Source organism: Ruegeria sp. CDSA246 (assembly GCF_059611225.1).
This window is the reverse complement of sequence record NZ_JBXWPD010000022.1, coordinates 1-41,421: the sequence shown is the minus strand read 5'-3', so window position 1 is coordinate 41,421 and position 41,421 is coordinate 1. Positions and strand designations below refer to the sequence as shown.

At 55.8% G+C, this 41,421-nt stretch carries 40 protein-coding genes and 3 pseudogenes; 28 read left to right on the top strand and 15 right to left on the bottom strand.

All coding sequences use genetic code 11. The features are described from left to right. Positions 1 to 433: 433 nt before the first annotated feature. The gene (locus AC2FI9_RS21050; RefSeq protein ID WP_496770495.1) at positions 434 to 1,138 is read right to left on the bottom strand and encodes a helix-turn-helix transcriptional regulator; all 705 of its coding nucleotides are present in this window, start codon (positions 1,136 to 1,138) and stop codon (positions 434 to 436) included. 107 nt (positions 1,139 to 1,245) lie between these two features. On the opposite strand from AC2FI9_RS21050, the gene AC2FI9_RS21045 reads away from it, so the two are divergent. The 3 genes from AC2FI9_RS21045 to AC2FI9_RS21035 are packed head-to-tail and all read left to right on the top strand — an operon-like array spanning position 1,246 to position 2,604. Beyond that, positions 1,246 to 1,683, top strand: a complete 438-nt coding sequence (locus AC2FI9_RS21045) for a VOC family protein (RefSeq protein WP_496770492.1) — start codon at positions 1,246 to 1,248, stop codon at positions 1,681 to 1,683. Positions 1,684 to 1,723: 40 nt separating this feature from the next. Then, on the top strand, positions 1,724 to 2,080 hold the full coding sequence (locus tag AC2FI9_RS21040) for a VOC family protein (RefSeq protein WP_496727550.1): 357 nt from the start codon (positions 1,724 to 1,726) through the stop codon (positions 2,078 to 2,080). A gap of 29 nt (positions 2,081 to 2,109) precedes the next feature. Beyond that, entirely contained in the window at positions 2,110 to 2,604 is a 495-nt protein-coding gene (locus tag AC2FI9_RS21035; protein ID WP_496770489.1) for an NAD(P)-dependent oxidoreductase, read from the top strand. A gap of 179 nt (positions 2,605 to 2,783) precedes the next feature. On the opposite strand, the pseudogene AC2FI9_RS21030 reads toward AC2FI9_RS21035, so the two are convergent. The 5 genes and pseudogenes from AC2FI9_RS21030 to AC2FI9_RS21010 form a co-directional block, all read right to left on the bottom strand. After that, positions 2,784 to 3,107, bottom strand: a pseudogene (locus AC2FI9_RS21030) (DDE-type integrase/transposase/recombinase); the annotation flags it as partial. A gap of 203 nt (positions 3,108 to 3,310) precedes the next feature. Continuing rightward, a complete protein-coding gene (locus tag AC2FI9_RS21025) occupies positions 3,311 to 3,619 on the bottom strand; it encodes a hypothetical protein (RefSeq protein WP_496770487.1) in 309 nt (102 codons plus the stop codon). A gap of 320 nt (positions 3,620 to 3,939) precedes the next feature. Further along, the gene (locus tag AC2FI9_RS21020; protein WP_496770485.1) at positions 3,940 to 4,305 is read right to left on the bottom strand and encodes a MafI family immunity protein; all 366 of its coding nucleotides are present in this window, start codon (positions 4,303 to 4,305) and stop codon (positions 3,940 to 3,942) included. 18 nt (positions 4,306 to 4,323) lie between these two features. Then, the gene (locus AC2FI9_RS21015; protein ID WP_496770483.1) at positions 4,324 to 4,596 is read right to left on the bottom strand and encodes a hypothetical protein; all 273 of its coding nucleotides are present in this window, start codon (positions 4,594 to 4,596) and stop codon (positions 4,324 to 4,326) included. Position 4,597: 1 nt separating this feature from the next. Next, positions 4,598 to 5,533: a hypothetical protein gene (locus AC2FI9_RS21010; RefSeq protein WP_496770482.1), complete on the bottom strand. Its 936-nt coding sequence runs from the start codon at positions 5,531 to 5,533 to the stop codon at positions 4,598 to 4,600. A gap of 430 nt (positions 5,534 to 5,963) precedes the next feature. On the opposite strand from AC2FI9_RS21010, the pseudogene AC2FI9_RS21005 reads away from it, so the two are divergent. Further along, positions 5,964 to 6,167, top strand: a pseudogene (locus AC2FI9_RS21005) (transposase); the annotation flags it as partial. A gap of 461 nt (positions 6,168 to 6,628) precedes the next feature. On the opposite strand, the gene AC2FI9_RS21000 reads toward AC2FI9_RS21005, so the two are convergent. The 6 genes from AC2FI9_RS21000 to AC2FI9_RS20975 are packed head-to-tail and all read right to left on the bottom strand — an operon-like array spanning position 6,629 to position 14,101. Further along, positions 6,629 to 8,284, bottom strand: a complete 1,656-nt coding sequence (locus tag AC2FI9_RS21000; RefSeq protein ID WP_496770480.1) for a sulfatase-like hydrolase/transferase — start codon at positions 8,282 to 8,284, stop codon at positions 6,629 to 6,631. Further along, on the bottom strand, positions 8,281 to 9,516 hold the full coding sequence (locus AC2FI9_RS20995; protein ID WP_496770478.1) for a Tm-1-like ATP-binding domain-containing protein: 1,236 nt from the start codon (positions 9,514 to 9,516) through the stop codon (positions 8,281 to 8,283). The genes AC2FI9_RS21000 and AC2FI9_RS20995 overlap by 4 nt, the downstream gene beginning before the upstream one ends. A 28-nt stretch (positions 9,517 to 9,544) precedes the next feature. Next, positions 9,545 to 11,029 (bottom strand): aldehyde dehydrogenase, encoded by a 1,485-nt coding sequence (locus AC2FI9_RS20990; protein WP_496741489.1) that lies wholly within the window; start codon positions 11,027 to 11,029, stop codon positions 9,545 to 9,547. 7 nt (positions 11,030 to 11,036) lie between these two features. Further along, positions 11,037 to 12,569, bottom strand: a complete 1,533-nt coding sequence (locus AC2FI9_RS20985; protein ID WP_472724804.1) for a tripartite tricarboxylate transporter permease — start codon at positions 12,567 to 12,569, stop codon at positions 11,037 to 11,039. A 9-nt stretch (positions 12,570 to 12,578) separates the two neighbouring features. Then, entirely contained in the window at positions 12,579 to 13,115 is a 537-nt protein-coding gene (locus tag AC2FI9_RS20980; protein WP_108859824.1) for a tripartite tricarboxylate transporter TctB family protein, read from the bottom strand. 56 nt (positions 13,116 to 13,171) lie between these two features. Then, the gene (locus tag AC2FI9_RS20975) at positions 13,172 to 14,101 is read right to left on the bottom strand and encodes a tripartite tricarboxylate transporter substrate binding protein (protein ID WP_496770476.1); all 930 of its coding nucleotides are present in this window, start codon (positions 14,099 to 14,101) and stop codon (positions 13,172 to 13,174) included. Positions 14,102 to 14,209: 108 nt separating this feature from the next. Between AC2FI9_RS20975 and AC2FI9_RS20970 the strand changes: the two genes are divergently transcribed. Both AC2FI9_RS20970 and AC2FI9_RS20965 read left to right on the top strand, forming a co-directional pair. Further along, the gene (locus tag AC2FI9_RS20970) at positions 14,210 to 14,989 is read left to right on the top strand and encodes an IclR family transcriptional regulator (protein ID WP_496770474.1); all 780 of its coding nucleotides are present in this window, start codon (positions 14,210 to 14,212) and stop codon (positions 14,987 to 14,989) included. 35 nt (positions 14,990 to 15,024) lie between these two features. Continuing rightward, entirely contained in the window at positions 15,025 to 16,377 is a 1,353-nt protein-coding gene (locus AC2FI9_RS20965; RefSeq protein WP_496770472.1) for an aminotransferase class III-fold pyridoxal phosphate-dependent enzyme, read from the top strand. A gap of 33 nt (positions 16,378 to 16,410) precedes the next feature. On the opposite strand, the gene hpaR is transcribed toward AC2FI9_RS20965, so the two are convergent. Further along, on the bottom strand, positions 16,411 to 16,851 hold the full coding sequence (gene hpaR / locus AC2FI9_RS20960) for a homoprotocatechuate degradation operon regulator HpaR (protein WP_058281156.1): 441 nt from the start codon (positions 16,849 to 16,851) through the stop codon (positions 16,411 to 16,413). Between the two features lie 106 nt (positions 16,852 to 16,957). Between hpaR and AC2FI9_RS20955 the strand changes: the two genes are divergently transcribed. The 16 genes from AC2FI9_RS20955 to maiA all read left to right on the top strand — a co-directional run bounded on the left by AC2FI9_RS20955 (position 16,958) and on the right by maiA (position 32,437). Further along, positions 16,958 to 17,356, top strand: coding sequence for a 5-carboxymethyl-2-hydroxymuconate Delta-isomerase (locus tag AC2FI9_RS20955; protein WP_496770470.1), 399 nt, complete (start codon positions 16,958 to 16,960; stop codon positions 17,354 to 17,356). A 3-nt stretch (positions 17,357 to 17,359) separates the two neighbouring features. Next, positions 17,360 to 18,868, top strand: a complete 1,509-nt coding sequence (gene hpaE / locus AC2FI9_RS20950; protein ID WP_496770468.1) for a 5-carboxymethyl-2-hydroxymuconate semialdehyde dehydrogenase — start codon at positions 17,360 to 17,362, stop codon at positions 18,866 to 18,868. Between the two features lie 164 nt (positions 18,869 to 19,032). After that, positions 19,033 to 19,875: a 3,4-dihydroxyphenylacetate 2,3-dioxygenase gene (hpaD, locus tag AC2FI9_RS20945; protein ID WP_496770466.1), complete on the top strand. Its 843-nt coding sequence runs from the start codon at positions 19,033 to 19,035 to the stop codon at positions 19,873 to 19,875. 24 nt (positions 19,876 to 19,899) lie between these two features. Beyond that, positions 19,900 to 21,381 (top strand): NAD-dependent succinate-semialdehyde dehydrogenase, encoded by a 1,482-nt coding sequence (locus AC2FI9_RS20940; protein WP_496770464.1) that lies wholly within the window; start codon positions 19,900 to 19,902, stop codon positions 21,379 to 21,381. After that, the gene (locus AC2FI9_RS20935) at positions 21,381 to 22,235 is read left to right on the top strand and encodes a fumarylacetoacetate hydrolase family protein (protein WP_496770462.1); all 855 of its coding nucleotides are present in this window, start codon (positions 21,381 to 21,383) and stop codon (positions 22,233 to 22,235) included. Before AC2FI9_RS20940 ends, AC2FI9_RS20935 begins: the two co-directional genes overlap by 1 nt. After that, complete coding sequence (hpaH, locus tag AC2FI9_RS20930) at positions 22,232 to 23,032, top strand: 2-oxo-hept-4-ene-1,7-dioate hydratase (RefSeq protein ID WP_496770461.1); 801 nt, start codon at positions 22,232 to 22,234, stop codon at positions 23,030 to 23,032. The genes AC2FI9_RS20935 and hpaH overlap by 4 nt, the downstream gene beginning before the upstream one ends. Positions 23,033 to 23,043: 11 nt before the next feature. Then, a complete protein-coding gene (locus tag AC2FI9_RS20925; RefSeq protein WP_496770458.1) occupies positions 23,044 to 24,099 on the top strand; it encodes an aldolase/citrate lyase family protein in 1,056 nt (351 codons plus the stop codon). Between the two features lie 43 nt (positions 24,100 to 24,142). Then, on the top strand, positions 24,143 to 24,871 hold the full coding sequence (locus AC2FI9_RS20920; RefSeq protein ID WP_496770454.1) for a metallophosphoesterase family protein: 729 nt from the start codon (positions 24,143 to 24,145) through the stop codon (positions 24,869 to 24,871). Positions 24,872 to 25,395: 524 nt separating this feature from the next. Continuing rightward, positions 25,396 to 26,346 (top strand): MBL fold metallo-hydrolase, encoded by a 951-nt coding sequence (locus AC2FI9_RS20915; RefSeq protein ID WP_496770450.1) that lies wholly within the window; start codon positions 25,396 to 25,398, stop codon positions 26,344 to 26,346. 25 nt (positions 26,347 to 26,371) lie between these two features. Further along, entirely contained in the window at positions 26,372 to 28,006 is a 1,635-nt protein-coding gene (locus AC2FI9_RS20910; protein WP_496770448.1) for an FAD-dependent oxidoreductase, read from the top strand. Then, entirely contained in the window at positions 28,003 to 28,194 is a 192-nt protein-coding gene (locus AC2FI9_RS20905) for a DUF2783 domain-containing protein (protein ID WP_496770446.1), read from the top strand. Before AC2FI9_RS20910 ends, AC2FI9_RS20905 begins: the two co-directional genes overlap by 4 nt. Positions 28,195 to 28,210: 16 nt before the next feature. Next, positions 28,211 to 29,245 carry a TRAP transporter substrate-binding protein gene (locus tag AC2FI9_RS20900; RefSeq protein ID WP_496770443.1) on the top strand — a complete coding sequence of 345 codons (1,035 nt, stop codon included), beginning with the start codon at positions 28,211 to 28,213 and terminating at the stop codon, positions 29,243 to 29,245. Positions 29,246 to 29,248: 3 nt separating this feature from the next. Continuing rightward, complete coding sequence (locus tag AC2FI9_RS20895) at positions 29,249 to 29,797, top strand: TRAP transporter small permease (RefSeq protein WP_496770441.1); 549 nt, start codon at positions 29,249 to 29,251, stop codon at positions 29,795 to 29,797. Beyond that, a complete protein-coding gene (locus tag AC2FI9_RS20890; protein WP_496770439.1) occupies positions 29,794 to 31,110 on the top strand; it encodes a TRAP transporter large permease in 1,317 nt (438 codons plus the stop codon). Before AC2FI9_RS20895 ends, AC2FI9_RS20890 begins: the two co-directional genes overlap by 4 nt. Positions 31,111 to 31,173: 63 nt before the next feature. Further along, positions 31,174 to 31,719 carry a VOC family protein gene (locus AC2FI9_RS20885; RefSeq protein WP_058274548.1) on the top strand — a complete coding sequence of 182 codons (546 nt, stop codon included), beginning with the start codon at positions 31,174 to 31,176 and terminating at the stop codon, positions 31,717 to 31,719. Positions 31,720 to 31,804: 85 nt separating this feature from the next. Continuing rightward, positions 31,805 to 32,437, top strand: a complete 633-nt coding sequence (gene maiA / locus AC2FI9_RS20880; RefSeq protein WP_496770437.1) for a maleylacetoacetate isomerase — start codon at positions 31,805 to 31,807, stop codon at positions 32,435 to 32,437. A gap of 156 nt (positions 32,438 to 32,593) precedes the next feature. On the opposite strand, the gene AC2FI9_RS20875 is transcribed toward maiA, so the two are convergent. Then, positions 32,594 to 33,022 carry a MarR family winged helix-turn-helix transcriptional regulator gene (locus AC2FI9_RS20875; RefSeq protein ID WP_496770435.1) on the bottom strand — a complete coding sequence of 143 codons (429 nt, stop codon included), beginning with the start codon at positions 33,020 to 33,022 and terminating at the stop codon, positions 32,594 to 32,596. Positions 33,023 to 33,467: 445 nt separating this feature from the next. Here AC2FI9_RS20875 and AC2FI9_RS20870 point away from each other — a divergent pair, with 445 nt between their 5' ends. Genes AC2FI9_RS20870 through AC2FI9_RS20845 form a run of 6 tightly spaced genes read left to right on the top strand, consistent with a single transcriptional unit; the run spans position 33,468 to position 40,655 of the window. After that, a complete protein-coding gene (locus AC2FI9_RS20870) occupies positions 33,468 to 34,769 on the top strand; it encodes an amidohydrolase family protein (protein WP_496770433.1) in 1,302 nt (433 codons plus the stop codon). A 39-nt stretch (positions 34,770 to 34,808) separates the two neighbouring features. Continuing rightward, entirely contained in the window at positions 34,809 to 35,792 is a 984-nt protein-coding gene (locus AC2FI9_RS20865; protein ID WP_058281138.1) for a BMP family protein, read from the top strand. Continuing rightward, the gene (locus tag AC2FI9_RS20860) at positions 35,761 to 37,167 is read left to right on the top strand and encodes an amidase (RefSeq protein ID WP_496770431.1); all 1,407 of its coding nucleotides are present in this window, start codon (positions 35,761 to 35,763) and stop codon (positions 37,165 to 37,167) included. The genes AC2FI9_RS20865 and AC2FI9_RS20860 overlap by 32 nt, the downstream gene beginning before the upstream one ends. Then, positions 37,164 to 38,684 carry an ABC transporter ATP-binding protein gene (locus AC2FI9_RS20855; protein WP_496770430.1) on the top strand — a complete coding sequence of 507 codons (1,521 nt, stop codon included), beginning with the start codon at positions 37,164 to 37,166 and terminating at the stop codon, positions 38,682 to 38,684. Before AC2FI9_RS20860 ends, AC2FI9_RS20855 begins: the two co-directional genes overlap by 4 nt. Then, positions 38,674 to 39,717: an ABC transporter permease gene (locus tag AC2FI9_RS20850; RefSeq protein WP_496770428.1), complete on the top strand. Its 1,044-nt coding sequence runs from the start codon at positions 38,674 to 38,676 to the stop codon at positions 39,715 to 39,717. The genes AC2FI9_RS20855 and AC2FI9_RS20850 overlap by 11 nt, the downstream gene beginning before the upstream one ends. Beyond that, positions 39,714 to 40,655, top strand: coding sequence for an ABC transporter permease (locus tag AC2FI9_RS20845; RefSeq protein WP_496770426.1), 942 nt, complete (start codon positions 39,714 to 39,716; stop codon positions 40,653 to 40,655). Before AC2FI9_RS20850 ends, AC2FI9_RS20845 begins: the two co-directional genes overlap by 4 nt. Positions 40,656 to 40,839: 184 nt before the next feature. On the opposite strand, the pseudogene AC2FI9_RS20840 reads toward AC2FI9_RS20845, so the two are convergent. Continuing rightward, positions 40,840 to 41,272: pseudogene (locus AC2FI9_RS20840) on the bottom strand (IS6 family transposase); the annotation flags it as partial. Positions 41,273 to 41,421 lie beyond the last annotated feature (149 nt).

Genomic DNA, 41,421 nt, shown 5'->3' with positions numbered 1-41,421 from the left:
GGTGTGATAATAGCCCTGTCTCTTCGGGTTAAACTACCCAGCCGTCCGTCAATGAATACAAAGGCTCTGTTGATTGGCGTGGTATTTGCTGCAGTCGCAGTCGAGGTCACACGGTACTAACTAGAGGACACCGAATGTATTTTTGGGCTTGTCTTTAGGTAGAGGCGTTCGATGTTTCTCAGTCTTTTTGTAATGTAGCCACCAAGACTTGGTCTGGCCCAACATTCTCTTCAATGGCCGCTGTAATCTAGTTGGTCAGCGCATCCAGTGCCTCAGCGGTAACGGCTTTGGCTCGAAACTGCCCTCGGAGCGAGCACAGCATTGCCCCTAACGCTTTTTTGTTGATCCAACTGACGGCCAAATCCTGTCGTTGCTTAAGCAGCGCTCCGCTGCGCTGCTGCTTCCCCAATGCGGTCCTTCGGCAACCCTTGTCTTATGCCCCCTCTTCATAGCGCTTACGTTCTGCATCCGTCGCATTACGCCACTCTGCGCGAAGTAGGTCCATTCGCCGAGGAATACTGTTTTCGAGGACCTCCGCCTCAATGATCCGTTCTGTCCGAAAGTAACGAAAGCCTTCTCGCATCTCACACCATGCAGCGATGATGCGACTGGTGTCCCGATAACCCAGCAGCATGGGCCAGATCACACGACGAGTTTGTTGGCCTGAGTGGTCCGAATATTTCAGAGCTATTTTTTGGCGGCGCCGAATGGCCAGACGAATGGCCGCGGCGCCGAGTACTTCAACCGGCTGCGCGACGGGCGCAACGCTTACGGCCGGCTGAAGAAACGACGTCCGGTACTTGTCAGGTGCGACAGCTTCCAGCTTGGTGATTAGCTTCTCAGCCGCCAGCGCAAGCTCGGGTTCGCCTCGGGTCTGGACCCACAGCATGCCAAGCGTAACGGCCTCGATTTCGTCCGGGGTCAGCATCAGCGGTGGCATATGAAAGCCCGGCTCCAACACATAGCCGACCCCGGCCTCGCCATTGATTGGTACGCCCTGTCCGATCAGCGCTGCAACATCGCGATACACCGTGCGCTTGGTCACGCCCAGTTCCTCACCAATAGACTGGGCAGAGATCGGGCTTTTGGCACGTCTCAGGATCTCGATGACTTCAAATAGCCTGTCGCCGCGCCTCATGTGATCTCCTTTCGATGAAACAGAGCATACTGACAATATGCTGACAACACGCTGTCAGCATAGGCGCGGTAGATGCAGGAAAAACATTATAAAATGGAGATCAGAAGATGGGACATTTCATTGCTCTAACCCTCGCCGCTGTTATGCCAACAGCACTCGTTGCGGAGTCGGCGGAGCAGCGGGGAACTGCGCCGATCATGGCCATGGGCGTCTATGTGCCGACCGACAACATGGAGGAATCGGAGGCCTTCTACCGCGCCCTGTTCGACAGTGAACCGACAATCGGGCTACCCGAATTCGTGGCGTTCGATGTGGCTGGTGGCTGGTTCGCAATCGTGTCACGGGACAAGTACGCACCGGGGTCCGAGGCAGGTTCGGGCGCGGTTCCCTACCTGCAATCCGCCGATCTGGAGGTCTTGCACGCCCGCGCCACCTCTGCCGGTGTGACCGCGCCGGAGATCATCGAAGAGCCGGGCATCCACTTGCTTAAGATCACCGACCCCAACGGTCAGCTGATCGAGTTTTTCAGACTGACCGGTCAGTGACGCTCACAAGACTCAGCGCAATCTCAAAGGACATCCCATCATGCAAATGAACTACTTCGTCGTCGGTACCAACGACATGGCCGCCGCAACGCACTTCTATGACCAGCTTTTTGGTCAATTAGGCCTAAAGCGCGTCTCGCCCACCGACAGAATGACTTACTGGCTCGGACCTAATTTTGCCTTTGCAGCTGCCATCCCGTTCGACGAAAAACCCGCCACGAATGGCAACGGAACCATGGTCGGCTTCAGCGTCGGGTCGGCTGAAGAGGTCGTAAGGCTGCACGCATTGGCCATCGAGCTTGGTGGCACGAGCGAAGGCGAACCGAACCAACGTGGACCGCGCTTCTCGGCCTACGTCAGGGATCTTGACAGCAACAAGATTTGCCTCTCCGCCTAATGCAGGTCGCAAACGCACTTTCCGATTGAATGGAGAAGACTTTGAAACTCGTTCTTTTGGGCGCGAATGGGCGGACAGGTAAGCTTGTGCTCGTAGCTGTGCACGCACGGGACATGGAGGTCACAGCGGTCGTTCGTTCTGCAGTCAAAACGCCCGATCTACGACACCCAAGATTGCACGTGGTGGTCGGTGATCACTCTGATCCTGAGTTTCTCGCATCAGTGTTTCGCGACCACGGCGCCGTTGTTTCGGCCTTGGGCGGTGAGCTGCCAACAAAAGCCGCCACTTCTGTGTATTTCCGATCTTTTTACGCCATCGTCAAAGCGGCGTCGGCGACCAGACTCAAGCGGGTCTTGGTGACTTCAACGGCTTTGCTATTTCCAGACCAAACGCTGCTCGGAAAGCTCCTTCGTTTCGTTGTGCCGAACGTTGTACGCAGCGCCGATCGCATGGAGGATATCTTGAAGAACTCTGGCCTAAACTGGACCTCGGCCCGCGCGGGATTTCTCAAAAACCCGGTGTGACGGCATACCGTGCCCAAAGAGATGCTTTTCCCGAAAACAGAACAGCAGTTTCCCTGTTGGCACTTGCACAATTCCTGATTGATGCCATCTCGGACCCTGAGACCCAAGGGGCGGCATACGGCGTGGGTTCCGTCGCAAACTTTTCAGATGGCAGAGCATTAGTGGAATTGGTGAGCGGTTTACCCTGCCAGTTGGGCGAACTGCTGAAACGGACGGAGGCCGGGTGTGAATTGGCCTTTGCGGATCATGTTGACCAGTTCTATGCCTGCCAGGACAGATGCGGCTGAAGCGAAAGATTTGAATCCCAGCATGGGTCTGATCCTTCGTTTGATGAAACGGTGATCTTGCTCAATGATGTTATTGAGGTATTTCTGCCTGACCAATTCGATCGGGATCGGGCAGCCATAGCTTTTGAGCATCTTGTTGATCGCCTTGATGCCAGCTGTATTGGCTCCACTTTTGTCGATGACGATCTTGCGCGGTAGACCGTTCACCTCACCCGCACCATCTGCGGTTGCTGCCAGGAGATTGTCACCGACGCGCAGGCAAGTTTTGCCACCGAATTTGATAAGTGTACCTGCACCTGCGGTGCCAACTTCAAAGATGACGCTGCCAATGGTGCGTGGAACAAAGAAGTCCTTGATAAAGAAAAAGGAACGGATTCTACAGCCTAACGGCCCGGATCCAGGGACTGGGTCAAGGGCCGTTAGCTTGTTGCAGGTTTTAAGAACATTTTTATTGCGAACTCACGTGCTTCCTCATCTGTTTCTGCCTCATAAACCTCACCAACATCAGGGTGGTTCAATATTTCCCTCCAAGAGAAGCTGGGGGCTTCAAAGGAACTAATGATTTCGAGTCTCAAAGCTGAGTGACGCTCTGTCTCACGCTTAACAAGACCTTTCAGCTCGTTCTCTGTTAAGCCGATAGAAGCTACATCAAGTAGGTGTGTCAGATTAGGAAACTTTTGCGAGTAATTCATCATGGTAGCGATGGGAACATTGTTATTGTTTCCCACTCCCCTGTTGTTGGATTTCGTTCCACTGCGACTTGGACGTGCGTTAGTCCATCAACCCTTTCCGGTGGCCCATTTCGCCCGACATTGTTTGGGTTAGCTGATCCAATGCGTCGATACCCTCTGCCAACGTCCTCGCCAACGTCAAATGTAAACCTATGAGTATTAGCGGTCGGGTTTGCGGCTATTGCGTCTTGAAGTGGTTGCCCTCTCATAACGGTATCCGCACGCAACATTGCATCTTCCGAGTGGAACGCGGACGAAAGCGGTGATCAACACTGCAACGACCAAGCCGATGATATGACGCAACTGGCCGAACATACTCAATTTTTTTGGGGGGCAAGAAAATTCCATCTTTGTGGATCGATCTTCATGCTTTCACCAATCTCGCAGATTGTTTGAAATTCCTGCTCGTCTGGCAAAACGTCGAATTCAAACAGCTGCTCACACAGGTTTTCGAATGCTACGCCCCATTCGCCGTGTTCAGCAGTCGATTGATAGTCGTCCAGCCATTCATCGTCTAGCCGACCTATAAACTGCTGAATGAGGGATACAGTTGCTCTTTGAATTGCGTTTTCCATGTCAATACTTCGGATATGCTCTGATGGTACCATCGGCATAGCCGCCGCACTCAAAATCGAGAGCAGCATCGTAGTAATCAAGCCAATAATTTGGCGAAGAATACTCAAGCCTCAGGTTTACACCCTTTAATTGTCTCTACGCATGGCTTTCCATTCGGCAATCAGTTCGAGCACACGCTCGTCCATATCTGCTGTGGTTAGGCCGTGAGTAGTAGTTGCACCTGGCCGAATCCATCGGGATACAAAAGTCCCTGCATGCCTGTAAATGCCTGGAAATTCTTCCATCATAAACCCAGCAAGTTGGCCTCCTGATAAACTAGGGTCAATTTCCAGTACTTCTAACAAAAGCTCCGACGGTTTAGCGCCATCGTCAACTCTACTTGCCCAGTTCCGTTTCATACTACGGCCTCACGAACTCAAAATCGATAACGTTACTACCAGGCCTGGTCGTCTCAACAACTTCCGAATAGCCATGGCTGGCTGCGATGCGTCCAGTCCATGTATTCCTCGCTGCGTCAGTTCGAGTCATACCTGAATTCACATTATTGATGAACTGCGAATAGTTATCGCTGCCCGTACCTGGAATCCACACACCTTGCACTCTATCAACCTTTACCCCATCACGTTGTAGGCGAAGCATTGCACTATTGAACATGTCTGTCCCTGACCCGAGCGCCGCCGCATCACCACCCGCTGCGACATTGAATTCCAAGGAGCCATTTTTAAGCGTAATCTCGATTCCATGACCAGCATCAGGGTCTCGGTAGAGGTATTGAGCATCAACATCAGATCGATTGATACGATTTAGGTCATCAGAAATATCGACACGCGGTGGCAACGGTCCCTTATTTGTGGCAATTGTGGAGTGGAAAAACGCTGATACTTCCTCTGCAACACTCCAGCGGTGCAGCGCGCCTTTACTGCTCACGTTCGTTAGATGAGCACCTGCGATCGAAACATCCAACGCCACAGCGTGATAGTTTACTGAGTTCAGTGCGCCGGTAGGCGCTACATTAGGCCCGGCGAGCCGGGTCAAATGGCCGAGGTTGATCGATTGATTGGCCGTACCAAAAGCATGGCCGAACCAACCTACTGCTGCAGGATCAAAAATGGCGGGAGAGCTCGCGCTCACGTGATTTAGCTCTTGGGGAGGTGCTCTGGCCGCAAATGCAAGATCACCTGGTCGACTATCGTCGTAGCTGACAGCGACCGGATAGTAGATTTCAGACCAGCCGTCAGGCATAGCCCAAGCCGAACTTGCTCCAAAGACTGTAAACAGCAAAATCAGGAAAGCTTGAACTAGGCGAAAGAGCACATTCACTCCACCTCTAGCCATACAAGACCCTCGTATTCAGTCGCGCCTAAGCCCGCTGCCTCCATCAGATTATTGAGATAACAGTAATGACCTTGCTTCGGAACTTCCGACCAAGGGCTTGGCATAATGTCTTCCTCTGACAACCAAGTCTCTTCAGATTCTTCGCATACATAGACGATCTGCCCAGTAGATTTTATTCGAACTGGCACAACCCAACCTTGATCACAGTTTGGACACCAATGTTTCTTTAGGGCCATGGATAAGCTGTCCTGATTTCGCTGCCGTTTCTGGTCATAGTAACAATCCGAATATTGGTTTCGCCAGCCGTTCCTATCGTCCGACCCATTGGGACCACATATGCTAATGGATCATTTGGATCAGGTGCTCCGCGTTTTTTCCAAGCTTCATCGACCAAAGCTAGCGCATCATCACCCTGAGCATTAAACACACTATGCTTTCTCTTGCTGGGGTTACCGCCTCCGCCGTTGTGGCGAACATCGGTGATGCTAAGCAATTCAGGACCGGCCGCGACCTTGCAGCCTGGCTGGGGCTGACGCCGCTCAACAAATCCAGCGGCGGAAAGGAAAAGTTAGGCAAGATCACTAAGAAAGGCGACCGATACATCCGAAAACTCTTGATCACCGGCATGACGTCGCGGGCGCTGATGGGCAGGAAGCATCCAGAGCGCCTGGATAATCTGGGTGATGCTGACAAAACAACAGGAATACCGGCAGCCGACCGCCTGACAAGGCCGACCTGCCCAGAGATGCAAGACGTTTGATGTGATGATCGGACTTAAGTCAACCAAAAGCCAGGACACTCCGACCAATGTCGCGGCCCCAATCGAGGTCGATTAGCCGATAGGAACCTTGCTTGCGGAACTCATCACGGCCGGCGGCCAAATACACTGGCTGCGTGAACAGGCCGAACACACGACAGTACTGACGGACCGCCGCCATCAACACAGAAAACACTTGCAATGCAGGTGCCACCCACACACGACCTTGAGCACAGTCTTCAAATGCTGTGGTCGCAGCCCGCTTTCTGGACTTTAGCTGCGACCGCAAAATCGCAATCCATTTGGAGGTCGGGACAGCGGACAAAACCCAGTAAGTCTCACCGGCGCCTGATCGTTTTCTCTATTACATCGTAGGGCAATTCACGCTCATCATAAACACCGATAAAAATACCGACGTCGGCCGCACTCCCGTCTCGCTTCTTCAGCAACGTGTCATTTGAAACCGTTGTACGTTGCGATGGACGGCGCGCCCATTCTGACAAGCGCTTCATGAACATGTTGATAACCTCGGCATGGCCCAAGTCGGCACCGAGATCATTCAACTCTTTAGGGTCGTTTTTCAGGTCAAATAATAACGGGCGAAACCCACCATCGGCAAAGATGAATTTCCAATCCTTGTCCGCCAGCATGAACAGGCGTGCCTGTTTGGGGTCAAGGCCCAAAGCCGCGGCTTCGGGCGTGGCGGAGTAATCATATTCGCTAACCACATATTCGCGCCATGCCGCGGGGGTTCGGCCATACAGGAACGGCAGTAGCGAGCGGCCTTCGATAACGTGATCCGGGACATCGCCACCTGCCAGATCAACAAATGTTGCTGCCAGATCAATACCTTCGACTAGCGCGCTACAAACAGTGCCACGTGTTGCGTCTGATTCTGGTGACGGATCATAGATGATCAAAGGAACGCGCACCGACGGATCATGGAAGAGATCCTTTTCACCCATCCAATGATCACCGAGGTAGTCCCCATGGTCGGAAGTCACGACAATCATCGTATCATCCATATGACCATTTTCTTCTAGCCAATTGAACAGGCGGCCCATCTGATCATCAGCCTGTTTGATCAGCCCCATATAGGCGGGTATCACCTTTTCACGCACGCCCGGTTTGCTAAAGGTTTGGCCGATTTCGTTCTTCATGAATTTTTCATAGACAGCGTGTGGATTCTGCAGTTCGCTATCCGAACGGACCACCGGCAAAACATCTTTTGCCCCGTACATGTCATGATACGGCGCTGGAACAATGTAAGGCCAGTGCGGCTTGATATAGGACAGGTGGCACATCCATGGCCCAGCGGAATTTGCATCCTGCGTTTTTATAAATTCAATCGCCTGTCCCGTCAGCCATGGCGTTTCGCTATCTTCTTCCTTAATGTTTGCAGGCTTATCAGCATGCCGCATAAACCAACCCGAAGCGACACCACCGTCTTCATCAACCCCGGCATTGGCATTGTGCTGCCAGGGGTTTTCAGCCTCATACCCCTGCCCTTTCAGATACTCGTTATAGGGTGAACGTCTTTTGTCATAAAAGCCTTGCGGCCCCTCACCCCATAAGCCGTCATCACGTAGGAAAACATCAAAACCACATTCCGCGACACGCGCTCCGATCACTCCGTCGCGCGAAATGCCCAGACGGTCCATCCCTGCCTGATCCACGCTCATATGCGTCTTTCCGATCAACCAACTATCCATCCCACGTTCGCGCAGATGATCGCCCAGAGTGACCTCTCCGACCTTGAGCGGGAAATTATTCCAGGCGGCGCCGTGGCTGTGCACGTAACGCCCTGTGTAAAAGCTCATCCTTGAGGCACCGCAGATGGGCGATTGAACATAGCAATGGGAGAACCGCACTCCCTTGCCCGCAAGCGCATCCAAATGAGGCGTGTTCAAACTTGGATGCCCAGTGCAACTCAGGTAGTCGAACCGAAGCTGATCGAACATGATAAACAGGATGTTCTTGGCTTTTTTGGTCATGTCGTCTTAACCACCCCTTCATTCATCCATTTATCGAACTGTTTGAGTACAGCATCGCAGAATGCGTCGTCATTGATATGGGCGTCAATTTCCGTAGTTGGTGCAACTGCAGGCATCACGCTGCGGGCCTCGTCAACCATTTCGGCAAGCGCTTCCGGGTCATGCGCTTCCTGGCCTTCGCGATCCCATTCCTCAACACCGCCGGTGGGCAGGAAAAAATGGGTTGGGCCGGTGGCTTGTTTCAGACGACCGGCCATTTCTCGAATAGCGGCCCGTCGCTCTCTTGCATTGAACACCGCACTTTTGATCAGGCGATTATGTTCGTGGAACGGACGGTCGGCATATTGGTCGGGAATGTCCTGCCAACCCGCAAAATCCAAGAGATCCAGCGCGCCTGGGGCCACCATTTGCGGCACGCTTGCGCGCCCGGCATTTGTCAGCCGGTCCTGCCCCGAGGACACCAACGAACCTGCAAGCATGTTGGCAAATTCCTGCATGCAGAAATCCATTACGCAGCAGAACGCGCCCTCACCCGCAAGTTTCTCAAATGCCATACCGCCCATGCCCGTTGAATGGAACACGGCCACTTCGTATCCCCGTTCTTCCAACGCGGGTTTCAGAGTTTTCATGTAACGCAGACAGGATGAGCCCAACGAGGTCATTCCGATCATCGGGCGATCTCGCCGGGGGCGCTGGACGGCGCGGGCTGCGCCTAGAACAGCGCCTGCGGCCTGGCTTAGCGATGAGCGGCAAACCGAGTTCATACCATAAAGCCCGCCGGCCCACAGGATCATCTGAATATCCGGCGCCAAACGGTGTGGCGGAATCAGCGGTGAAAAACTGACGGTGGAGACAATGTATTTCGGCACACCCATTGGCAAAGCTTGCGCACAATCCAGCGCCAGATCGGTGCCCATCGTGCCACCAGTTGCGAGCATCCCATCAAATTTGCCCTCGGCGTAGACCTGCGCCACAAGCGTTGCTGCGCCCCGCGACATCACGCGAAAAGCCTTGTTTTCGTCACCGAGCGCGATCACCTCATCTATGGTCATACCACCGGCCGCGGCCACATCATGTTTGGAAATGTCTGTGGGCGTGGTCGGATCCCCAAGAACCGAGACATCCATGGTCAGCACGTTGCCACCCTGCGCAGTGATGCATTCTTCGATGTAGCGCATCTCGGGGTCTTTGGTGTCATAGGTGCCGATCAGCAAGATAGTCTTTTCGCCCATGGTAATCTTCTCCTCGCAGGCTTTTGTCTTACAACTGAATCCAGGCTGTTTTCAGATCGAAGTACTTTTCCATTGCGTGCAAAGACTTGTCGTGACCGTTGCCCGACTGCTTTACACCACCCAAGGGCACTGTGCCGTCCGCGCCGCCATAAGTATTGACGTGTACGACGCCAGAGCGGATGCCCGCCACCATGCGATGTGCACGGCTCAGGTTTGCAGTCCACACGCCCGAGGCCAATCCATAAACGCTGTCATTTGCCAGGCGCAGTGCCTCATCTTCGTCCCTGAACGGTGTCACGGCCAGAACCGGACCAAAGACCTCATTGCGGAACAGATTGTCGGTAGGTTTGACCCCGTTCATTACAGTGGGGGCCATATAATAGCCGCCCGTTTCCGTCAGAATGCGGTCACCGCCGGCACGGCGCTCAGCACCTTCCGCTTCGGCTTGGGCGACGAAATCCAGATTGCTTTCCAATTCCGGCAATGAGTGCACTGCCCCGATCTGTGTGTTCAAGTCCAGCGGATCGCCGACGCGGAAGGCCTGCGCGAGTTTGACAATCTCGGCGACGAAATCTTCGTGAATATCCTCCTGAACCAGCAAGCGCGATCCCGCGACGCAAATCTGACCTGAATTTCGGAAAATACCTGCGGCGGAGACCTTGGCCGCCTGCGCGAGATCGGGGGCGTCGTTGAACACGATGTTGGGGGACTTTCCGCCAAGCTCCAAGTAGCAGCGTTTCAAGTTCGAGCGCGCGGAATACTCCAGAAGCCGCCGCCCTGTAGCGCCCGAGCCGGTAAAAACCATGATGTCTACATCCATCGAAAGGGCCAGTGTTTCACCAACCACGCTGCCTTTGCCTGTGACGACGTTCAGGACACCGTCCGGCACACCTGCCTCAAGCGCCAATTCGGCTAATCGCAAAAGTGATAGCGAGGCCGATTCCGCAGGTTTCAACACCACCGAGTTGCCCGCCGCCAGCGCCGGCGCGATCTTCCACGCACCGATCATCATCGGCATGTTCCACGGCACAATCGCCCCGACAACGCCGACAGGCGCGTGATGCACGAGACCCAGCACATTTTCAGCTGTGGGCGCAATCTGACCATAGATCTTGTCTATGGCCTCGCCATAATAGCGGAACGTGCCCGCAGCCGACATCGGCTCGGCCTTCATGGCCATGTTGATCTCAGTGCCGTTGTCCCGCACGCCCAGAACGGCCAGTTCCAAAGCGTGTTCTTCAATCAGATCGGCCAGTTTCAACAACACCTTCTTGCGTACAGAAGGTGCAGCCCGCGACCAGCGTCCGTCTTCAAACGCCGTGCGGGCCGCCGCAATAGCCCGCTCCATATCCGCGGGGGTGCCCTCGGCAATTTGAGTTAGAACCTGACCGTCAATTGGAGAAATGACATCCAGTTGCCCTCCTGCCGCTGCGGCCTCGTGACGCCCATCAATTAGAAGGCTCCGTGGCGGTACGGGCTGACCACGTAGCGCATCGATGGCAAGTTGATCCATAGGTCGCTTATCCTTGCTGGTTCGGATTATCGGAATCCACGGGTTGCATCGTAGGTTCCGGCCGCAGTTTGTTTTTGAATTCGAAATACAGCGTTCGGCAGTGCAGGATCAGGATAAGAACGATCAGGCCAAACAGAACGGCCGCGATGGGCCGGTCGATGAAGTCGAGCGGCGTTTTGACCCGTGCCATTGCGCTGCGCAGCTTGGTTTCCATAATCCCGCCAAGAACCATGCCCAAAATGATTGGAACAATCGGCAGGTCCAGCCGTTTTAGGATCAGCCCAAAAACCCCGAACCCGGCAGCAATGGCACAATCTGTGATCGAGTTGCGCAGGCTATAGACCCCCACGAAGGCAAGTATCAGGATCATGACACCAAGGAACCGGGTCGGGATCTGGATAATCTTCAGCAGCAGGTTCGTCGAAAACAGCAGGAACACTAGAACGATCACGTTAAGCAGGATCAGCGCCATATACAGGGCCAATACAAAATCCATCTGGTTTTCGAATAGCTGCGGTCCGGGGATCACGTTATGGACATAGAACACCGAAAGCATCATTGCCGTCAGCGCCTCGCCAGGAATACCCAGAGCCAGCAGAGGAATCATCGCAGCGCCTGGAACGGCGTTGTTCGCTGCCTCGGACGCTACGAGTCCCTCGGGTGAACCATCACCAAACTTTTCTGGGTTCTTTGACGTCTTTTGAGCATAGGTGTAGGACAAAAATTGCGATGTAAACTCGCCCGTGCCCGGCACCATGCCCATGAACACACCGATACTTGAGGACACGGTAGCAACGCGTTTCACGCCCAGGAGTTCTTTGAGACCGGCAAAGATATTGCCACTTACATGGGTGTCGCCTGGCGCGTGGTTCTTTTCCAATAGCAGCAGAAATGCCTGACTAATCGCAAACAGACCCAGCACGACCACAATGAGATCAATGCCGGAAGCCAACCAACTTTGATCAAAGGTGAACCGGCGGGTGTATTTCACGGGCTCCAGCCCCACCGAATTCAGAAAAATACCGAAGGCCGCCAGCATACCAGCGGCAAAAATCTGCCCCCGGTGGGCCAGCACAACCAGAATGATGCCCAATAGCGCGGCCAGGAAAATCTCGCGACTGCCGAAATGTGGGGCGACAAGGGCCAGAACTGGTGACAACACCATCAGACAGATGATCGCAAACACGCCCCCGAAGAACGAGGCCGAATACGCCAGAGATAGCGCACGGTGGCCCTGCCCACGTTTGGTCATGGGATATCCGTCATAAGTGGTCAGCGCGTTCACCGCTGTGCCGGGGGTGTTGATCAGGATCGCGGGAATGGCTCCGCCATACATGGACGAGCCGTAGATACCCAATAACAGGGTTAGTCCTACGATGGGCTCGAACGCAAAGGTGGCAGGCAACAGGATTGCGATGGCCACCGCCGCACCCACGCCGGGCAAAGCGCCGATGATGACGCCGCCGATCGAACCGATCAGCAGGGCCACGATTACCTGCCATTGTAGCAGGATTGAAATACCGGAAAGAAGCGTTTCCATAGTGGCCCCTTACAGATAGGTCAGCGCAAAGGCGCGCACGGAATCCGGAAGGTATTCATAGACCGCTCCGGCGGGGATTTTGACCTGAAGAAAGCCACGGAAAACGATGGTGACCACAAAGCCGAACAACGCAGCTATTCCGATAGCATTTGCACCACGAAACCCTACACGAAGGGTCAGGAAGACTGCGAACAACATGGTTGAGGGCAGATATCCTAGCTGCGGAACCACCAGCACATAGATCAGGAAATAGGCAACATATTCGAACGACCGAACCCAGAACCCGACCTCGGTCCATCGGCCGCTGATCCGGTCTGACAAGGCCGAGCTAAGCCAATGCAGAAACCCGAACACCACCATGCACCAGATTGCAATTGTGGGCCAAAGACCCGGCTGCGCGAACCATTTGGTTCGTTTGACGACCTTGGTCTGATCACCCAGCTGGGACAAAAGAAACACCGCGAATGCCAGAAACAGTACGGCGAAAACGACATCGCCGGGTCGGCGATATCTTTTGAACATGTCCTGTAAAGTCTTTGCAATCATCGTTTCCTCCCAACCTGAAAGAGGCGTGAGGCAGTGCCCCACGCCCAATCTGGATCTTACTCGCCCAGGATTTCTTCAATCTTAGCGAAAGAGGATTTGTCTTGCTCAATCTGAGCGTTGGATGCGTCTGGGTCCTGCCAGTAGATCAGAGCACCGGTTTCCTCAGCAAGCTGCTTGGCCTTGTCCGACTGCACCGCCTTTTGTGCTGCTGCAGTGATTTTTTCGCGTGCCTCGGGTGGTGTATCCTTGTGAACGAACAGGCCGTTCCACAATGCCAGCGGCAGATCCGGGTTGAGCTCGACGATCGTCGGCGTATCGGGGATCAGCGAAATCCGCTCGCCGCCAATGCTCGCCAGAATATTCACGTCATCCAGGCAAGGTAGTACAAGTTGAAGCGTGGTGTTGATGACGTCTACGTCACCCGATGCCAGCGTGTTGCAATCCAACGCATCAAAGGCTGCTTCACTTGCAAAATCAAATCCGCTGCTGACAGCAGCAGCAAAGGTGACCTGCGTGGGCGGCAAGACCGAGCCGAAATGACCAAGCGCCAAATCGTTGTCCTTGCCGTGTTCCGCCAGTTCTTCCCAGTTCGAGAACGGCGCATCCTTGCTGGATGCGATTACGAACGGGTAAGTCAGAAAAATACCGATCGGATCGAACGGGTTCGGGTTCAGTTCAGGGATACCGATTTCCGGTCCAATGACGGGAACGCCAATGACGAAAGAACCAATAGTGTATCCGTCCGCTGGGGCGGCGGCGACTTCGACTGCACCTGGGAACGGACCGCCGCCGCCGCCGGGCTTGTTCACGACCGCGGCCGGGACGTCGTACATGGCTTGAAATTCGTCCGCGATCATTCGCGTTAGCACGTCCTCAAGATCGCCCGGAGGCCATGGAACCACGAAGGTTACCGGTTTCTCTGGATACTCTGCCAGTGCAGCGGTTGCGGACGCTACAAAGACGGCGGTTGCTAGAAATTTCTTCATTGACACCTCCCGTTAGTGGTTCAATAAATGAACCGCGTTAACAATAATAATGTTGCGTTGTTAAGTTATTTCTGTCAAGTATAACCTGACCGAGAGGAGGCAAAACACATGGGCACCGCACTTAATGCCTTGAAAATGCTAGAGTACTTTTCAAGCTCTCAGCCGGAAATCGGGCTGAGTCACATTGCGCGCCTGGCTGGTTTGAACAAGGCGACCGCCCTCCGCCACTTACGGGCACTGGAAGAGTTCGGCCTGATCGAGCAGAATCCGCAGACGAAATCATATGCCATCGGACCAGCTGCTCTACGGTTGGCCGCCCTGCGCGAAATTGCCAAGCCGGGCCTTGATGGTGCACGCCAGAAAATGCAGGCCGCGATGCATGAGGTTGGAGAGAGTCTGCACCTTACGCTGCTTGAAAAAGACACTCTACAAACCGCGTTGGTGGTTGAAACCACGCAGCACAGCGTTCGCGTAAGTCTCGACCCTAGCGAAATTATTCCGGTCAACGCGACTGCTTCGGGATTATGCATGCTGAGCTTCGGTCCCGCTTTCCTTCTGGAACGCTTGGAATCCGACACACTCACCCGATTTACCGAGGCAACAATGACAGACCCAAAGATTATTCGTGACCGGGTTGCACAAATCGGCCAGGCGGGCTGGGCCAATAGTAATGGCAGCTTTGAAGACGGTGTCTTCGGATATGCGGCGCCTATCTTCGGTATTGATCAGATCGCGATTGGAACCATTGCGATTGCCGTTCCCGAAATTCGTGCAACCAGCGCGCGGCAGCCGTTGATTTTGACCTCACTCCACACCCTTTCGAAAGAACTGACCGCAAACTTTGGCGGCCAGATGCCCGAAAATTTTCCAACCGAATTCCACCCATGATTGACGGGCGGACTAAATCTCCGGAGACACGCTACATGAAAGACTCCAACTTTCTGAAAGAAAACAACGCCCGACATTTCTGGCAACCAATGGCGCACCCGGCAGACAGCCAGAAAAACCCGCCGACCATTCTGACCGGAGGTGAAGGAGTCAGCATCATTGATGTAGATGGTCACAAGGCGCTGGATGCAGTGGGTGGCTTATGGAACGTCAATCTGGGCTATTCCTGTGATCCGGTGAAGCAGGCCATCACCGATCAACTGAACGCGCTACCCTATTATTCAACCTTTCGCGGCACCAGCAACGACAAGGCGATCGAATTGTCTTATGAGCTGGCGCAGTTCTTTGCGCCTGACGGATTGACCCGTGCATTCTTTACTTCAGGTGGATCGGATTCCGTTGAGATCGCGCTGAAACTTGCACGTCAGTTTCACAAAGTTCGAGGCGAGGCTGGCCGTACCAAGTTCATCAGCCTGAAACAGGGGTATCACGGCACCCACTTCGCGGCTGCCTCGGTCAATGGCAATCAGAAGTTCCGTGCGGCTTATGAGCCGATGATGCCGGGCTGTTTCCACGTGCCCGCGCCCTGGACCTATCGCAACCCGTTCGATGAGACGGACCCCGAGCGTCTTGCGCAGCTTTGCGTAAAAGCGCTGGAGGCCGAAATCGCATTCCAGGGTGCAAACACCGTCGCCGCATTTATTATGGAGCCAATCTTGGGCGCAGGCGGAGTGATCCCGCCGCACAAGAGCTTTATGCCCATGGTGCGTGAGGTCTGCTCAAAGCACGGAATTCTGCTGATTTCGGACGAAATCATTACTGCCTTTGGGCGTACAGGCAGCGAAAGTGGCGCGCGACATTGGGGGGTGCAGCCCGATATCATGACAACGGCCAAAGCCATCACAAACGGCTATTTCCCATTCGGCGCGGCAATGATCTCTGGCGCGGTTGCGGAGGTGTTCGAAAGCGACACTACCGGCAGAGCTTCTGTCGATCAGGGCTACACCTATTCCGGGCACCCGGTTGGCGCGGCCGCAGCCTTGGCCACGCTGGCCGAGATCAACCGCCTGCGGGTATGGGAAAACGCAGCTGCACGGGGTGATGAGTTATTTGCCGGGTTGAAAAAACTGGCCTACAAATACGACGTAGTCGGTGACGTGCGAGGGGGTGAAGGTCTGATGTGCGCGCTCGAGCTGGTTTCGGACCGTGCGACCAAGGCGCCAATTGCCAAACATTTTCCGCTGCAGGTTCAAAAAGCAACATATGAAGATGGCGTCATGGTCCGTGTATCTGGAAACAACATCATATTGTCTCCGCCGCTGGTCATCACGTCTGATGACGTAGCCAAGATCCTGTCCGCTCTGGATACAGGACTAGCGAGACTGTAGTGATCACGCTGGCCCCGGTCTTCAAGGTCGGGGTCACACCTTTACGGCCTGCAATTCCTCAAGTAGATCCAGTAGGTTGTCGATTTTTTCCTGCCCCATTTGCGCCTCGATCGTATTGTGAATCGCCAGCGAAGTCGCAAGGTTCTCTTCAAGAATTTGACGCCCCTCATCGGTGATCTTCACCATGGTGCGGCGCTTGTCTGTGCTGCCCTGACGGCGGGATATCTGCCCATCAGTCTCCATCGTGCGTAGAATTCGCGTCAGGCTGGGAAGCAAAAGGCAGGCCTCATTTGCAATAGTGCTTTGTTCCACTTCGCCCATTTCGTCCAGAACACGAAGGATACGCCACTTTTGCTCGGTCAGCTGTATCCCCTGCAGCATATCCCGAATTGGGGCCATAACGGTTTCGCGTGCGCGCAGCAGGGCAATCGGAAGAGCGCGAGAGGTTCTCGTGGTATGGCTTTGTCGGTTCATTCCAGCCTTCTAGAACGCCATTTCAGGAATTGCAAAGATTAACAAAGCAAGTTCTTGACGGTCGCGATGCAATTTACTAAACATGTTAAGTAGTAAAGGAGAGGTCATGCCACACTTCCACGTCGAATACTCCGGCAATCTGGACGATCGGGTCGACATCGGTGGCTTGTGCGAATGCATACGAGACACCGCTGCGGGGATTGAAGCTTTTCCAATGCCGGGAATTCGCGTCCGCGCCACGCGTGTCGACTATTTTGCCATTGCGGATGGAAATCCCAAGCATGGCTTTGTGGACATCTCAATCCGCCTTCGCGCTGGCCGTCCTGACGACGTTAAGAAGGACGCCACACAGCGTATCTTTAACGCGGTTGAAGCGTATCTGGAACCGGCCTTCTCGAAACACTCTATCGCGCTTTCACTAGAGATGCGTGACATCGACCCAGACCTTTCGCCCAAGACCGGCACAATCCGGAATCATTTGGCTGCGACAAAGCAGGAGACCTGACGCATGAGCGTACTGGATACGAATATCGAGAAACTGGCAGGCTTTCTGGCCCGGTTCAAAGAAACGGGCATCAAGAACCGTATCGCAGGCGAAGACCGGGATGGCGCAGCGGGCGTTTTCCAATCCACCTCTCCGGTGGATAAATCAGTGATCTGCGACGTTGCACACGGCACGTCCGACGATATCGACGCAGCGGTCAAAGCGGCCCATGCCGCCTTTACTGAATGGCGCGACATGCCCGCCACCGAACGCCGCCGGATCCTGTTGAACGTTGCCGATGCGATCGAAGCCCGGGCAGAAGAAATTGCGCTGTGTGAGTGTTGGGATACGGGTCAGACATTGCGGTTCATGTCCAAGGCGGCGCTGCGCGGTGCCGAGAATTTTCGCTACTTTGCGGATCAAGTCGTGCAGGCTCGCGACGGGCAACACCTGAAATCGCCGACGTTAATGAATATCACCACTCGTGTACCTATCGGCCCGGTTGGTGTGATCACTCCGTGGAACACGCCCTTCATGCTGTCGACTTGGAAAATCGCGCCCGCTCTGGCCGCTGGCTGCACCGTGGTCCACAAACCAGCCGAAGACTCACCTTTGTCCGCCCGCCTGTTGGTGGAAATCGCTGAAGAGGCAGGGCTGCCCAAGGGCGTGCTGAATACCGTGAACGGTTTTGGCCCTGATGCCGGTAAGGCGCTGACAGAGCACCCCTTGATCAAAGCCATCGCATTTGTCGGAGAAAGCCGGACAGGCAGCATCATCACAAAGCAGGGTGCCGATACGCTCAAGCGGATGCACCTGGAACTCGGCGGTAAGAACCCCGTTATCGTGTTTGATGACGCCGATCTGGACCGGGCTCTGGATGCGGTGATTTTCATGATCTACTCGATCAACGGTGAGCGCTGCACCTCGTCCTCGAGGCTGCTGGTGCAGGACACTATCAAGGAAGAATTCGAGGCCAAACTGGTCGAGCGTGTGAACAACATCAAGGTCGGGCACCCCTTGGACCCTGAGACCGAGATCGGCCCGCTGGTCACCGAGGAGCATTACAACAAAGTGACCTCATACTTTGACATCGCAAAAGAGGATGGTGCGACCGTCGCGGCCGGTGGGGTCAAGGTTGGTGATGGCGGGTTTTTCGTACGCCCGACATTGTTTACCAATGCCAACAACGACATGCGCATCGCGCGAGAGGAAATATTTGGCCCCGTGCTAACTTCCATTCCATTCTCAACCGAAGAAGAAGCGCTGCAGATCGCCAATGACACGCCCTATGGGTTAACCGGCTATGTCTGGACCAACGACCTTACACGTGCCCTGCGCTTTACCGATAAGTTGGAAGCTGGGATGATCTGGGTGAACTCGGAAAATGTTCGCCACCTGCCCACGCCTTTTGGCGGGGTAAAGGCGTCAGGTATCGGTCGCGACGGCGGTGATTGGAGCTTTGACTTCTATATGGAGCAGAAACACGTGGGCTTTGCCACTGGTCAGCACAAGATTATGCAGTTGGGAAAGTAACGCCTCTCGAGCGACGTCTGGACAAGGTACCGCTCGTAAAAAGTTAGGATACGCGCGCACATCTATGGTCCAAGAACTCTCTAAGAGTCGGACCAAACGACGTCTGGTCGTCCGCTCTCCCTTCCAAAGCGGTCAGACGCCACCTTAAGTGAGGAGGAACTGTCATGGGAAAGATTGTACAGGCTGCTAAGATCACACATGTGCCCAGCATCTGGATGTCCCACACGATGCCGAAATACAAAGGTATCCGGCAACCTGCGATAGATGGTTACGCACGTCTGCGTCAGGACGCGATTGACCGCGAGGTCGACACCTTCATCATCTTCGACACGCACTGGATCACCAATCAGGGCTTTCACCTGAACACAAAAGAGCGCCACAAGGGCCGTTTTATAAGCCATGAACTGCCGCACATGCTGGCGGATATGGAGTTCGACTATCGCGGTGATCACGATCTTGGTGAAACTATCCTCGACGTTCTGAGAGAACGTGGGGAACGGGCATTGGGTCATTCGCATCCCGACATGGGCATGGAATACGGTACCCTTTTGCCAATGCATTTCATCAATGACGGTGTGAATGCCCGGGTACTGCCGGTTGCGGTCAACCAGTTCTCATCCATCGCCGAGAACCGCGTTTGGGGCGAAGCCATCGCAGAAGGCATTCGGCGCTCGGACCGCAATGTTTCTATTCTGGCCTCCGGGTCTCTAAGTCATGACTTCACGCCGAATGAGCGCTCGGTCGAGGGTCTGAACGCAGTGAATGGCGAGTTCAACCGCCAGATGGATATGCGCGTTCTCGAATTGTGGGAGCAGGGCCGGTTCCAAGAATTCTTGGACCTTTTGCCTGACTACGCCAAGAAATGTACGGGCGAGTGTGCGATGAACGACACTGCCCTGCTGTTTGGTGCGTTGGGATGGGGCAGTTACAAGGGCGAGATCGACATCTACACGCCGTATTTCGGTAGTTCCGGAACGGGTCAGGCAAATATTAGTTTTTCGGTCTGAGGCCGAGACACGGGAATCCTGCAAATGACAGACTTACGTCTCAACGACCCCACGTTGCTTATCGAAGCGGCGCGGGTTGGGTCCAAATGGGTCGGTGCCAACGAGGTATCCACCACTCTGGAAGTGACCAACCCGGCAACTGGTGATCTAATCGGACGTGTCCCCAATCTTGGGGCGGCCGAAACGGCCGAAGCAATCGCCGAAGCGCACCGTGCACAGAAGGGCTGGGCTAAGCGTACAGCGAAGGACCGCAGCCAAATTCTGCGCCGCTGGTATGAACTGATGATCGAAAACCAGGATGATCTTGGCGCTATCCTGACCGCCGAGCAGGGCAAGCCGCTGGCTGAGGCCAAGGGTGAAATCGCTTATGGCGCCAGCTTCATCGAATGGTTCGCTGAAGAGGCTCGCCGCGCCTATGGCGACGTCACCCCGGGCCACGCGCCGGATAAGCGGATCATCACAATCAAACAGCCGATTGGGGTTGTTGCCGCGATCACGCCGTGGAATTTCCCCAATGCCATGATCACGCGAAAGGAGGGACCGGCACTGGCGGCAGGCTGTTCCATGGTGCTCAAACCTGCCAGCCAGACGCCGTTCTCGGCTATCGCGCTGGCGGTTTTGGCCGAGCGAGCCGGGTTGCCTGCGGGATTGTTCTCGGTCATCACTGGATCAGCGCGCGCCATCGGAGGTGAGATGACCTCGAGCAAAATCGTGCAAAAATTGACCTTTACCGGGTCCACCGAAATCGGCGCGATGCTTTATGCGCAATGCGCACCTACGATCAAGAAACTAGGTTTGGAATTGGGCGGCAACGCACCGTTCATCGTGTTTGACGACGCAGATCTGGACGCGGCAGTCGAAGGGGCAGTGATCGCCAAGTTCCGAAACAACGGCCAGACCTGCGTCTGCGCCAACCGCATCTATGTCCAGTCTGGGGTCTACGACACGTTCGCCGAAAAACTGGCCGCTAAGGTCGCAAAACTGCCGACTGGAAACGGCTTTGACGAGGGCACCGTCTTTGGCCCACTAATCGATCAAGCCGCAGTCGCGAAAGTGTCTGAGCATATCAAAGACGCAACCGCCAAGGGTGCAACAGTAACACTGGGCGGCAAGCCGCACGCCCTTGGCGGCACATTCTTCGAGCCGACCATCCTGATTGGCGTGACCGCAGACATGGCGGTGGCGACCGAGGAAACCTTCGGCCCAGTCGCGCCCTTGTTCAAATTCGACAGGGAAAGCGAAGTTATCGTAGCCGCCAATGATACCGAATTCGGCCTCGCTTCGTATTTCTATTCGCGCGACATGGCCCGTGTCTGGCGCGTGTCCGAAGCATTGGAATATGGCATGGTCGGGATCAACACCGGCCTGATCTCAACTGCCGAAGCGCCCTTTGGAGGCGTTAAGATGTCAGGTCTGGGGCGCGAGGGGTCGCGCCATGGGCTGGATGACTTCATGGAACTCAAATACTTGTGCATGGGTGGCATTGACGCCGCCGAGGAGGCCTGATGCGCTTTGCAACATTCACCGCATACGGAGCAACTTTTTTCGGCGCGATCACCAATGACGGTGCAATTGCCCTGAACGACGCCTTCCCCGATCAGGCCAGTCTTTACGAGGTGATCGCCGCGGGCGAGTTTGAAAAGTTGACCGAGGCCGCAGCAGGCCGCGAAGTGACCCACAAGGAATTCACTTACGAAATGGTGATGCCGGATGTCCGCCGCATCCTCTGCGTCGGAGTGAACTTTCCCGACCGCAACGCAGAATACAAAGACGGCAGCGAACAGCCGAAATACATGTCGTTGTTTCCGCGCTTTGCCAGCGGTTTCACCGGGCACGACCGCCCGCTGATCCGCCCGCCGGAAAACCGCACGCTGGATTACGAGGGCGAGGTCGTTATCGTGATTGGCAAATCCTGTCGGCGAATTTCGCAGGAAGATGCCTATGACCACATCGCAGCCCTGACCTTGTGTAACGAAGGCACAATCCGCGACTGGGTCCGCCATGCCAAGTTCAACGTCACACAGGGAAAGAACTGGGACAATTCCGGTGCCATCGGTCCGTGGCTAGTGCCATTCACCGACGCGGCCCAGTTGGACGATGCCCGAATTCAGACCCATGTGAATGGTGAGTTGCGCCAGGACGATACGCTGAATCGCATGATGTTCCCGATAAGGCGCGAGATCGAATATATTTCGACCTTCATGACGCTTCTGCCCGGTGACATCATCGTCACCGGCACCCCGACGGGTGCGGGTGCGCGGTTTGATCCACCAAAATACCTGGAACCGGGTGATGTAGTGGAAATCTCAGTCGAGGGCATTGGAACGCTGCGCAACACAGTCGAGGACGAACAGGTATGACCCCCGAAGATCATGCCCGTGCCGCAGCCGACTTATTGCAGGCTGAATGTTCGCACGAACAGATTGGCCTTCTGACACTGCGCCATCCCGAAATGGGGATGAGCGACGCCTATGAGATCCAGAACGCCATTTATCGAAAAAAATTGGCCGAAGGGCACAAGGTGATCGGTTGGAAAATCGGGTTGACCTCGAAAGCGATGCAATATGCGCTGAATATCGATATCCCCGACAGCGGAATTTTGTTCGATGATATGAAGTTCGATCACGGCGGAATCGTTCCTGCGGGCCGGTTCATCCAGCCCCGGATCGAGGCCGAGATTGCTTTTGTCATGAAATCTGCGGTAGGCGGAGAGAACGTCACCCGTGACGACATCATTGCCGCCACGGATTACGTCGCGCCTTCGATTGAAATCCTCGACACGCGTATTCAGCGTGCCGACCCCGCAACCGGACAGACGCGTACCGTCTATGACACAATCAGCGACAACGCCGCCAATGCGGGCATCGTGTTGGGCCCTGAGCGTCACGCGATAGATGCATTTGATTTGCGTTGGGTTGGGGCACTGACCTTCCGCAATGGTGAGATCGAGGAAACCGGTCTGGGCGCGGGTGTTCTGAACGACCCGGTCGAAAGCGTCGTCTGGCTGGCCCGTCGTATGGCGCAGTACGACCAGAGCATAGAACCGGGTCAGGTGATCTTGTCTGGTAGTTTTATACGACCCGTCGAATGCCCGCCGAGCACCGAAATCCATGCTGATTTCGGGCCATTTGGCTCGGTCGATATCAACTTTGCCTAAAGGAGGCCGGGATGCCTGCGCCACTAAACGCTTTCAAGGCCGCGCTGCAGGCTGGTCAGCCGCAGGTCGGCTGCTGGATTGGAATGGCCGACACCTATGCCGCTGAAATCGCGGCCACGTCCCATTTCGACTGGTTGCTTGTTGACGGAGAGCACGCCCCAAACGATCTTCGCTCTATCCTGGAACAGGTGCGGGTCATCGAAGGAAGCGGCAGCCAACCGGTCGCACGTTTGCCGATCGGTGAAACCTGGATGATCAAGCAATACCTCGATGCCGGCGTTCAGAATATTCTGGTGCCGATGGTCGAAAGCGGAGATCAGGCGCGGGATTTGGTGCGGGCTGTGCGATACCCACCCTACGGGGTTCGGGGCGTGGGATCGGCGTTGGCAAGGGCCTCGCGATTTGCGGCGATCCCGGACTATCTGAAAACGGCGGATGAACAAATCTGCCTGCTTGTTCAGGTGGAAAACCGCGCCGGGTTAGAGGCACTAGACGATATTCTTGCCTCTGACGTTGATGGGGTCTTTCTCGGTCCCTCCGATCTGGCTGCTGACATGGGCCATATTGGTGATGCTGATCATACAGAAGTGGTAGAGGCTGTGTTGGACGCGATAACTCGGGTCGTCGCGGCAGGCAAATTTGCCGGGATACTGACACTTGATCCGGCCATGCAGCGTAAATGTCTGGATCTGGGGGCGACCTTCCTGGCTACAAACATCGACGTTACTTTGTTCGCGCAGGCGGTGCGCCGGGCCGCCGATGAAGCCTTGGCGTTGCTACCTGACCAAAGCGTTTCGGGTGTTGCCCAAACGGAAGCGGCCAGCAAGTACCTGCAGCAATTGTGCAAGCACTGGTCCCACAAGGCCCAGGTGGCTTTCGACGACACCCACGGCAGCGTGGAATTTCCGGTCGGAAATCGGCTGACCTTGGTCGCAGGTGAAACCAGCCTTTCGCTGACGGCTAAGACCGGCCCTCGCGGAGATCTGAACCGCTGGCAGGAAGTCATCGAAGCGCATCTGGTACGGTTTGCTTTTCGCGAAGACCTCAGCATTGCCTGGGTGGACTGATCCCAAATCAACTACCGCCTGAAGACGACGACAAGGAACACTCATGTCAGATCCGGTTTATGCAATTGGCGATATCCATGGCCAACTGGGTATGCTTGAAGACGCACTGGACCGGATCGAACGGGATGGAGGACCAGACGCCAAGATCGTGTTTCTCGGTGACTATACGGACCGGGGTGCGCAAAGTTGCGGGGTTTTGGATCTGCTGGTCCGAGGGAACGCCGACGGTAAGAACTGGATCTTTCTACGTGGCAATCATGACCAGATGTGCGCAATGTTCCTGGAGGACTATCCGCGCAATGATGCGCGCCTGCTGGTCGGGTATCACTGGCTTCATCCTCGGATCGGCGGGATCGAAACGCTGCGGTCCTATGGGGTTGAAACCGCCAACGTGGACAGAATCTATCAAGTCCACGCCAAGGCCAAAGAGGCCGTCCCTCAGGCTCATATCGATTTTCTGACCGGGCTAAAGCCGTTCCATCAGGACGGCGCATTGCTGTTCGTGCACGCAGGTATTCGACCCGGGGTGAAACTGGATCAGCAAGACCACGACGATCTGATTTGGATTCGTGAGGAATTCCTGAACCATAAAGACCCATATCCATGGTTAGTCGTCCACGGCCACAGCCACGTGGCCGCACCTGAACACCATGGAAACCGTATCAATCTGGATACAGGAGCAGGCTATGGCCACGCCCTGACTACCGCCGTGTTCGAAGGCACCAAATGCTGGGTGCTGGATGTTGGTGGACGTAGACCTGTGACTGGCTGAGACAGCCTCTGGCTCCCATCGCGTAAAATTGTAGCGTCGCCGGTGTCGTTTCTTTTTCAGAAGCTTCCCAACCATGATCCCCGTCAGCAGATTCTGTCGCAGGACATTGGCCGCGACGATTGAGAATTCAGGAACAATCAAATTGTCCCGTCTACACGGCGCCATGTGGAAACTGAGAGAGACCGAATGTGAATCGACGCTTACGGCTATGTTGACCATTTCGATCCTATCCAACGTAGGAGCCACTAGCGCTAAGCCTTGAACCAACCCATTGGGTCTATCAGGCGCTTAATGGGAATGCAGTTCTTTACAACGGTCGGCATGATTGGCTTCAAAAATAGCTGGAATGGACAACATTTTTTTACGCCGGCAACTTCGCAAAAAATCTTCGAATGCACTCAGCAACAATAGTTCAAACACGCAACTTCAAACGAAACGGGATTGACTTTAGTTTCATATGTAACGATATTCGTTGCAAATGAAACGAAACGAGTCACGCGAGCGACATACTTCGGGAGAACACAATGGTTAAGGCATTCGCATCTCAGGGAGATTTGAGTGAAAAGACGATTAGCTTCACCGAAGTGGGTGAAGGGCTTTGGGCCTTTACTGCTGAAGGTGATCCCAATTCCGGTGTGATCATCGGCGATGATAGTGTCATGATTGTCGAGGCGCAGGCCACGCCACGTCTGGCTGGCAAGGTGATTGAGAAGGTCAGAGAAGTTACCGACAAACCGATCACGCATCTGGCTCTAACTCACTATCACGCGGTTCGTGTTCTAGGCGCTTCAGCATATGGCGCAGATCAGGTTCTCATGTCCGAAACAACCCGGGCGCAGGTTGTCGAACGTGGTCAGGAAGATTGGGACAGTGAGTTTCAGCGTTTTCCACGTCTGTTCGAAGGCCATGAAAGCATTCCCGGCCTGACCTGGCCCACCGCGACCTTCAAAGATCGCATGAGTGCATACCTCGGCAACCGGCGCGTTGATCTAATGCATCTTGGTCGCGCCCATACTGCCGGTGACATCGTCATTCACGTTCCCGACCAGAACGTCATGTTTACCGGTGACATCGTCGAGTATCATTCTGCCTGCTATTGCGGCGACGGCCATTTCAACGATTGGGGTGGCACTCTAGACAATATCGCCGCATTTGACGTCGATGCTATTGCGCCCGGCCGCGGTGATGCTCTGCTCGGAAAAGATATGGTTGAAGCAGCGATCGAGTCCACCCGGGATTTTGTCGAAAGCACCTATCGCCCGGCCGCTCGTGTCGCCGCTAGCGGCGGCAGCCTGAAAGATGCCTGGGACGCTGTACGTGACGCGTGCGACCCGAAATTCGCTGACTACGCGATCTACGAACACTGCCTGCCGTTCAATGTTGCACGCGCCTATGACGAAGCCCGCGGCATCGACACACCACGTATCTGGACGGCGCAGCGGGATCTGGAAATGTGGGAGCAACTGCAAGGCTGAACGCCTGAAGGGAAGGGGTTTTCCAATGTTTGATGACCGTTACACGCTCGCCTACAAGAGCTATCCATACGAGAAATCGCCGGATCAGGATATTGACGCACCGGTGCGTCACCCGGTTGTGGTCATGGGTGGAGGGCCAATCGGAGTCGCCACAGCCCTGGACCTCGGCCGCCAAGGTGTTCCCGTGGTTGTGCTTGATGATCATGAGGGGATCGGCATGGGCAGTCGGGCGATTTGTTTCGCAAAGCGCTGCCTGGAAGTGGCCGACCGCTATGGCTGCGGCGAACCGATGCTCGAAAAAGGCGTTGTCTGGAATCTCGGTAAGGTATTCCATCGCGATGACAAGGTTTTCGAATTTAACCTGTTGCCGGAAGACGGGCATAAATACCCCGCCTTCATCAATCTACAACAGCCTTATTTCGAGCAATACATGATCGACCGTCTGCGCGAGTTGCAGGACAAGGGTGCCCCGATCCAGTTGCGTGGCAAGAACCGTGTGGACAGCGTCGAAGTACACGACGATCACGTCACCCTGAAGGTGATGACACCGGATGGGCCATACACGCTTGAAGCGGATTGGCTTATTGGTTGCGACGGCGCCAATTCACCACTGCGCGGGATGCTTGGTCTCGATTTCAGCGGTCGAGTCTTTCAGGACAGCTTCCTGATTGCTGATATCAAATTAAAAGGCGATCTGAATTTCCCTACTGAGCGCTGGTTCTGGTTTGAACCGACCCACGGCTCTGGCGCCTCAGCTTTGTTGCACAAGCAACCTGATGATGTCTGGCGGATCGACTTCCAGATCGGCTGGGATGTTGACCGCAAAGAAGAACTTAAAGAAGAGAATATCCGTCGCCGATTGGATGCGATGCTGGGGGATGTGGACTATGAAATGGTCTGGTCCTCTATCTATACCTTCCAATGCAAGCGGATGGACAGCTTCCGCTCTGGTCGCGTGTTTTTTGCTGGTGATGCGGCGCACCAAGTCTCGCCCTTTGGTGCGCGTGGTGCCAATTCCGGCATGCAGGACGTGGACAACCTTGGCTGGAAACTAGGGTTGGTTATTCAAGGCAAAGCGCCTGAGAGCCTGCTTGACACCTATGATACCGAACGGGTTTACGGCGCGGACGAAAACATCCTGAATTCGACACGGTCCACCGATTTCATCACGCCGAAATCAGAAACCAGTCGGATATTTCGCGATGCTGTGCTCAGCCTAAGCGGAACGTATGAGTTCGCACGACCGATGGTCAACTCGGGTCGGCTCTCGGTTCCATGCGTGTACAGTGGATCGGGACTCAATTCCGCTGACGCACTGGCAGGCGGTCCTGAACGGACGCAGCCCGGCGCCCCCTGCCCTGATGCCCCGTTGGGCGATGAATACCTGTTGTCGAAGCTGGGTGATGAGTTCATCCTTTTGACAATCGATGCAGAAGCACCTGAAATTCTGGAAGAGGACGGCATCACGGCACGCCGCCTGGCTCTTTCAACCCGCGACGACCCGACTGGTCAGCTCAGGAAACGCTATCTCGGCGAAGCCAGTTCGGCGGTCTACCTGATCCGCCCAGATCAGCATGTCGCCGCCCGCCGAGCGGAATACAACGAAACCCTGATGCGCACTGCCTTGCGCCGTGCGGCCGGTAAGGAAGTAAGCCAATGAGCGATCTGACCCTGACACCGAATATCGACGGAACCGACGATTTCTACGCCGACCTGCTGGCAACGCATGAGGGCAAGACCAAGGCCGAGAGCGATATAATCAACGCGAGGTTAATTCTGATCCTGGCCAACCACATAGGCGACCGGGGCGTCCTGAGCCAGGCGCTCAATGCCGCCGACATCACATAATCCAAGGGAGGATACCATGAATATCAAACTGAAGGGCAACACCCTGCTGCTCGCCGGCATTGCAACCGCTGCAATGTCTATCGCAACGACTACCGTGGCAGAGACCAAGCTTGCGCTTTCGAGCTGGCTGCCGCCGCGCCATCCAATCGTCGTTGAGGCAATCAAACCCTGGGCCAAGCAAGTGGAGGAAGTCACCGATGGCCGCGTGACTGTACGTGTGCTTGCAAAGCCCATGGGCCCGCCCCCGGCACATTACGACATGGCTGCCGAAGGTATCGCTGATATCACCTACGGCTTGCATTCCTTTACCACAGATGACCGTTTCACCCGCTCTCGGATCGGTCAGTTCTCGTTCATTGGTGACGATGCCGTTGCTGGCTCCAAAGCATTCTGGAATGTCTATTCCGGCCCGCTGGAGGCGCAGAAAGAACATGAGGGCACCAAGCTTCTGGGGCTATTCGTGCACGGCCCCGGCATGTTGCACAACAATGTCCGTAAGATCGAAAAGACAGACGATTTCGCAGGCCTGAAGATCCGCGTGCCTGGCGGCTATATCTCGGATCTGATGTCCGGTCTCGGCTCCACAACGCTCTTCATGTCTTCGGGTGAGGTGTATGAAAAGCTCTCGCGCGGAGTAATCGACGGTGTGACGTTTCCCTACGACGCTCTGGCTGCGTTCAAGCTGACCGAAGATGTCAAGTACACGATGCAAGTCCCCGGCGGCATCTACAACACTACTTGGTTCATGGTCATGAACGAAGACAAATGGAACGAGATCTCTGAAGAGGATCAGGCAGCCATCGAGGCGATTTCCGGTGAAGCCTTTGCCGCACTGGTTGGCGAAGCTTGGGTCGGTGCAGACGAGAAAGGCAGCGCCGCGGCTGAAAAGGCCGGGATCGAAATCTACGAAGCGCCAGCCGAAGTCGTTGATGCGATCAAATCACAGGCAGCAAATGCCGAAACAGCTTGGTCCGAAGCCATCTCGGCGGACGGCTATGACGGCACTGCTGCTCTTGAAGAAATGCGCAAACAAGCTGGCGTGGACTTCTGATCCATGGAGCGGCTTCGCCATCGTTTCCCCGACCAGCCCCCTGATGAGGGGCTGGACATCGGGCTGCTGCTCGACAGATCTCTGGGTGTCGGGGCCGCACTGAACCTGTTCAGCCTCGTCCTCATCACCTGTGTGGATGTAGTTGGGCGGTACCTGTTCAACGCACCGCTTTCCGGTGCCTTTGAACTCACTGAAATACTGCTGGCAGCGCTTGTTTTCCTGGCCTTACCGCTGACGACAGAGCACCGCGAACATGTCGAGGTCGACCTGCTGAATCTGGCGCTCGGACGCAAGACGCAACGTCTTTTGTCTGCGTTTGCAGGCCTCTTCTCTGCGGCCCTGTTAGCCACCTTTTCTTGGCGGCTTTTCACCCATGCAGCCAAGGCTGCCCATGACGGCGCGGTGACCAACGCGCTGGAGATTCCACTGGCGCCATTCGGCTATCTGGCTGGGGCCTCCTGCATGGTTTCGGCGTTCATCGCATTCCTGCGCGGACTACAACCGCCCATCGAACACGACACCGATCAAGATCACCTAGAGGGCGCCCCATGATTGAATCTCTGATCGGCTTTGCGATCCTTCTGGGACTTATACTACTGCGCGTGCCTATCGCCTTCGCGATGGCGGCTGTAGGCGGCTTTGGGTTTGCCTATATGCGTGGTTGGGAACCTGCCTGGGCTATGACAGGGCAAGTGGCGTTTGACACTTCTTTGTCTTACTCCCTTTCGGTCATCCCTCTGTTCATCTTCATGGGCAACGTGTTGGCCGGCTCGGGCGTGGCACACGGGCTGTTTGCCGGTGCCGATCGGCTTTTTGGCAGACTGCGCGGCGGACTTGCCATGGCTTCGGTCTTTTCTTGCGGCGGATTCTCTGCAGTGTGTGGCTCGTCCCTGGCTACTGCTGCCACGATGTCAAAAGTTGCCATGCCTTCAATGCGTCGTTTTGGCTATGATGACCGGCTGGCGACAGGCTCTATCGCCGCGGGTGGGACACTGGGCATTTTGATCCCGCCCTCGGTGATCCTGATCATCTACGGCCTGCTGACCGAAACCAATATTGCCAAGCTTTTTATCGCGGGAATTGTGCCAGGTATTATTGGTGTGCTGTTTTATCTTGGCGCGGTCATGGTTGCGGTACGGTTGAACCCTTCTCTGGCTCCGGAGGAGGAAAACACCGAACCCATGAGTCGGGCTGACGTCATAGGCGTGATCTGTGTGCTGGGCCTTTTTCTCTTCATCATGGTTGGCATCTATGGTGGGTTCTTCACACCGACTGAGGCGGCCGGAATGGGTGCAGGCGCTTCGATCCTGATCGCCATTGCCCTCAGGACGATGACCTGGCGCAGCTTTTTCGCAGCTACGCTGGATTCGATCCGGGCTACTGCCATGATCTTTGCGGTGATCATAGGTGCCGAGCTGTTCACCAACTTCATAAACTACGCCGGACTGCCGGATGCCCTATCAGGCTTTGTTATTGACAACGAATTGCCGGTCTGGGCGGTCATCGTGTTCATAATGCTCACCTACATGGTACTTGGCTGTGTGCTTGAAAGCCTGTCGATGATCCTGCTGACAGTGCCGGTCTTCTACCCACTGATGTTTGAGCTTGAGTTTGCCAATGAACTCCTGCTCGATCCCGAAAACGCCCTGATCTGGTTCGCCATTGTCGTTGTTGTAGCCACCGAAATCAGCCTGATCACACCCCCCGTCGGTATGAATGTCTTTGTGCTGAAGGGCGTGTTGCAAGATGTCTCACTCGGAACGATCTTTCGCGGCGTGCTGCCATTCTGGATCGCGGACATCCTGCGGCTGACCCTGCTCATCCTTGTACCCTCCCTGTCACTCTGGCTGGTGGGGTTGATGTGAACGCCTGAGGCGACCGTACGTTGCCTTGACCTTGAAAACTGCACCCTCGGAAAGGAGAAATCGATGAAAATCGAGAAGATCCATCACGTCGCTTACCGCTGCAAAGACGCAAAAGAGACGGTCGAATGGTATGGGAAAATGCTGAACATGGACTTTATCCTGGCCATCGCCGAGGATCATGTCCCATCTACGCATGAGCCGGACCCCTACATGCATCTGTTTTTGGATGCCGGGAATGGGAATGTTCTGGCTTTCTTCGAGCTGCCCACGAAGCCGGAAATGGGCCGGGATCCCAATACCCCGATCTGGGTGCAGCACATCGCCTTCAAGGTGAAGGATCGTGAAACGCTGCTTCAGTTCAAGGACCATCTGGAAGCTAATGGCGTCGAAGTACTCGGCGTGACCGACCATTCGATTTTCCACTCTATCTACTTCTTTGATCCTTCCGGCCATCGTATCGAACTGGCCTGCCCGGACCCGGAAGAAGAAGCGCTGCTGGAGCGCATGGACGAAGTGAAATGGCTTATGTTGGACGAGTGGTCGAAGACCAAGAAAGCTCCGAAACATGCCGATTGGCTGCATGCCAAGGAACTCAACAAATCTGCCTGACGGGCATCCCGTGCCGGATCGGTTTCCGGCGCGGGAACCTATTTTTGGCAAAATCTGAGACGGTTGACCACAAAACAAGGAAGTCATGAAACTATACGGCTATTGGCGCTCGACGACCTCTTTTCGGGTCCGGATCGCACTGAATCTCAAGGGTGTTTCCTACGAAACGATCCCCGTCGACCTTGTTGCCGGAGAACAGCGCGCGCCGGACTACGTCGCGCTGAACCCCGGGAAGGGCGTCCCTACGCTGATCCTTGAGGACGGTCGTGTACTCACTCAATCGCTTGCGATCATCGAGTATCTCGACGCCACCATACCCGAACCTCCGTTCCTGCCGGAAGATCCGTTTGAGCGTGCGCGGGTACAGGCTGCGGCCCATACCATCGCAATGGACATTCATCCGGTTAACAACCTTAGGGTCACTGCGTATCTGAAGTCCCGGTACGGGCTTACGGCTGAGGATGGGATCGAATGGTTCCGGCATTGGATGACCGAAGGTTTCCATGCCTACCAAGCGCTTTTGCCAGCAAACACCACCTTCAGTTTTGGTGACGAGCCGGACCTTGCCGATATCTGCCTTGTCGCACAGCTTTACAATGCACATCGCTGGGGCGTCGATATGGCTCCATTCGACCGGCTACTTGAGATCGAAGAATGCGCATTCACCCTGCCCGCATTTGACGCCGCCCGACCTGAAAACCAGACCGATGCCTCCTGAGAGAAATACACTGGCAGACCTCATTCTATTCTAGGTCGACGGCGTTAGCCCGACCGGGAAGGCAATGCCCTTCCACGTCACCGATTACACGGATTTCTACGCCGGTCGGCAGCCAGCACTGGAGATGGCTTGAGTTGCGCAGATTGGCTTATGTACCTATGTCACCGACGCGGCCTTAAGCAGCGCAGTCACGCCTCGGTCCAGTGCTGCACGGTCCTCGGCCGATATGGAATTCAGCATCCCTTGCGCGCAAGCATCGACTTGTGGCAGCAACTGTTCGAAACATCGATGGCCTTCCGGCGTACAATGATAAACCCTAATTCGGCGATCTTCTTCGGAAATTGCTCTGGTTATCAATCCTTTATCGTCAAGCCTCTGCGCGGCCCGGCTGACTTGAACCTTATCCAGAGTGGTGCGTTGCGAGAGTTCTAGAGAGGTCAGGCTTTTGGCATTGGCAAGTAGAAAAAGCAGGCGCCATTCCTCCCGTGATAGCCCGAATTCGCGCTGGTATACTTCCGTGAGTTTTCGTGAGAACGCTTCGGATGCCACGGCGAGACGATAGGGAAAGAAGGAATCTAGTTGCATACGAAACTATATATCTGCTTTGTTTCACATGCAACGAAATTTCCTGCATTGATCTTCGCCACCTTGACGCTGGTAGTTTTGCAAACTGTTAGCCGAAGTTGACGAAATCACGTTTCCCAGTGATTTGATTCTGTTACCAAGTATTTTTCTGCTTGCAAGAAAACTGCGGATCCGCTGGATCAAGGGTCCGGATCGGCAATCTGCTGAAACGGACAGATTCCCAGCGTGAACCGACCTTTGCAAAAATTAGCAGTTCTGCAACGCAAAATCCCAAAAGCGAAAGTTGATCGATGTGTCAGCTTCAGCTGCCAAGAAAGGTCAACACAAGCCTTGGATATAGGCACGCACCGAGACTAGCGGAAACACTGGACCCGGAAGTGCAACAAAAACTATTAGCATTCTTGCAGAATACTTTTTACCATGCGGTCAAATTTGGGGGAATTGGATGCTCGATTTAATCATCAGACAGGCCAGCCTGCCGGATGGCAGCGGGCCGGTGGATATCGCGATAAAGGCAGACCGCGTTGCGGAAGTTGCGCCTGATATCAAGGCTGAGGCGCATGAAGAGATTCAGGCGGCTGGGCGTTTGGTTTCCCCTCCTTTTACGGACCCGCACTTCCATATGGATGCGACCCTGAGCCTAGGGTTGCCGCGCATGAATGTCTCGGGCACGCTTTTGGAGGGCATCGCGCTTTGGGGTGAGTTGAAGCCCCTGCTGACACCTGAAGCGGTGATTGAGCGGGCCAAGCGGTATTGCGATCTGGCCGTGTCGCAGGGACTGCTCGCCATCCGTTCGCACGTGGATGTTTCATCCACTCCATTGGTGGGTGTTGAAGCGCTCTTGGAGGTACGTAAACAGGTCGCCCCCTATATCGATCTGCAATTGGTGGCATTCCCGCAAGATGGCCTTTACCGATCAGAAAACGCAGAGAGAAACCTGATCCAGGCGCTCGATATGGGTGTCGATGTCGTGGGCGGGATCCCGCATTTTGAACGCACGATGTCGGAAGGGGCTCGATCGGTCACAAGACTGGCCGAGATAGCGGCGGACCGCGGCCTGATGCTGGACCTGCACTGCGATGAAAGCGACGATCCGATGTCTCGCCACGTAGAAACGTTGACCTTTGAGACCACGCGCCTTGGGCTTGGGGGCCGTGTAACTGCAAGCCACGTCACTGCGATGCATTCTTATGACAATTACTATGCATCGAAGCTAATCCCGCTCATCGCAGAAAGCGGTATGAACGTGGTACCCAACCCTCTGATCAATATCACGCTGCAAGGGCGTTCGGACACCTATCCGCGCCGCCGAGGTCTGACCCGCGTGCCAGAGCTGCGCGCTGCCGGTGTAAACGTTGCCTTCGGGCAGGATTGCACAATGGACCCGTGGTATTCGCTTGGGTCCGCCGACATGCTGGAAGTGGCCCATATGGGTGTGCACGCGGTACCGATGACATCCCGAGAAGCGATGGAATGGGCATTCACATCGGTAACCCAAAATGGCGCCAAAGCCATGGGCCTGCCCGACCCGACAATCCGCGAGGGCGGCCCTGCAAGTATGGTTGTACTGCAGGCGCGTGATCCGATTGAAGCTGTTCGCTTGAAATCCATCCGCCTTGCCGTAATCAAAAACGGAAAGGTGTTGGCCCGTACAGAACCCCGAATGGCCGCGCTTTCGTTGCCCGGCCGCCCCACGACCCTGGATCCCGCAGATTACGCGCCCAGGCCCAATACTCAGGAAGCTTAAGAACAAGAACAATCGCCACCAACAGAAGAGGATCTACCAATGAAACTCACCACAACCCGCCGTCAACTGATGGTCGGCGCTGCGGCCACACTGGCCCTGCCGGCTTATGTCCGTCGCGTGAACGCACAATCTGCGACCCGAGTCGCTGGCGTGCATATGTCTCCTGTCGAAAACGCGTGGAACAGTCGTATCCACGTTGCGATGCAGGAGGCCGCCGACGCTGGTCTGATCGAATATGAGTTCTCGGAAGGTGTGGCTCCGACCGACTATCCCCGCGCGATGCGCGAGTATGCCGAAGGTGGCGCGCAGATCATTTGGGGCGAGTCCTACGCCGTGGAACGCGAAGCACGCGAAGTGGCGGGCGATTACCCGGATACCGCTTTCCTCATGGGCTCTTCCGGTGGGCCGGAAGGGGACAATTTCGGCGTCTTCGGCACCCGCAACCACGAGGCGGCCTATTTGGCCGGTATGCTTGCGGGCCAAATGTCAGAAAGCAATGTCTTTGGTTCGGTCGGCGGTTATCCGATCCCCGAAGTGAACCTGTTGATCAATGCCTTCCGAATGGGGGTGACCGAGGTGAACCCAGATGCCACCTTCGTCAACGGTTTTATCGGAGCATGGTTTGATCCAGCCCGCGCGCAAGAAGCTGCAATTGCCCAGATCGATGCGGGCGCGGATGTCCTGTTTGGTGAGCGCATTGGCACCGCGGATGCCGCCCAAGCCCGGGGCGTGAAGGCCATCGGTTCGCTTATCGACTATACCCCTCGCTATCCAGGCACAGTCTTTGCCAACGCGATCTGGAATTACGGTCCTACTATCGAGGCTATCGTAGCCGACGTTCAGGCCGGTAACCCAACGGGGCGCAACTACACAGAATATTCCTTCATGGCCCATGGCGGCAACGAGCTGATCTATGTCGCCGATGAAGTGCCTGCTGACGCCATCCCGGCGATGGAGGCTAAACAGGCCGCGATCCAATCCGGCGAATGGGATGTTCCGATCGACGAAAGCGAGCCCTCCTGATCCCGAGGGCTTTGACGTGACCGATGCCACGGCTCTTGCGGCCGCCATTACGTCAGGGCAGATCACTGCCTTCGACGTGATGGAGGCAAGCCTTTATGCCTGCCACGCGCAGGCGGATTTGGGGGCTGTGGCATTTCTAGACGAAGACATGGCGCGCGCCGGGGCAAGGGCAGCAGACGCATTGCCATCTGACCAGCGCGGTCCATTTCATGGGGTTCCATTTTTGGTCAAAGACCTCGGTGGTTTCGCAAAAGGGCTACCCGCTGCGGCAGGATCTGCAGCAATCCGAGCACAAGCGCGTAAACCCGAAAGTGACAGCTACCTGTTGCAAGATTTGCACCAAACCGGCTTGATCCCTTTTGGCTTGACTACAACACCCCCATTCGGCCTTTCCCTGACATGCGAACCAGATGGCATGGCTGCGACCCGAAATCCATGGAATCCCGCGCTGACACCCGGTGGTTCATCTGGCGGCGCTGCGGCTGCGGTTGCAGCCGGTATCGTTGCAATTGCTCATGCCACGGATGCAGCCGGATCCATCAGAGTACCTGCAGCGTGTTGTGGTTTGACCGGGCTCAAGCCGTCTCGTGGTGCGGTGCCCGGGGGCCCTGATTTTGCCAATCACCTGATGGGCATAGCATCTGAGCTGGTCTTGGCGCGCTCGGTTCGCGACGTGGAGACCGCCCTTCAATCTGTAGTCCGGCCAATGGCCCCAGTGCACTTCCCAAAACGTCCCCGTGTCGCGGTGGCATTGCCGGATCGTTGTGGACCTGATCAGCGCAAATCTGCAGAAGGTGCTGCCGACGCGCTGCGCGACGCAGGCTGTGAAGTGCATGATGTTCGTGCCCCCGACCGGATTGGAGCTGAAGCTCATGAAATCGCCCGAACCATACTGGCTGTTTCGTTGGCGGAATGGCTGACCGCACTCAAAATCTCCGATGATCAGGTCCCCCCGCTCGCAGCCGCCTTGGCTACTGAGGGTCGTGCGACATCTGCCACCGCGCTTTTTGCGGCCTCGCGACAACTGGCACGCCTGACAAATCGCTCCCGCAAGCTTTTCAAATCCGCCGATGCCATCCTGATGCCGATCCTATCGTCTGCTCCGCCCGTTGTCGGCACTTTGGATCTGTCTGGCACTTCGCCCGATGAACACATGGCGCGGCTGGAAGCTTTTGCCCCAAACGCCGCGCTTGCCAATGTTGCGGGCTTGCCAGCCCTGGCGCTGCCTTTTGGCATGGCAAATGACCTTCCTCTCGGTGTGCAACTGATTGGTCCCTCCGGCGCCGATTTCGCACTGCTAAAACTCGGTGCACTTATCGAGACCCGCGCGCCCGCACTTTCCTTTCCGTCCCCAATCGCAGGCCTACTCGCATGACCAAGGTTCTGGAGCTTCACGGCGTCACCAAGCGTTTTGGAACGCTTATCGCAAATGATGATGTGACCCTGACACTGGCGGAGGGGGAAATCCTTGCGCTTCTGGGTGAAAACGGCGCAGGCAAGACGACGCTGATGAATATCCTGTTTGGCCACTACGCAGCCGACGCAGGTACTGTCAGGGTGTTCGGCGAAGAACTGCCTCCGGGCCTTCCACGCGCAGCGATCGAGGTGGGTGTGGGAATGGTTCACCAGCACTTCACGCTTGCGGGCAACCTCACCGTTCTTGAAAACGTCATGCTTGGCTCCGAACCCTTGACGCGCGCGCGATCCGCTCGTGGTGAGGCGCGCGAAAAGCTGTTGCAGATCGCAGAGCGGTTTGGCCTGCCCGTGAACCCCGAGGCCAAGGTTCGGTCGCTTTCCGTAGGAGAACGCCAGCGTGTTGAAATTCTTAAAGCGCTCTACCGCGACGCGCGCATATTGATCCTGGATGAACCGACCGCCGTTCTGGCCCGGCCCGAGGCGATGCGCCTGTTCGAGACCTTACGCGACATGACGAAGGAGGGTCTTTCGCTTATCTTCATCAGCCACAAACTGCATGAGGTCATGGCTGCCTCTGACCGTGTGGCAGTGCTACGCGGCGGCAAGATGGTTGCAGAACGCAAAACCTCTGAAACCAACCCCGGAGAACTGGCGGAACTGATGGTTGGCCGCAAAGTGGAACGGCCCGTACGCCATGACCATAAGATTGGCGCGCCAGTTTTGATTGCAAAAAATGTGCGCGTGGAAGAGGACGGTGAGTGGCGTCTGGATGACGTGTCATTCACCGTCCATACTGGTGAAATCCTTGGTATCGTTGGCGTTTCAGGCAATGGTCAGGCTTCGCTCGGCGGGTTGCTTTCTGGGCTGCTTCACCCAAGCGCCGGGCAGCTGACACTTCTGGACGAAGATATCGGTCATCTGGGGCCGCGCGGCATGATCCGTGCGGGGGCTGGTAGAGTACCGGAAGACCGACACGCGGAAGGCGTAGTAGGCGAGTTGAGCCTGTGGGAAAATGCGGTGCTCGAACGGCTGCGTACACCAGAGTTTTCGCGCCGCGGCTTTGTCCGGCAAGGCGCCGCTCGCGATTACACCTCAGGGCTGATCGAACGTTTTGATATCCGTGGTGCCAGTCCCGACACGCGAACAAGGCTGTTGTCTGGCGGCAATATGCAAAAGCTTATCCTCGGTCGGGTCCTGACCAACGGACCGCGTTTTGTGCTCGCCAACCAGCCGACGCGCGGCCTTGATGAAGGGGCAATTGCCGCCGTTCATGCCGAGCTTTTGGCTGCCCGGGCCGAAGGCGCAGCAATCTTGCTCATCTCTGAAGAACTGGAAGAAGCCGTGGCCCTGTCAGACCGTATACAGGCCATCGTTAAAGGGCGCTTGTCGGAGCCCATATCCGCCAACGAGGCTGACCCGCAACGTCTTGGCCTGATGATGGCGGGTGTTTGGAGGGAAAATGATGATGCGGCTTGAACGACGCACACATGTGCCACTGCACCTTGTGATCATTGCGCCGCTGGCCGCGATCTTTATTGCGTTACTTCTCGCTGCGGGTCTCATCGCAGCTGCGGGTGTAAACCCACTCACGGCGTATGGCGAAATGCTGACCGGTGCGCTTGGCTCCCGCCTTTCGATCACCGAGATGCTGACCCGCGCCACACCGCTCATTTTCACAGGGCTTGCTGCGGCAGTCGCCTTCCGCGCGCGACTTTGGAACATCGGAGGTGAGGGGCAGTTCTTTGTTGGTGCGCTGGTCACCGCTTGGATCGGGCATTCGCTCGGGGTTCCGGGATGGATTGGTATTCCACTTTTGATGCTAGCAGGCATGACTGCGGGCGCGGCTCTTTTGGCGGGACCTGCCTATTTGCGCCTGCGTTTCGGGGTGGATGAGGTGGTGACGACCCTTCTGCTCAACTTCATCGTAATCCTTTTTGTGGGCCTCATGATTGAAGGCCCGATGCGCGATCCGTTGGCCTTTGGGTGGCCCTCTTCAGTGCCCGTAGACGGAGATTTTCGGCTCCCGGATCTGATCCCGCGCACGCGTCTGCATATCGGGCTGCTTTTTGCCATCGCAGCAGCAGGCGCCGTTTGGCTGATCCTGGCGCGCACCGTTTTTGGCGCTGAAACGCGCGCCGCAGGTTTGAACGCCAGTGCCGCTGCCTTTGCCGGAATATCCCTACCCCGAACGATCATGGGCGTAGCTCTGCTTTCGGGCGCCCTGGCGGGGCTCGCCGGGTCTGTCGAAGTCATGGGTGTTACAGCAGGGGTCACCACCACCATGAGCCCCGGTTTTGGCTATGCAGGCATCGTTGTCGCCATGCTCGCCGCCTTGCATCCGGCCGGCGTCGTTGCTGCCGCTGTTTTCGTTGCCACAGTCTTCGTCGGGGCCGACGCCATGAGCCGCGCAACCGGTGTTCCCAGTTTCATCGCTGATGTGATTGTAGCGCTCTGTTTGCTTACCATGATCGTGGCCCTTCTTTTCACAACCTACCGGGTGCGCCGATGAGTGATGCAATTGATCTGCTGCTGAATACCAGTCTGTGGGCTTCCGTGTTGCGTATTGCCACGCCACTCATATTCGGCGTCCTTGGCGCATTGCTCTGCGAACGTTCGGGCGTGCTCAATCTGGGAATCGAGGGGATCATGACCATGGGCGCGATGAGCGGATGGCTTGCCGTCTACATGGGTGCACCGTTGCTCGTGGGCCTGATGATTGCGGCCCTTTGCGGCGCCGTGATGGGCTTGCTGCATGCCATGCTGACGGTTCCGCTTGGGCTTTCGCAACATGTATCGGGGCTTGGTATTACGCTGTTTGCATCTGCTTTGGCCTACTACCTCTACAGGCTACTTGTCGAAGTGGGTGACTTGCCCCCAACGATAGAGCCTTTCCAGCCACTCAATGTTCCTGGGCTTTCCGACATACCTGTTCTCGGTCCGATCCTGTTTTCCCAGGCCCTGCCGACTTATCTGGCGCTCTTTGCTGTGGCTGCAATGGCGTATGTCCTTGCCCGAACACCGTTAGGGCTGGCCATTCGGATGACCGGTGAAAACCCGCATGCGGTCGAGGCGCAGGGGTTGAACCCCATCCGCATCCGCATCGGCGCAGTTGTTGTCGGATCGGCTTTGATGGCGGTGGGCGGGGCTTTCCTGACGACAACGGCGTTTAACAGCTTTTTCCCGGGTATGGTTCAGGGGCGGGGCTGGATTTGCATTGCGCTGGTCGTCTTCGCCAGCTGGCGGCCCGGCAAGGCGCTGATTGGCGCGGTATTATTCGCATTCTTTGATGCATACCAGCTGCGGCTGCAGACTGCGATTGAAGGCGTACCCTACCAGCTCTTCCTGATGGCGCCTTACGTACTTTCCATCGTCGCGCTCGTCCTTGTCGCCCGCAGAGCCGAAATACCTGCCGCGTTGATGGCACCCTACCGGCGCGGAGAACGTTAGCGGCATTCGTTCGCGCATATTGGCCGGAATTGAACAAGAAAAAAGAATTCGCACTGCAAGACTGAACGGGTGTTGTCGCGATAACTTGCGGCGCACCAAGGAATGCTGATACCCGGATCTCAAGCGGCTTAGTTTGCGGCATTCCTAGCGTCAAATGGCCGAAACGGTGATTTCGGATTGTTTAGGCTGAGCGACGACGTGCTGGGACACAGAAGCAATTCCGAACGGCTGAATGGGTTGCCACGAACCTCTGAAAGCCGCCTGGAGACAGATGGCCTTGCATCGTCCGTTCCCGTTTTCGGAATGCGAGATGGCTGTTTTCAGCGCGGTTATTGAGACCCGTGTGCGACCAATGCTTCAGATCTTGAGCGACCTCGCGCCCAGCGGCGCCATATGAGCGCAGCTTGTCTGTGATGGCTTGCTTGGGAATGAAGCCGAGGCGTTTTTTTCAGGTGGCGTAAAAGGCGTTTTGCAGCCCGTTTGCCCCAATTCGGTTGGAGGACTTCGCCCAGCACAACGCCATGCTGATCGACTGCGCGCCAAAGCCAATACTTGCGACCAGAGATGCTCACGACAACTTCATCAAGGAGCCAGACGTCGCCTTGTCGACCCTGTTTCCAAAACCCCGGACGAGATGCATAAACAGACAAACTGCACATCCAGAAGAGATCATCAATGTTTTCACGCGAGGTTCTGTCGCAAACTTTTCAGATGGCAGAGCATTAGTGGAATTGGTGAGCGGTTTACCCTGCCAGTTGGGCGAACT

Excerpts from the sequence above, each read along its gene's own strand:
- AC2FI9_RS21050 (WP_496770495.1), bottom strand. The coding sequence starts at position 1,138 with ATGAGGCGCGGCGACAGGCTATTTGAAGTCATCGAGATCCTGAGACGT.
- AC2FI9_RS21045 (WP_496770492.1), top strand. The coding sequence starts at position 1,246 with ATGGGACATTTCATTGCTCTAACCCTCGCCGCTGTTATGCCAACAGCA.
- AC2FI9_RS21040 (WP_496727550.1), top strand. The coding sequence starts at position 1,724 with ATGCAAATGAACTACTTCGTCGTCGGTACCAACGACATGGCCGCCGCA.
- AC2FI9_RS21035 (WP_496770489.1), top strand. The coding sequence starts at position 2,110 with ATGGAGAAGACTTTGAAACTCGTTCTTTTGGGCGCGAATGGGCGGACA.
- AC2FI9_RS21015 (WP_496770483.1), bottom strand. The coding sequence starts at position 4,596 with ATGAAACGGAACTGGGCAAGTAGAGTTGACGATGGCGCTAAACCGTCG.
- AC2FI9_RS21010 (WP_496770482.1), bottom strand. The coding sequence starts at position 5,533 with ATGGCTAGAGGTGGAGTGAATGTGCTCTTTCGCCTAGTTCAAGCTTTC.
- AC2FI9_RS21000 (WP_496770480.1), bottom strand. The coding sequence starts at position 8,284 with ATGACCAAAAAAGCCAAGAACATCCTGTTTATCATGTTCGATCAGCTT.
- AC2FI9_RS20995 (WP_496770478.1), bottom strand. The coding sequence starts at position 9,516 with ATGGGCGAAAAGACTATCTTGCTGATCGGCACCTATGACACCAAAGAC.
- AC2FI9_RS20990 (WP_496741489.1), bottom strand. The coding sequence starts at position 11,029 with ATGGATCAACTTGCCATCGATGCGCTACGTGGTCAGCCCGTACCGCCA.
- AC2FI9_RS20985 (WP_472724804.1), bottom strand. The coding sequence starts at position 12,569 with ATGGAAACGCTTCTTTCCGGTATTTCAATCCTGCTACAATGGCAGGTA.
- AC2FI9_RS20980 (WP_108859824.1), bottom strand. The coding sequence starts at position 13,115 with ATGATTGCAAAGACTTTACAGGACATGTTCAAAAGATATCGCCGACCC.
- AC2FI9_RS20975 (WP_496770476.1), bottom strand. The coding sequence starts at position 14,101 with ATGAAGAAATTTCTAGCAACCGCCGTCTTTGTAGCGTCCGCAACCGCT.
- AC2FI9_RS20970 (WP_496770474.1), top strand. The coding sequence starts at position 14,210 with ATGGGCACCGCACTTAATGCCTTGAAAATGCTAGAGTACTTTTCAAGC.
- AC2FI9_RS20965 (WP_496770472.1), top strand. The coding sequence starts at position 15,025 with ATGAAAGACTCCAACTTTCTGAAAGAAAACAACGCCCGACATTTCTGG.
- hpaR (WP_058281156.1), bottom strand. The coding sequence starts at position 16,851 with ATGAACCGACAAAGCCATACCACGAGAACCTCTCGCGCTCTTCCGATT.
- AC2FI9_RS20955 (WP_496770470.1), top strand. The coding sequence starts at position 16,958 with ATGCCACACTTCCACGTCGAATACTCCGGCAATCTGGACGATCGGGTC.
- hpaE (WP_496770468.1), top strand. The coding sequence starts at position 17,360 with ATGAGCGTACTGGATACGAATATCGAGAAACTGGCAGGCTTTCTGGCC.
- hpaD (WP_496770466.1), top strand. The coding sequence starts at position 19,033 with ATGGGAAAGATTGTACAGGCTGCTAAGATCACACATGTGCCCAGCATC.
- AC2FI9_RS20940 (WP_496770464.1), top strand. The coding sequence starts at position 19,900 with ATGACAGACTTACGTCTCAACGACCCCACGTTGCTTATCGAAGCGGCG.
- AC2FI9_RS20935 (WP_496770462.1), top strand. The coding sequence starts at position 21,381 with ATGCGCTTTGCAACATTCACCGCATACGGAGCAACTTTTTTCGGCGCG.
- hpaH (WP_496770461.1), top strand. The coding sequence starts at position 22,232 with ATGACCCCCGAAGATCATGCCCGTGCCGCAGCCGACTTATTGCAGGCT.
- AC2FI9_RS20925 (WP_496770458.1), top strand. The coding sequence starts at position 23,044 with ATGCCTGCGCCACTAAACGCTTTCAAGGCCGCGCTGCAGGCTGGTCAG.
- AC2FI9_RS20920 (WP_496770454.1), top strand. The coding sequence starts at position 24,143 with ATGTCAGATCCGGTTTATGCAATTGGCGATATCCATGGCCAACTGGGT.
- AC2FI9_RS20915 (WP_496770450.1), top strand. The coding sequence starts at position 25,396 with ATGGTTAAGGCATTCGCATCTCAGGGAGATTTGAGTGAAAAGACGATT.
- AC2FI9_RS20910 (WP_496770448.1), top strand. The coding sequence starts at position 26,372 with ATGTTTGATGACCGTTACACGCTCGCCTACAAGAGCTATCCATACGAG.
- AC2FI9_RS20905 (WP_496770446.1), top strand. The coding sequence starts at position 28,003 with ATGAGCGATCTGACCCTGACACCGAATATCGACGGAACCGACGATTTC.
- AC2FI9_RS20900 (WP_496770443.1), top strand. The coding sequence starts at position 28,211 with ATGAATATCAAACTGAAGGGCAACACCCTGCTGCTCGCCGGCATTGCA.
- AC2FI9_RS20895 (WP_496770441.1), top strand. The coding sequence starts at position 29,249 with ATGGAGCGGCTTCGCCATCGTTTCCCCGACCAGCCCCCTGATGAGGGG.
- AC2FI9_RS20890 (WP_496770439.1), top strand. The coding sequence starts at position 29,794 with ATGATTGAATCTCTGATCGGCTTTGCGATCCTTCTGGGACTTATACTA.
- AC2FI9_RS20885 (WP_058274548.1), top strand. The coding sequence starts at position 31,174 with ATGAAAATCGAGAAGATCCATCACGTCGCTTACCGCTGCAAAGACGCA.
- maiA (WP_496770437.1), top strand. The coding sequence starts at position 31,805 with ATGAAACTATACGGCTATTGGCGCTCGACGACCTCTTTTCGGGTCCGG.
- AC2FI9_RS20875 (WP_496770435.1), bottom strand. The coding sequence starts at position 33,022 with ATGCAACTAGATTCCTTCTTTCCCTATCGTCTCGCCGTGGCATCCGAA.
- AC2FI9_RS20870 (WP_496770433.1), top strand. The coding sequence starts at position 33,468 with ATGCTCGATTTAATCATCAGACAGGCCAGCCTGCCGGATGGCAGCGGG.
- AC2FI9_RS20865 (WP_058281138.1), top strand. The coding sequence starts at position 34,809 with ATGAAACTCACCACAACCCGCCGTCAACTGATGGTCGGCGCTGCGGCC.
- AC2FI9_RS20860 (WP_496770431.1), top strand. The coding sequence starts at position 35,761 with ATGTTCCGATCGACGAAAGCGAGCCCTCCTGATCCCGAGGGCTTTGAC.
- AC2FI9_RS20855 (WP_496770430.1), top strand. The coding sequence starts at position 37,164 with ATGACCAAGGTTCTGGAGCTTCACGGCGTCACCAAGCGTTTTGGAACG.
- AC2FI9_RS20850 (WP_496770428.1), top strand. The coding sequence starts at position 38,674 with ATGCGGCTTGAACGACGCACACATGTGCCACTGCACCTTGTGATCATT.
- AC2FI9_RS20845 (WP_496770426.1), top strand. The coding sequence starts at position 39,714 with ATGAGTGATGCAATTGATCTGCTGCTGAATACCAGTCTGTGGGCTTCC.